Annotated in this window: 49 protein-coding genes and 1 riboswitch (1 of these 50 cut by a window edge); of the genes, 29 read left to right on the top strand and 20 right to left on the bottom strand. The window is 70.3% G+C overall.

The features are described from left to right. The 4 genes from MKL01_RS20095 to MKL01_RS20080 form a co-directional block, all read left to right on the top strand. Window positions 1–11, top strand: partial view of a circularly permuted type 2 ATP-grasp protein gene (locus MKL01_RS20095; protein ID WP_243906962.1) — the 3' portion only. 1,423 nt of this gene lie to the left of the window's left edge; only the last 11 of its 1,434 coding nucleotides appear in the window; its start codon lies beyond the left edge, outside the window; it ends in the stop codon at window positions 9–11. Between the two features lie 67 nt (window positions 12–78). Then, entirely contained in the window at window positions 79–1,026 is a 948-nt protein-coding gene (locus tag MKL01_RS20090) for an alpha-E domain-containing protein (RefSeq protein WP_243906961.1), read from the top strand. 118 nt (window positions 1,027–1,144) lie between these two features. Next, a complete protein-coding gene (locus MKL01_RS20085; RefSeq protein ID WP_243906960.1) occupies window positions 1,145–1,972 on the top strand; it encodes a transglutaminase family protein in 828 nt (275 codons plus the stop codon). Window positions 1,973–2,016: 44 nt separating this feature from the next. Beyond that, a complete protein-coding gene (locus MKL01_RS20080; protein WP_243906959.1) occupies window positions 2,017–2,766 on the top strand; it encodes a peptidase in 750 nt (249 codons plus the stop codon). A 530-nt stretch (window positions 2,767–3,296) separates the two neighbouring features. Here the strand turns inward: MKL01_RS20080 and MKL01_RS20075 are convergent. From MKL01_RS20075 to thiO, 4 genes are read right to left on the bottom strand one after another with little or no spacing between them, the layout of a single operon-like run. Beyond that, complete coding sequence (locus MKL01_RS20075; protein ID WP_243906958.1) at window positions 3,297–3,941, bottom strand: thiamine phosphate synthase; 645 nt, start codon at window positions 3,939–3,941, stop codon at window positions 3,297–3,299. Then, entirely contained in the window at window positions 3,938–4,741 is an 804-nt protein-coding gene (locus MKL01_RS20070; protein WP_243906957.1) for a thiazole synthase, read from the bottom strand. The genes MKL01_RS20075 and MKL01_RS20070 overlap by 4 nt, the downstream gene beginning before the upstream one ends. A gap of 2 nt (window positions 4,742–4,743) precedes the next feature. Beyond that, window positions 4,744–4,956 (bottom strand): sulfur carrier protein ThiS, encoded by a 213-nt coding sequence (gene thiS, locus MKL01_RS20065; RefSeq protein ID WP_243906956.1) that lies wholly within the window; start codon window positions 4,954–4,956, stop codon window positions 4,744–4,746. Then, complete coding sequence (gene thiO / locus MKL01_RS20060; protein WP_243906955.1) at window positions 4,953–6,176, bottom strand: glycine oxidase ThiO; 1,224 nt, start codon at window positions 6,174–6,176, stop codon at window positions 4,953–4,955. Before thiO ends, thiS begins: the two co-directional genes overlap by 4 nt. Window positions 6,177–6,241: 65 nt before the next feature. After that, a riboswitch (TPP riboswitch) is annotated at window positions 6,242–6,370 on the bottom strand. A 207-nt stretch (window positions 6,371–6,577) separates the two neighbouring features. Here thiO and MKL01_RS20055 point away from each other — a divergent pair. Both MKL01_RS20055 and MKL01_RS20050 read left to right on the top strand, forming a co-directional pair. Continuing rightward, complete coding sequence (locus MKL01_RS20055; RefSeq protein ID WP_243906954.1) at window positions 6,578–7,078, top strand: TIGR02281 family clan AA aspartic protease; 501 nt, start codon at window positions 6,578–6,580, stop codon at window positions 7,076–7,078. A gap of 474 nt (window positions 7,079–7,552) precedes the next feature. Beyond that, entirely contained in the window at window positions 7,553–8,680 is a 1,128-nt protein-coding gene (locus MKL01_RS20050) for a glycosyltransferase (RefSeq protein ID WP_243906953.1), read from the top strand. A 106-nt stretch (window positions 8,681–8,786) separates the two neighbouring features. On the opposite strand, the gene MKL01_RS20045 is transcribed toward MKL01_RS20050, so the two are convergent. The 4 genes from MKL01_RS20045 to MKL01_RS20030 all read right to left on the bottom strand — a co-directional run bounded on the left by MKL01_RS20045 (window position 8,787) and on the right by MKL01_RS20030 (window position 14,815). Next, the gene (locus tag MKL01_RS20045; RefSeq protein ID WP_243907004.1) at window positions 8,787–10,046 is read right to left on the bottom strand and encodes an adenylate/guanylate cyclase domain-containing protein; all 1,260 of its coding nucleotides are present in this window, start codon (window positions 10,044–10,046) and stop codon (window positions 8,787–8,789) included. Between the two features lie 79 nt (window positions 10,047–10,125). Next, window positions 10,126–12,108: an RNA polymerase sigma factor RpoD gene (gene rpoD, locus MKL01_RS20040; protein WP_243906952.1), complete on the bottom strand. Its 1,983-nt coding sequence runs from the start codon at window positions 12,106–12,108 to the stop codon at window positions 10,126–10,128. A gap of 196 nt (window positions 12,109–12,304) precedes the next feature. Next, on the bottom strand, window positions 12,305–14,194 hold the full coding sequence (dnaG, locus tag MKL01_RS20035) for a DNA primase (RefSeq protein ID WP_243906951.1): 1,890 nt from the start codon (window positions 14,192–14,194) through the stop codon (window positions 12,305–12,307). 159 nt (window positions 14,195–14,353) lie between these two features. Further along, window positions 14,354–14,815, bottom strand: coding sequence for a GatB/YqeY domain-containing protein (locus MKL01_RS20030; protein ID WP_243906950.1), 462 nt, complete (start codon window positions 14,813–14,815; stop codon window positions 14,354–14,356). Between the two features lie 192 nt (window positions 14,816–15,007). On the opposite strand from MKL01_RS20030, the gene carA reads away from it, so the two are divergent. The 8 genes from carA (at window position 15,008) to MKL01_RS19990 (ending at window position 25,264) form a co-directional block, all read left to right on the top strand. Continuing rightward, a complete protein-coding gene (carA, locus tag MKL01_RS20025; RefSeq protein ID WP_243906949.1) occupies window positions 15,008–16,240 on the top strand; it encodes a glutamine-hydrolyzing carbamoyl-phosphate synthase small subunit in 1,233 nt (410 codons plus the stop codon). 142 nt (window positions 16,241–16,382) lie between these two features. Next, the gene (locus MKL01_RS20020; RefSeq protein WP_243906948.1) at window positions 16,383–16,760 is read left to right on the top strand and encodes a hypothetical protein; all 378 of its coding nucleotides are present in this window, start codon (window positions 16,383–16,385) and stop codon (window positions 16,758–16,760) included. Window positions 16,761–17,298: 538 nt separating this feature from the next. Next, window positions 17,299–20,772, top strand: coding sequence for a carbamoyl-phosphate synthase large subunit (carB, locus tag MKL01_RS20015; RefSeq protein ID WP_243906947.1), 3,474 nt, complete (start codon window positions 17,299–17,301; stop codon window positions 20,770–20,772). Window positions 20,773–20,862: 90 nt separating this feature from the next. Beyond that, window positions 20,863–21,339 (top strand): transcription elongation factor GreA, encoded by a 477-nt coding sequence (gene greA, locus MKL01_RS20010; RefSeq protein WP_243907003.1) that lies wholly within the window; start codon window positions 20,863–20,865, stop codon window positions 21,337–21,339. Between the two features lie 4 nt (window positions 21,340–21,343). Continuing rightward, window positions 21,344–21,844: a hypothetical protein gene (locus MKL01_RS20005; RefSeq protein WP_243906946.1), complete on the top strand. Its 501-nt coding sequence runs from the start codon at window positions 21,344–21,346 to the stop codon at window positions 21,842–21,844. Window positions 21,845–22,065: 221 nt separating this feature from the next. Next, the gene (locus tag MKL01_RS20000; RefSeq protein ID WP_243906945.1) at window positions 22,066–23,115 is read left to right on the top strand and encodes a mitochondrial fission ELM1 family protein; all 1,050 of its coding nucleotides are present in this window, start codon (window positions 22,066–22,068) and stop codon (window positions 23,113–23,115) included. Between the two features lie 14 nt (window positions 23,116–23,129). Next, window positions 23,130–24,110 (top strand): thioredoxin-disulfide reductase, encoded by a 981-nt coding sequence (gene trxB / locus MKL01_RS19995; RefSeq protein WP_243906944.1) that lies wholly within the window; start codon window positions 23,130–23,132, stop codon window positions 24,108–24,110. A gap of 263 nt (window positions 24,111–24,373) precedes the next feature. After that, window positions 24,374–25,264 (top strand): LysR family transcriptional regulator, encoded by an 891-nt coding sequence (locus MKL01_RS19990; RefSeq protein ID WP_243906943.1) that lies wholly within the window; start codon window positions 24,374–24,376, stop codon window positions 25,262–25,264. Window positions 25,265–25,316: 52 nt separating this feature from the next. Here the strand turns inward: MKL01_RS19990 and msrP are convergent, their stop codons facing one another. From msrP to MKL01_RS19970, 4 genes are all read right to left on the bottom strand, one after another. Beyond that, entirely contained in the window at window positions 25,317–26,267 is a 951-nt protein-coding gene (gene msrP / locus MKL01_RS19985; RefSeq protein WP_243906942.1) for a protein-methionine-sulfoxide reductase catalytic subunit MsrP, read from the bottom strand. Between the two features lie 125 nt (window positions 26,268–26,392). Continuing rightward, window positions 26,393–28,147: an AMP-binding protein gene (locus MKL01_RS19980; protein ID WP_243906941.1), complete on the bottom strand. Its 1,755-nt coding sequence runs from the start codon at window positions 28,145–28,147 to the stop codon at window positions 26,393–26,395. 99 nt (window positions 28,148–28,246) lie between these two features. Next, complete coding sequence (locus MKL01_RS19975; protein ID WP_243906940.1) at window positions 28,247–28,978, bottom strand: hypothetical protein; 732 nt, start codon at window positions 28,976–28,978, stop codon at window positions 28,247–28,249. Window positions 28,979–29,140: 162 nt separating this feature from the next. Then, window positions 29,141–30,652 carry a leucyl aminopeptidase gene (locus MKL01_RS19970; protein WP_243906939.1) on the bottom strand — a complete coding sequence of 504 codons (1,512 nt, stop codon included), beginning with the start codon at window positions 30,650–30,652 and terminating at the stop codon, window positions 29,141–29,143. Window positions 30,653–31,019: 367 nt separating this feature from the next. Between MKL01_RS19970 and lptF the strand changes: the two genes are divergently transcribed. The 5 genes from lptF (at window position 31,020) to rsmA (ending at window position 37,984) form a co-directional block, all read left to right on the top strand. Next, the gene (lptF, locus tag MKL01_RS19965) at window positions 31,020–32,180 is read left to right on the top strand and encodes an LPS export ABC transporter permease LptF (protein ID WP_243906938.1); all 1,161 of its coding nucleotides are present in this window, start codon (window positions 31,020–31,022) and stop codon (window positions 32,178–32,180) included. 7 nt (window positions 32,181–32,187) lie between these two features. Then, window positions 32,188–33,276, top strand: a complete 1,089-nt coding sequence (gene lptG / locus MKL01_RS19960) for an LPS export ABC transporter permease LptG (RefSeq protein WP_243907002.1) — start codon at window positions 32,188–32,190, stop codon at window positions 33,274–33,276. A 78-nt stretch (window positions 33,277–33,354) separates the two neighbouring features. Then, window positions 33,355–35,934 carry an LPS-assembly protein LptD gene (locus tag MKL01_RS19955; RefSeq protein ID WP_243906937.1) on the top strand — a complete coding sequence of 860 codons (2,580 nt, stop codon included), beginning with the start codon at window positions 33,355–33,357 and terminating at the stop codon, window positions 35,932–35,934. Between the two features lie 63 nt (window positions 35,935–35,997). Continuing rightward, complete coding sequence (gene pdxA, locus MKL01_RS19950) at window positions 35,998–37,116, top strand: 4-hydroxythreonine-4-phosphate dehydrogenase PdxA (RefSeq protein ID WP_243906936.1); 1,119 nt, start codon at window positions 35,998–36,000, stop codon at window positions 37,114–37,116. 7 nt (window positions 37,117–37,123) lie between these two features. Then, on the top strand, window positions 37,124–37,984 hold the full coding sequence (gene rsmA, locus MKL01_RS19945) for a 16S rRNA (adenine(1518)-N(6)/adenine(1519)-N(6))-dimethyltransferase RsmA (protein WP_243906935.1): 861 nt from the start codon (window positions 37,124–37,126) through the stop codon (window positions 37,982–37,984). 103 nt (window positions 37,985–38,087) lie between these two features. Here the strand turns inward: rsmA and MKL01_RS19940 are convergent, their stop codons facing one another. The 3 genes from MKL01_RS19940 to MKL01_RS19930 all read right to left on the bottom strand — a co-directional run bounded on the left by MKL01_RS19940 (window position 38,088) and on the right by MKL01_RS19930 (window position 40,999). Beyond that, window positions 38,088–39,041, bottom strand: a complete 954-nt coding sequence (locus MKL01_RS19940) for a TIM44-like domain-containing protein (protein ID WP_243906934.1) — start codon at window positions 39,039–39,041, stop codon at window positions 38,088–38,090. Window positions 39,042–39,175: 134 nt separating this feature from the next. Further along, a complete protein-coding gene (locus MKL01_RS19935; RefSeq protein WP_243906933.1) occupies window positions 39,176–40,273 on the bottom strand; it encodes a two-component system sensor histidine kinase NtrB in 1,098 nt (365 codons plus the stop codon). Between the two features lie 93 nt (window positions 40,274–40,366). After that, window positions 40,367–40,999: a helix-turn-helix transcriptional regulator gene (locus tag MKL01_RS19930; protein WP_010681988.1), complete on the bottom strand. Its 633-nt coding sequence runs from the start codon at window positions 40,997–40,999 to the stop codon at window positions 40,367–40,369. Between the two features lie 320 nt (window positions 41,000–41,319). Between MKL01_RS19930 and MKL01_RS19925 the strand changes: the two genes are divergently transcribed. The 4 genes from MKL01_RS19925 (at window position 41,320) to MKL01_RS19910 (ending at window position 45,486) form a co-directional block, all read left to right on the top strand. Further along, window positions 41,320–41,670 (top strand): DUF952 domain-containing protein, encoded by a 351-nt coding sequence (locus MKL01_RS19925; RefSeq protein WP_243906932.1) that lies wholly within the window; start codon window positions 41,320–41,322, stop codon window positions 41,668–41,670. After that, entirely contained in the window at window positions 41,667–42,743 is a 1,077-nt protein-coding gene (locus MKL01_RS19920; protein WP_243906931.1) for a quinone-dependent dihydroorotate dehydrogenase, read from the top strand. The genes MKL01_RS19925 and MKL01_RS19920 overlap by 4 nt, the downstream gene beginning before the upstream one ends. Window positions 42,744–42,901: 158 nt before the next feature. Beyond that, window positions 42,902–45,199: an FdhF/YdeP family oxidoreductase gene (locus MKL01_RS19915; RefSeq protein WP_243906930.1), complete on the top strand. Its 2,298-nt coding sequence runs from the start codon at window positions 42,902–42,904 to the stop codon at window positions 45,197–45,199. Further along, complete coding sequence (locus MKL01_RS19910; protein WP_243906929.1) at window positions 45,196–45,486, top strand: hypothetical protein; 291 nt, start codon at window positions 45,196–45,198, stop codon at window positions 45,484–45,486. The genes MKL01_RS19915 and MKL01_RS19910 overlap by 4 nt, the downstream gene beginning before the upstream one ends. A 92-nt stretch (window positions 45,487–45,578) precedes the next feature. Here MKL01_RS19910 and MKL01_RS19905 read toward each other — a convergent pair whose 3' ends face one another. Continuing rightward, window positions 45,579–46,463, bottom strand: a complete 885-nt coding sequence (locus MKL01_RS19905; protein WP_243907001.1) for an HpcH/HpaI aldolase/citrate lyase family protein — start codon at window positions 46,461–46,463, stop codon at window positions 45,579–45,581. A 221-nt stretch (window positions 46,464–46,684) separates the two neighbouring features. Here MKL01_RS19905 and MKL01_RS19900 point away from each other — a divergent pair, with 221 nt between their 5' ends. Continuing rightward, window positions 46,685–47,026 (top strand): hypothetical protein, encoded by a 342-nt coding sequence (locus tag MKL01_RS19900; protein ID WP_243906928.1) that lies wholly within the window; start codon window positions 46,685–46,687, stop codon window positions 47,024–47,026. Window positions 47,027–47,125: 99 nt separating this feature from the next. On the opposite strand, the gene MKL01_RS19895 is transcribed toward MKL01_RS19900, so the two are convergent. Further along, window positions 47,126–48,490, bottom strand: coding sequence for an MATE family efflux transporter (locus tag MKL01_RS19895; protein WP_243906927.1), 1,365 nt, complete (start codon window positions 48,488–48,490; stop codon window positions 47,126–47,128). A 52-nt stretch (window positions 48,491–48,542) separates the two neighbouring features. After that, window positions 48,543–48,884, bottom strand: a complete 342-nt coding sequence (locus tag MKL01_RS19890; RefSeq protein ID WP_243906926.1) for a DUF6460 domain-containing protein — start codon at window positions 48,882–48,884, stop codon at window positions 48,543–48,545. 282 nt (window positions 48,885–49,166) lie between these two features. Between MKL01_RS19890 and MKL01_RS19885 the strand changes: the two genes are divergently transcribed. From MKL01_RS19885 to pdeM, 3 genes are read left to right on the top strand one after another with little or no spacing between them, the layout of a single operon-like run. Continuing rightward, window positions 49,167–50,123, top strand: a complete 957-nt coding sequence (locus tag MKL01_RS19885) for an alpha/beta hydrolase (protein WP_243906925.1) — start codon at window positions 49,167–49,169, stop codon at window positions 50,121–50,123. 14 nt (window positions 50,124–50,137) lie between these two features. Continuing rightward, window positions 50,138–52,804 (top strand): ligase-associated DNA damage response DEXH box helicase, encoded by a 2,667-nt coding sequence (locus tag MKL01_RS19880; protein WP_409566292.1) that lies wholly within the window; start codon window positions 50,138–50,140, stop codon window positions 52,802–52,804. A 41-nt stretch (window positions 52,805–52,845) separates the two neighbouring features. After that, window positions 52,846–53,559, top strand: coding sequence for a ligase-associated DNA damage response endonuclease PdeM (gene pdeM, locus MKL01_RS19875; protein ID WP_243906924.1), 714 nt, complete (start codon window positions 52,846–52,848; stop codon window positions 53,557–53,559). 12 nt (window positions 53,560–53,571) lie between these two features. On the opposite strand, the gene MKL01_RS19870 is transcribed toward pdeM, so the two are convergent. After that, the gene (locus MKL01_RS19870; RefSeq protein ID WP_243906923.1) at window positions 53,572–55,032 is read right to left on the bottom strand and encodes a methyl-accepting chemotaxis protein; all 1,461 of its coding nucleotides are present in this window, start codon (window positions 55,030–55,032) and stop codon (window positions 53,572–53,574) included. A gap of 207 nt (window positions 55,033–55,239) precedes the next feature. Beyond that, window positions 55,240–56,226, bottom strand: coding sequence for a CorA family divalent cation transporter (locus tag MKL01_RS19865; RefSeq protein WP_243906922.1), 987 nt, complete (start codon window positions 56,224–56,226; stop codon window positions 55,240–55,242). A 211-nt stretch (window positions 56,227–56,437) separates the two neighbouring features. Between MKL01_RS19865 and groES the strand changes: the two genes are divergently transcribed. Continuing rightward, window positions 56,438–56,728 carry a co-chaperone GroES gene (groES, locus tag MKL01_RS19860; protein ID WP_243906921.1) on the top strand — a complete coding sequence of 97 codons (291 nt, stop codon included), beginning with the start codon at window positions 56,438–56,440 and terminating at the stop codon, window positions 56,726–56,728. A gap of 72 nt (window positions 56,729–56,800) precedes the next feature. Beyond that, window positions 56,801–57,469, top strand: a 669-nt coding sequence (gene groEL, locus MKL01_RS19855) for a chaperonin GroEL (RefSeq protein WP_243906920.1), incomplete at its 3' end; no start/stop codon positions are given.

The raw sequence follows: 57,469 nt of genomic DNA, 5'->3' as shown, positions 1-57,469 counted from the left end.
TCGACGCCTGAGGTCTCGCGGTCCCCGCGGGCGCGGGCCGGAGACCGGGACGTGGCTGAAGAAGTTGGCTGAAGAACAATGCTTTCCAGGACTGCCGACAACCTCTTCTGGCTCTCGCGATACGTCGAGCGCGCCGACTTCGTCGCCCGCATCCTCGACGCGGCGCACCGCTTCGCCTCGCTGCCGACGAATTACGACGGCGGCGAGAGCAACGAGTGGGACTCGGCCCTCGCCTCGGCCGGCGATCCGGACGCCTTCAAGACGCACTACAGCGCGGTGAACGCCGACACCGTCTGCGACTTCCTTGCCTTCAGCCCGCACAACCCGTCCTCGATCCGCTCCTGCATCGAGGCGGCCCGCGAGAATGCCCGCTCGGTCCGCACCGCGCTCACCACCGAGATGTGGGACGCGATCAACGGCGCGTGGCTCGAACTGCGCAACTACGCCGGCAAGGATCTCAACCGGGACGAGTTCGGGCGCTTCCTCGATTGGGTGAAGACCGTCTCGCTGACCTTCGACGGCTCGGCCTTCCGGACCATGCTCCGCAACGACGCCTTCTGGTTCACCCGGCTCGGCACGGCGGTCGAGCGGGCCGACAACACCGCCCGCATCCTCGACGTGAAGTACCAGATCCTGCTGCCGCACGACGAGACGGTCGGCGGCAGTCTCGACTACTTCCAGTGGACTACGATCCTCCGGGAGGTCTCGGCCTTCAACGCCTATCACTGGGTCTACCGCGAGAGCATCAAGCCGCTGCTGGTGGCCGATCTGCTGATGCTCAACAAGCAGATGCCGCGCTCGTTCGCGAACTGCTACGGCGTGATCGTCGAGTATCTCGACCTCATCGCCGACGCCTACGGTCGCCGCGGCCCGAGCCAGCGGCTGGCCGGCAACATGCTGGCCAAGCTCGAGGGCGAGGACATCGACCGGGTCTTCGCCTCGGGCCTGCATGAGTTCGTCGAGGCGTTCATCGCCGAGAACAACAAGGTGGGCGAGGCGATCGCCAAGCAGTATCTGGTCGGCTAGGGCACGTCCCGGACAGCGCGTCCGGGACCGTGCTCGAGCCCCTCGATGGGGTATTGTTTCCGGGAGCCGGCATCGACCTTTCGGGTGGATGCTCCGACGAACACGAACAGGACGGCGCATGCGCATCCGCGTGGTCCACGAGACCATCTACACCTACGAGCAGCCGGCCCGCGGGCTCGTGCAGGTCCTGCGCCTGACGCCCCGGGACCATGACGGGCAGTACGTCCGCGCCTGGCGGATCGACACCACCGTGGACGGGCGGCTGACCGCCCGCGAGGACGGCTTCGGCAATATCGTCCACTGGTTCACCCCGGACGAGCCGTCCGACGCCGTGACGATCCGGGTCACCGGCGAGGTCGACACCGACGACACCCACGGGGTCCTGCGCGGCACGATCGAGCGTCTGCCGGACGAGTTCTACCTGCGCGACACGGACCTGTGCGCGGCGAGCCCGGAGCTGCACGCCTTCGCCGAGCAGGTCGCCGCCGCGGGCGACGCCGCGGCCCTGGCTCTGCTCCATCGGCTGATGGGCGCGGTCCACGGCGCCGTGGCCTACGAGCCGGGCCCGGCCACCAGCGCGGTCCCGGCCGCCAAGGCCTTCGCGGCCGGGCGGGGCGTCTGCCAGGACCTCGCCCACGTGTTCATCGCCGCAGCCCGCCACATCGGCATTCCGGCCCGCTACGCGGCGGGCTACCGCGCCCGGGACGACGGACAGGCGGATGTCGAGGCGCCGCACGGCTGGGTCGAGGCCCTGGTGCCGGATCTCGGCTGGGTCGCGTTCGACCCGTGCTTCGACGTGAGTCCGTCGGACAACCACATCCGCGTCGCCAGCGGCCTCGACTATCTCGGCGCCGCGCCGATCCGCGGCAGCCGCACCGGCGGCGGCACCGAGACACTGGACGTGAAGCTCCGCGTCGAGCAAGGCAGGGCCGCCGCCCAATCCTGATTGTCCCGCCACCGGTACGCCGGCCGCACGAGAGCCCGAAGACGATGACCTACTGCGTGGGTGTCCTGGTCGAGGAAGGGCTCGTGATGGTCGCCGATACCCGCACCAACGCGGGGCTCGACGATATCTCGACCTACCGCAAGCTCCACCACTTCACCGTGCCGGGCGAGCGGGTGATGATGCTGGCCTCGGCCGGCAACCTCTCGATCACCCAGTCGGTGCTCAGCCTGCTCCAGGAGGGGGTGCCCGGCGCGGAGGACGAGCCCCCGCAGAAGCTCGTCGAAGCGCCGACCATGTTCCAGGCGGCGCAGCTCATCGGGCGCGCGATCCGGCACGTCCGGTCGATCGAGAAGGAGGGGTTCGAGGCGGCCAACATCCGCTTCTCGATCTCGCTGCTGTTCGGCGGCCAGATCGGCACCGGCGAGATGCGGCTGTACCTGATCTATTCGGCGGGCAACTTCATCGAGTGCAGCACCGACGCGCCGTTCCTGCAGATCGGCGAGCACAAGTACGGCAAGCCGATCCTCGACCGGGCGGTGAAGTACGAGACCGACCTGTACGACGCCCTGAAGGTCAGCTTGGTCTCGATGGATTCGACCATGCGGTCGAACCTGGGCGTCGGCCTGCCGATCGATATCGCGGTGGCCCGCCGGAGCGCCCTGACGCTGGAGGTGAACCACCGGATCGAGGCCGGCGAGGGCTATTTCCACGACCTGCGCGAGCGCTGGTCGGCGGCCCTCCGGGCGGCGCACCGGGCGATTCCCCGACCGCCCTACGGGCCGGCGGGCAAGTAGCGATCCGGCGGGGACAGCTGAGCGGCCTTGTCGGCAGGCCAAAGCAAGGCTGCTCAGGTCCTTGTGGTCGCTGGTTTTTGTCGCAAAATCGGCGACCGCTCTTGCGGAACTTGCTTAGAGCCGATCCCCGTTGCATTGAGACCCAGACACGACAGCATGCGGAACCCGTTTATCCCATCCTCCCCCTCATCCTGAGGTGCCGGAGCGAAGCGGAGGCCTCGAAGGAGCCCTCGAGCCGACCGCGCGATCCCTGGAGCTCTCCTTCGAGGCTCGCTGCGCTCGCACCTCAGGATGAGGGGGATGGGTTGGACGACTGCCCTCCGAGGGCCGACCGCCTGTCGCAACGCCATTGGCAACGGCTCTAGGCGCCTGATGAAGCCTTCGTTCAACGCGACTCCGCCGTCATCATGAGCGGAGCGAAGCGACCGAAGTTCGCGCGACCGTCGCGCGCGTGGTGCTGCCTGGATCGCTTCGCTCCACTCGCAAAGACGCCGGCACCGAAGTCTTCGTCGAGAGATGGCTCGAGACGATCACGAGCGCAGGGGCGCGGCTGCGCGCCAGGCGTCTTGCAGTACCCGCGCGGCGCCGGCCGGATCGGCGGCCCGCATCAACCCGCCCATGACCGCCACCCCGTTCGCGCCGGCCGCGCGGCATTCCGCGATCCGGCCCGTTTCGATGCCGCCGAGCGCGACCACCGGCAGACCCGCCGCCCGCGCAGCCGAGAGGCCATCGAGACCGAGTGCCGGACCGTAGCCCGGCTTGCTGGCGGTCGGGAAGATCGGGCTGAGCGTCACGTAATCGGCGCCCGCCGCCGCGGCCTGGGCGGCTTCCTGCGGCGCGTGGGCCGAGAAGCCGATCCGCGCCCCCTCCCCCAGCGCGGCCCGCGCCGCCGCGATCGCCTCCGGGCCGGCGCCGCCGCCGAGATGCACGCCGTCGGCCCCGAGCGCCAGGGCCAGCGCGACGTCGCCGCCCACCGTCAGCACGCCGTGCATCGCCCGGACGCACGCGGCCACCGATGCGCCGAGGCGGCGGCGCGCCTCCGGCTCCAGATCCGTGTCGCGGAACCAGATCCAGCGGCCGCCGCCCTTCAGGATCGCCCGCACGGTCTCGACGATCGGGCGTGCATGCCCGTGCCGGTCCGTCACCACGAGGAGCGGCGACGGCAGCGCCCTCACGAGCCGACGAGGCCGAGCTGTGGGCTCGACGGTTCGGCCCGGCCCCGGCGGGGGATCCGCCCCGCCAGATGCGCGTCGCGGCCGGCCGCCACCGCCCGGCCCATGGCCCGGGCCATGCGCACCGGATCGTCGGCCTTGGCCACCGCCGTGTTGATCAGGCAGGCCGACGCGCCGAGTTCCATGGCGATCACCGCGTCCGAGGCGGTGCCGATCCCGGCATCAACGATCACCGGCACCGTGGCGCGGCGGCAGATCAGTTCGAGATTGGCCGGGTTCGCCACCCCCATCCCGGACCCGATCAGCGAGCCCATCGGCATCACGGCCGCGCAGCCGAGATCCTCCAGGCGCTGGCAGACGATGGGATCGTCGTTGCAGTAGGGCAGGACCACGAAGCCCGCGTCCACGAGGTGGCGGCAGGCCTCGATCAGCTCCATCACGTCCGGATAGAGGGTCTCCCGGTCGCCGATCACCTCGACCTTGATCCAGGTCGTGTCGAGCGCCTCCCGAGCGAGTTCGGCGGTCATGATCGCGTCGCGGGCGGTCTCGCAGCCGGCGGTGTTGGGCAGGAAGCGCTTGCCCTTCAGCATCGACACCGTGTCCGAGCCGTGGCCCTGGAGCGAGACCCGTCGGATCGAGGCGGTCACCACCTCGGCGCCGCTCGCCAGGACGGCGTCGCGCATGATCGCCTGTGTCGGGTAGCCGGCCGTGCCGATGAACAGGCGGGACGACAGGGTCGCCCCGGCGATGGTCAGGCTGTCCTCCCGCCTCTCGGGATGCAGCGGCGTGACACTCTGGTCCATGCTCAACCTCCCTGCATGGCGCGGACGATCTCGACCCGGTCACCGTCCGCGATCGGGGTCTCGTCCCAATCCCGGCGGCGCAGCACGCGACCGTTCAGCGCGATGGCGACCCCCTGCGGGCTCTCGATGCCGCTCTCCTCCGCCTCCAGGCGGAACAGCGCGTCCACGGTGTCGGCCACGCGCTCGCGCGGCTCGCCGTTGATGTAGATCGTCATGCCGAGGCCCTCCGGGGTTCGGGCCGGTCGAACCGGGCCCGGGTGAAGGGCCGGGCAACCTCCGGCAGCGCGCCGCCCGTCACGAGATCGGCGATGGCGTCGGCGGTGACGGGGGCGAGCAGGTAGCCGTTGCGATGGTGTCCCGTGGCGGCGACGAGGCCGGGGGCGAGCGTGTCGAGGATCGGCGCGTCGTCGTCCGAGGTGGGGCGGTAGCCGCTCCACACCGCCTCGACCTCCATCTCCTCGATCCCCGGCAGCACCCGGCGGGCGCCCTCCAGCAGGGCGTAGAGGCCGCCCGCGGTGACGCCGGGCCGGAACCCGCAATCCTCCACGGTGGCGCCCACGATGAGCTGGCCGTCGCTCTTCGGGGCCATGTGGACCTGCTCGGTCCAGACCATCCGGGCGAGACCGCCGGTGCGCGCGGTGGTGCGCAGGGCGAGGGCTTGTCCCTTCAGCGGGCGCACCGGCAGGGCGAGCGCCTCCGGCAGCAGGCCGTCCTCCCCGCTCCAGGCGCCGGACGCCAGGATCACCGTCTCCGCCGCGATGCCGCGGTCTCCGGCGCGGACCCCGGTCACGCGGCCGCCCGACCAGTCGAGGGCGGTGACGGGGGTCCGTTCCGCCAGGACGACCCCGGCCCTGCGGCAGGCTTCGGCGAGGGCGTCCATGACCAGGCGGGGATCGACCTGGTGGTCCAGCGGGCAGTGGATCCCGGCGGTCACCGAGGGGCGCAGGCCGGGCTCCAGCCGCCGCACCTCGCCGCCCGGCAGCCAGGCCGCGTCGAGCCCGGACCGGCGCTGCAGATCGTAGCGGAACCGCAGGCGCTCGACCTCGTCGCGGCCCAGAGCCAGCACCAGGGTCCCGTCCGCACGGTAGTCGATCGCGCGGCCGGACTCGGCCTCCAGCGCGTCGCGGAACTCCGGCCAGCGCCGGAGCGAGTCCAGGGCGAGCGGCAGGAGCGGGTCCGAGCCGGGCTCGTGCTCGGCGGCCGGCGCCAGCATGCCGGTCGCCGCGAGGCTCGCGCCCGCTCCGATCGTGTCCCGCTCCAGCACCGTCACGGCGCGCCCCGCCCGGGCCAGACGCCACGCGATCGCGAGCCCGATCAGGCCGCCGCCGATTACGGCGACGTCGGTCCGCGTCGGCAGGCTCGCCGGCGCGGTGCCACGGTCCAGGCTGCGGCGGTGGCCGATCGGTGAGTCGGGGCGGTCCAGGGGCACAGGCATCTCCGCGGATTGCCGTCGCGGGGATCGGGCCGTGCGCTTCGGTGAGAAGCTGTGGCCTGCCCTCGCGAGCGGCCGCGGTCCAATCCCTACGCCGGTATGAGCCGGATCAGGTTCGAAGGATTTCCGCGCCGCAGGTCCTGACGGACGTGCCAGCGGTTTCTCAGCCCCTTGCCGGGGATCTCCCTGGAACACCGGGAGATTTGGTCGCCCGCGCCGCGCCGGTCAACCCCGGCGCCGTCCCGCCCGCGTCGCAGGGCGGACATTCACCGGTCGCAGTCACCGTTCGGATACCAAGCCGCGCGGAATCCGGGCTGGCCCGTTGGCCGTCGGCCCGCCTTGTACCGGCCCTTCATGGATCCTCGGCCAAATCGGGGCTGATCCTTCGGGCCGGGGCGGGACGCGTGCGCACCTTCGTTGTCGTCTGCACGATCGGCTTCCTGTCCGCCACCGCGGTACAGAAGCTGCGCGAGCGGGGGCGTCCCGGCGCCGCGACGCCGGTTGCCGCGGCCGTGACGGTCGGCGACGGGGCTGTGGCGGGCGTCGCGCTCCAGGCCGGCCGCAACGGCCACTTCTTCGTCCATGCGCTGATGGACGGCCGCGCCCTGCCGATGATGGTGGATACCGGCGCCAGTTCCTGCGCCTTCTCGGAGGAGGATGCCGACCGGATCGGGATCCGCGTCCAGCCGGGCGACTTCACCCGCGTCTGGAACACCGCGAACGGGACCGTGCCTGTGGCGCCGATCCGGATCGCCGTGATGCAGATCGGCTCGATCACCGTGCGCGACGTGGACGCGGTGGTGATCCCGCGGGGGCGCCTCGGCACGAGTCTGCTCGGCATGTCGTTCTTGCGGCGCTTGCGCGACTTCAGCGTCAGCGGCGGGACGATGACCCTGCGGGGCTGATCGAACGATCTCGGCCGCGCGCGCACCGGCAGCCAAACCGCGGCGCCCATAGGACGCGTCGAGGTCACGCATCAGAGCCGGAGCCGCTAGAACGTTTTCTATCTGAGGTAGGCCGCTAAGCGCGACGCACGCTCCTCCCCGCAAGGGGGAGGGGATTCGCGCTCAGACTGTCAGGCGCGTGATCCAATTCCAGCCGGGAATGTTCTAACGGAATGTCAATTCGTTAAAATCGCCAAGAGATGCAGACTGATTCTGCCATCTCGGCCAAAGAACATCCTTTTGACGCGTATTTTGCGATCCACAACAATCTCAGTAAAATAAAAAAATTAGAATATCTTAGTCCCGTTCGCTGATTGACGATTTGTGGCGGTGGCGCGTTTGCGCTAAGGGCTGATCCATCTGCATTGCTGAACCATGTCCGCGCTTTAGGACCATCTCGACATGAATAGATTCGGTCAAACAATATGCTTGTCGATGATCGTCAAGAATGAAGCGCACGTCATCCGCCGGTGTCTCGATTCCGTTCGACCGGTTATCGACCATTGGGTCATCGTCGACACCGGATCGACGGACGGGACCCAGGATGTCATCCGCGCCGCCATGGCGGACTTGCCCGGCACGCTCGTGGAGCGTCCGTGGGTCGATTTCGCCCACAATCGAACCGAGGCGTTGAAGCTCGCGCGTCCCCTCACGGATTATTCGCTGATCATCGATGCCGACGACGAGCTCATCATTCCAGCAGATTTCGTGATGCCGAAGCTTCGCGCGGCCGGTTACAGATTTGAGATCGTGGACGAGCACACACGATACTGGCGGAAGCAGCTGGTCAACAATAAATTTGACTGGTACTACCGTGGCGTCCTGCATGAATTCCTGTATTGCTCAAAAGAGCCGGAAACCCCTGTGTTCCCGCTCTCGATGCGTCGCGGCGATGACGGCGCGCGGCATCGAGATAAGTCGGCGACGGCGCGCGAAATCGAGGTGCTGGAGAAGGCGCTGGCCGTCGAGGCCGATCCCTACATGATCGCCCGCTACATGATGTATCTGGGCAATACCTATGACGATCTTGGCGATTACAGCAAGGCTATCGATTGTTATCTCAAACGTGCAGACCTGGGTTATTGGGATCAAGAGATCTACATGAGTTTGCTCATGGCTGCCGTCAACGTAGAACGGTTGGAGGGGCCGAACGAGCGGGCGTTGGGGCTGTACGATCGCGCGATCCGCGTCATCCCGACCCGGGCTGAGGCGCGGCATGGGGCCAGCCGGTGCTGCAGGCACATGAAGGATTTCGCCGCCGGCTATCGCTATGCCGAGGCGGCGAGGTCCCTGACGACGCCGAGCGAGGGGATCTCCCTGAACCCCTGGGTCTACCAATATGGAGTTCTGGAGGAGCTGGCATTCAGCGCATACCAGATCGGTCAGTATCGGGTCTGTCTGTCCGCCTGCCTGGAGATACTGGGCCAGGCGCACGTACCCTCCGACCTTCTGGCACGGTCCAGCGCTTTGGCGGGTCGGGCGCTCGCCAAAATGGTCGACCCGGTGTGGGGCTGTCAGCCCTCCCCGTACCGGTCCGAATACGTCCCGGCGTGGCAGGTCTGAGCGCCCGACGGGCGAGGCGGGAGGCCCCGGACCGCCGCGCGGCATCCGCTGCGCCGCCGCGGGCACTGCTTGAATCCCCGCCCTTCGGGCGTCAAGCGCGGTGCCGTCAGCTCGGTTTGCGCGGGCGCAGGAACTTCGGCTTGTACACCGCCATGGGTTCCCGGAAGCCGTCGAGCACGTGCTCGCCCAGCGGGATCGGGTCGCCCCACAGGAAATCCACGAACGGCTTCGACATCAGCAGCGGCTCGCCGAGGATCCGGTTGAGCTGCGCGAGCCGGCTCGCGAGATTTACGTCCCGGCCGATCACGGTGAAATCGAGCCGCGAACCCGAGCCGACATTGCCGTAGGCAGCCTCGCCGTGATGGAGCGCGATCCCCGCGGCCACCGGCACCGGGAACTGGTGCAGCGCATTCGCCTCGTCGAGCGCCGCGAGGGCATGCTGGGCGGCCGTCAGCGCGCCCTTGGCGGCGCCGCCGAGGTCGTCGCCGGACTCGCGGAAAATCGCCAGGAGGCCGTCGCCGAGATACTTGAGCACCTCGCCGCCCTCGCGTTCGATCGGCGGCACGAGGCAGTCGAAGAACACGTTGAGCAGGCCCACCACCTCCTCGGGCGTCATGTCGGCGGAGATGCGGGTGTAGTCGCGCATGTCGGCGAACAGGATCGCCGAGCGGATCCGCGTCACCTGTCCGCGGCGGATGTCGCCCGAAAGGATCGCCCGGTGCGGCTCGTCGCCGACATAGAGCCGCAGGACGTGGTCGAGCTGCTTGTTGAGGACGCGCATCTCCGCCACCGCGGCGAGCGCCGGCATGACGAAGCGGAGGATCGCGATATCGTCCTCGCCGAATCCGTCCGGCGCGCGGGTGGCGAAGGTGATGCCGTTCTTGGTGCCGTTGGTGAAGAACAGCGGCGCCACGACATAGTGGGTGTAGCCCCCCGCCTTCAGGTCCGGGATGATCGCGTAGGCGTCGTCGGGGGTCTTGGACAGGTCCAGGATCAGCCATTCCCCGGTCTCGTGGACCGTGTGGAACGGGCTGTTGAGGTAGGCATCCGTCGAGCGGGCCCCGTGCGGGAACAGCCGGACGGTCGTGCCGCCGTCGCGGGTCCAGATCCGGCCGACGCCGGCATATTCCGAGTGCAGGGTGTCGATCGCCGTCGAGGCCCGGTCCACCGGCACGCCGATGGCGATCAGCCGCTCGGCGAGGCCGGCGAGCATCTCCTCGGCCTTCTCCAGCCGCGCGCCCTCGCCGAGCAGCCAGTCGCGGATGCCGACGGAGGGCTGGAGGGCGCCGAAGGGGACGTCGTCGGCCTCGGAACCGTCCGCGAAGGCCGTCGGCAATCCGGGCGTTGGCGGGCGGCGTTCGAGCATGGCGCCAGACTGGATGCCGCGCAGTGCCGAGGCCATGCGGGCGACGGGAAAGCGCCGCGGCGTCGGCCGCGGCGGGGGCTCAGTTGTCCAGGAAGCTCCGGAGCTTCCGGCTGCGCGAGGGGTGCTTCAGCTTCCGCAGGGCCTTCGCCTCGATCTGGCGGATGCGCTCGCGGGTCACCGAGAACTGCTGGCCGACCTCCTCGAGGGTGTGGTCGGTGTTCATGCCGATGCCGAAGCGCATGCGCAGCACGCGCTCCTCGCGGGGCGTCAGCGAGGCGAGGACCCGGGTCGTGGTCTCGCGCAGGTTCGACTGGATCGCCGCATCGATCGGCAGGACGACGTTCTTGTCCTCGATGAAGTCGCCGAGGTGGCTGTCCTCCTCGTCGCCGATCGGCGTCTCGAGGGAGATCGGCTCCTTGGCGATCTTCAGGACCTTGCGGACCTTCTCCAGCGGCATGGCCAGCTTCTCGGCCAGCTCCTCCGGGGTCGGCTCGCGCCCGATCTCGTGGAGCATCTGGCGCGAGGTCCGGACGATCTTGTTGATCGTCTCGATCATGTGCACCGGGATGCGGATCGTGCGCGCCTGGTCGGCGATCGAGCGGGTGATCGCCTGCCGGATCCACCACGTGGCGTAGGTCGAGAACTTGTAGCCGCGCCGGTACTCGAACTTGTCGACCGCCTTCATCAGGCCGATGTTGCCCTCCTGGATCAGGTCCAGGAACTGCAGGCCGCGGTTCGTGTACTTCTTGGCGATGGAGATCACGAGGCGCAGGTTGGCCTCGATCATCTCCTTCTTGGCCTGACGGGCCTCGCGCTCGCCCTTCTGGACCATGTTGACGATGCGGCGGTACTCGCCGATCTCCAGGCCCGTCTCCGAGGCGAGGTCCAGGATCTGGGCGCGCAGGTCCGTCACCTGCTTCGACCCGCGCTCGACCAGGTTCTTCCAGCCCTTGCCGCCCAGCGTGCCGACCCGCTCCATCCAGTTCGGGTCGAGCTCGTAGCCCTGGTAATGGCGCAGGAACTCGTCGCGGGCGACGCCGTGGCTCTCGGCGTAGCGCATCAGCCGGCCCTCGTGGCCGATCAGCTGCTTGTTGATCGAGTAGAGCTGGCCGACCAGCGCCTCGATGCGGTTGTTGTTCAGCGACAGCGACTTCACGTCGGCGACGACGGTGTCCTTCAGCTCGGCCTGCTTCTGGTTCTGAGCAGGGGTGTTCTGCGTGCCCGCCGCCTTGCGCTCCGTCCCCTCGGTCTGGAGCTTGCGCAGCTTGCGATAGTTCCCCGCGATGGCGTCGAAGGTCTCCAGGACCCGCGGCTTGATCTCCGCCTCCATCGCGGCGAGCGAGACGTTGTTCTCGAGATCGTCCTCGTCGTCGCCGCCCTCGGGGGGCGCCGGCGCGTCGCCGTCCTCGGCGCCATCCTCGCCCTCGGCGATCTGCGGGGCGTTCTTGCCGTCCGGGCCGGCATAGGTCGCCTCGAGGTCGATGATGTCGCGCAGGAGGACCTTGCCCTCCACGAGCTCGTCCCGCCAGATGATGATCGCCTGGAACGTCAGCGGGCTCTCGCACAGGCCCGCGATCATCGCCTCGCGGCCGGCCTCGATGCGCTTGGCGATGGCGATCTCGCCCTCACGGGACAGGAGCTCCACCGAGCCCATCTCGCGCAGGTACATCCGCACCGGATCGTCGGTGCGGTCCGTCGGCTCCTTGGTGGTCGTGGCGACCGCGACCGCGCGCGCCGGCGCGACCTCGGCGACCTCGCCGCCCTCGGCCTCCTCTTCCTCGCCCTCGGCAGCCTTCTCGCCGGCGGCCTCGTCGGTCTCTTCGGCCTCGACGACGTTGATGCCCATCTCGGAGAGCTGCGACAGCACGTCCTCGAGCTGGTCCGGGTCCGACTGGCCCTCGGGCAGAACCTCGTTGACCTCCTCGTAGGTCACGTAGCCGCGCTTCTTGGCGAGCTTCACCATGCGCTTGACCGAAGCATCCGTCAGGTCGAGGAGCGGCCCGTCGGTCTGCTGCTCGGGGGCAGCGTCCGTCTCGTCCCGTTCCGTTGCCTTCGTCGCCATGATCAGCCTATTGTTTCGCACGCGGTGCGCTGCGGAGGCCCCGAGAGGCCAGTCCACGCCGTCGGCGCCGCTGTATGGGAACGGCGCCGGATCGCTCCGGTCACCTTGAGACGTCGGTTTCCGTATGCAAGCCTGAGGCTTGACCGATTGTTAACTATGGCGGGACATGCCCCCCGCCACCGCCATGACACAGCCGTCACGCGGCAGTCGAGTCACTCGACACCGGCAAATCGGCTTCCGCCTCGGCGGCGATGACGGTCTCCAGTCTCGCCTTCACTTCGCAGAGCCATGCCCATCCGGCATCGGTCGGATCGTTCTCAAACGCCTGCCGTGCTTCGCGAAGTTCGCTATGTAGCGCTCCTGCCTGCCGGTGCAAGATCATGGCCTGCCGGAGTGCGTCCGTACGGTGTACCGGGTCTGCGTGTGGCGCGAGGGTCGTGCGGTCCCGCGAGCGGGCGAGCGCCAGGATTCGCTCGGAGGCCGCGGTAAGTCCCGCGCGAGTGATGCGGCCGTGCAACACCTCGGGCTCGGTGCGTGCGTCGTCGGCGGCACAGGCCAGCAGCACCGACAGGAGCGCCCGGGCGTCCGGATCCTCGAAATCGAGTTCGGCGATCTCCTCGCCGAACTCCGCGATCATCTCGGGATGCAGCAGGAGCGTGCCGACGATCACCGCCTCGCGCACCGGCGCGGCTCCCGAGAAGCCCGCCGACGCCGTGACCGACGGGCTCGGACTGCCGGTGATGCGGGGCGAGACCGGTTCGCCGGGGCGGGGGAAACGCCCCCTGCCCCGCCCGGCCGGCGCGGCGGGCCGGGCGGCCCGCGGCGACAGGCTGCGGAACCGCTCCTCGATCTCGTCGCGGTAATAGCGTCGGACGGTGTCGTCGCGGATCGTCGCCACGGTGGCCCGCAGCGTCTGCGTCAGGCCGGCACGCCGCTCGGGCGTATCGACCGGACCGGCCTCCAACGCGCGCCGCCAGAGCAGCTCGGACAGGGGCAAAGCCGCCGCCAGCACCTGATCGATGGCCCCCGGGCCGCCCGACCGGAGCAGGTCGTCGGGATCCTGCCCGCCTGGCAGCAGGGCGATGCGGAGCGACCGACCCGGCTGGAGCAGCGGCAGTGCGATGTCGAGGGCGCGGAACGCCGCCCGCTGCCCGGCCTTGTCGCCGTCGAAGCACAGGATCGGCTCGTCGGCGTGGCGCCAGAGCAGGCCGAGCTGGTCCTCGGTCAGCGCCGTGCCGAGCGGCGCCACCGTCTCGGGATGGCCGGCGAGCGTCATGGCGATGACGTCGACATAGCCCTCGACCGCGATGATCGAGCTGCGCTCGTGCGCGGCCTTGCGGGCGCCGTGGAGGTTGTAGAGCGTGCGGCCCTTGTGGAAGAGCGGCGTCTCCGGCGAGTTCAGGTACTTGGCGCGCACCTCCTTGGCGAGCGCCCGTCCGCCGAACGCCACGACCCGGCCGCGGGTGTCGGTGATCGGGAACATGACCCGGTCGCGGAAATAATCGTACGGCACCGCGACATCCTCGCCGGCCGCGAGCAGGCCCATCTCGACCATCAGCGCCTTGTCGACCCCCCGCCCGGCGAGATGGTCGCGCAGGGCGTAGCGCTCGTTCGGCGCGTAGCCGAGGCGGAACCGCTGCTGGATCTCGCGTCCGAGCGCCCGGCGTTCGAGGTAGGCGCGCGCCTCGCTGCCCTGAGCGGATTGCAGCCGCTCCTCGAACCAGCGCGCGGCCATCTCCATCACCTCGATGGCGCCGGCACGCTTCGTCTCGGATTCCCGCTGGTCCTCGGTCGGCGCGGGCAGGCTGACGCCGGCCTCGCTGGCGAGCCGCTCCACCGCCTCGGGGAAGCTCAGGCCCTCCGTCTCCATCAGGAAGGTGAAGATGTCGCCGTGCTTGGACGACGAGAAGCAATGGTAGAACTGCTTCTGGTCGTTCACGTAGAAGGACGGTGTCTTCTCGGCGTTGAACGGCGACAGACCGCGCCATTCCCGGCCGGCCTTCTTGAGCTGCACCCGCCGCCCGACCACGGCGGAGGCCGGCAGCCGGGCGCGGATCTCTTCCAGGATGTGGGGCGGATAGCGCACGGGGCCTGGGGGTGGGATGCGGGACCCGACATCATAGCCCACCGGGCGTGTCGGAGTCCCGCCTCCCGCACGGGCCCGGAGGCCGTCGGGGGATTGCGTGGAGAAGTGGTCCCGCCCGGCGGCGTCGGGGCGCGGACCGCCCGGGGGGATGACGCTGCCTCAGCCCTTGGCCGCGAGCGCTGCCTTCACCAGCCCGCTCGCCTTGCCGAAATCCATCCGGCCGGCATAGGCGCCCTTCAGGGCGCCGATCACCTTGCCCATGTCCTTCGGGCCCGCGGCGCCGGTCTCGGCGATCGCCGCCTCGACCGCCGCCTTCGTCTCGGCCTCGTCCATCTGCTTCGGCAGGAAGCTCTCGACGATGGCGATCTCGGCGCGCTCGGTGGCGGCGAGTTCCGGGCGGCCGCCCTGCTCGTAGACCCCGGCCGATTCGGTGCGCTGCTTGATCATCTTCTGGAGCAGCGACAGGATCTCCTCGTCGGAAATCGGCTCCTTGCCGTTGCCGCGGGCCTCGATGTCCCGGTCCTTGAGGGCGGCCTGGATCATCCGGATGGTGGCGAGCCGCTCCTTCTCGCCGGCCTTCATGGCCTCCTTCATCTCGGTGGTGAAGCGCGCGCGCAGCATCTGGGTGAACCTTCCAAGGGGCGATACGGTGGGCTGGCCTGCGATTTGCGGCTGTTGAGCCCTGCGGGAGGCGGAGCCACATTGACCCCATCGCGGGCCGCTCGCTAAGAGCGCCGCACACGATCATGCCGCAAGCCGAGAGCACCGCAAGCCGGCGCCCGCCTTCGGCCGGACATAAGCGAGACTCATCCCATGCCGCAAGACGCCGCCGCGCACGCCCCCGAGGTCTCGGCGCCGGAGCCCTGGGCGGAGCCGGTCGCCACGGCGCTGCTGGTCCTTGCCGACGGCACGATCCTGGAGGGCTTCGGCATCGGGCAGACGGGCATCGCCGACGGTGAGGTCTGCTTCAACACGGCGATGACCGGCTATCAGGAGATCCTGACCGATCCGTCCTATGCCGGCCAGATCGTCACCTTCACGTTCCCGCATATCGGCAACGTCGGCACCAACGACGAGGATCTGGAGAGCCTGGAGGCGGCCCCGGCCTCCGGCGTGCGCGGGACCGTGATCGCCTCGGCGGTGACGCGGCCGTCGAGCTGGCGCTCCTCCTCGCATCTCGACGGCTGGCTCAAGGTCCGCGGCATCGTTGGCATCACCGGCGTCGACACCCGGGCGCTCACCGCCCGCATCCGCGACGAGGGCATGCCCAACGCTGTGATCGCCAACGATCCGGAGGGCCGCTTCGACCGGGAGGCCCTGAAGGCCCGGGCGGCGGCGCTCGCGCCCATGGAGGGCCTCGACCTCGTGCCGCCGGTGACGAGCCGGGCCCCGTCCGAATGGTCGGAGACCGTCTGGGCGCTGGGCGACGGCTACGGCCGGCGCGCGTCCGGCGACGGCCTGAAGGTCGTGGCCATCGATTACGGCGTGAAGCGCAACATCCTGCGCCTCCTCGCCCAGGCCGGCTGCGACGTGACCGTCGTGCCGGCGACGACGAGTGCGGACGAAATCCTGGCGATGAAGCCGGACGGGGTGTTCCTGTCGAACGGTCCCGGCGACCCGGCCGCGACCGGCACCTACGCGGTGCCGGTGATCCGCCAGCTGCTGGACGCGAAGGTGCCGACCTTCGGCATCTGCCTCGGCCACCAGCTCATGGGCCTCGCCCTCGGCGGCCGGACGGTGAAGATGGGCCAGGGCCATCATGGCGCGAATCACCCGGTGAAGGACAAGACCACCGGCAAGGTCGAGATCGTCTCGATGAACCACGGCTTCGCGGTGGATCCGAACAGCCTCCCGGCGACCGCCGTCGAGACCCACGTCTCCCTGTTCGACGGGTCGAATTGCGGGCTGACCCTCACCGACCGTCCGGCCTTCTCGGTGCAGCACCACCCGGAGGCGTCGCCCGGCCCGCGCGACAGCCATTATCTGTTCGAGCGCTTCGTCACGCTGATGCGCGCGGGCGAGCCCGAAACAGCGAAGCCCGCCTGACCGGATCACCGGCCCGATCCCAATCGGGCCGCGCCCGGGACATAAAATCCACCGAATCGGACGGCTTAAGACACCTCACGACGGCCCATGAACGGCGGCGCAACCGCGCCCGCCGACGGGGCCCGCCGCAGGGGATTGCCGGATGACCATCGACGAGGCGCGCGACGATTTCTCCCGCCTGCACCGCAGCTTCACGCTCCATCTCGGTGTCGCCGTGGGTCTGTCCTGGCTGACCGCCCTATACGCGGCCCTCTACGCGCCCTGGGTGCGCAACATCCGGGCCCTGATCGATCCGGCGGGTGGGCTCGACCGGGTCGAGAGCACGGTGTCGTATATCTTCGCCCTGCCGGCCGTCCTCGCCCTGGCGTGGGTCTCCCTCTATTTCGGCCGTGAGGCCCTGCGCCGGGCGCAGACGCTTCCGAACGTCGCCGTCGAGTTCGCGGCCGCCGCCGTGGTGGCCTTCGGGGTGTTCTATCTGTCGATCGACCGGGCGGTCGCCGCGCTCTACGCCGGGTTCTGACGGGCCCTCGGCCTTCCGGCCGCGAGCCATCCCGCACCACGGACCATCCGCGCTCGCGCTCTGAACGCCTCGGGTCGGCGTGAACCGGACGGCATCGCCGGCCAGGATTTTCACCTCCGGCGGGTCGAAGACCGCCATCCCGTCCAGGTCACAGTTCCGGGTCTCGGCGAACCCTTCCGAGGCGTTCGCCGCCCGGATCGAGCCGATCGACGGCAGCCCGGCCGGGGGGCTGGCCTGCGCGTATTCGCTGTCGAATCGTTATCGAATCGGCCGACCGCGTCCGCTCCAGGGACGGCTCGGGCCCGCGGCAGACCGGCTCGGAAAGCGTGCTGGCATGTCCGGATGCTCCGAGCCGGACTGCGCCGGACCGCATCCATGCCCCCGGTGCGCGGCGGGATTGCGCGGCCGTCCCGGCCTTCCAATGCGCCCGAGGCCCGTGTAAACGCGGCGCTCAACGACAATCCCGCCACGCGTGTCCGGGAGCAGGGCTGGAACCAGCCGTGCCCGATCGGGCGCGCTTGGCCTGACAAGGCCGCAGATGCCCAAGCGCACCGACATCTCCTCGATCCTGATCATCGGTGCGGGTCCGATCATCATCGGACAGGCCTGCGAGTTCGATTATTCCGGCACCCAGGCCTGCAAGGCGCTCCGCGAGGAGGGCTACCGGATCGTCCTGGTGAACTCGAACCCCGCGACCATCATGACCGACCCGGACATGGCGGACGCGACCTACGTCGAGCCGATCACCCCCGAGATCGTCGCCAAGATCATCGAGAAGGAGCGCCCCGACGCGATCCTGCCGACGATGGGCGGCCAGACGGCGCTGAACTGCGCCCTCTCGCTGCAGAAGATGGGCGTGCTGGCGAAGTACGGCGTGCAGATGATCGGCGCCACCGCGGAGGCGATCGACAAGGCCGAGGACCGGAGCCTGTTCCGCGACGCCATGACCAAGATCGGGCTCGACACCCCGAAATCGGCCCTCGCCAACGCGTCCGCCGCCAAGAAGGCCGACCGCCAGGCCTACCTCGCCGAGAAGGCGCGCATCGAGGCCGGCCAGAGCGATCCCGCGGCCCGGCAGACCGCCCTGGCGGCCTTCGAGAAGAGCTGGGCCGCGGGCGAGTCCGACCGGCGCAAGCGCTACGGCGAGCACGCCATCGGGCAGGCCCTGATCGCCCTCGCGGAGGTCGGCCTGCCGGCGATCATCCGCCCGTCCTTCACCATGGGCGGTACCGGCGGCGGCATCGCCTACAACCGCGAGGAATTCCTCGACATCGTCGAGCGCGGCATCGACGCGTCGCCGACCAACGAGGTGCTGATCGAGGAGAGCGTGCTCGGCTGGAAGGAGTACGAGATGGAGGTCGTTCGCGACAGGAACGACAACTGTATCATCGTCTGCTCCATCGAGAACATCGACCCGATGGGCGTGCACACGGGCGATTCGATCACGGTCGCCCCGGCGCTGACGCTCACCGACAAGGAATATCAGGTGATGCGCGACGCATCCCTGGCGGTGCTGCGCGAGATCGGCGTCGAGACCGGCGGCTCCAACGTGCAGTTCGCGATCAACCCCGAGAACGGGCGCATGATCGTGATCGAGATGAACCCGCGAGTCTCGCGCTCCTCGGCACTCGCCTCGAAGGCCACCGGCTTCCCGATCGCCAAGGTCGCCGCCAAGCTCGCGGTCGGCTACACGCTGGACGAGATCGCCAACGACATCACCGGCGGCGCGACCCCGGCCTCGTTCGAGCCGACGATCGACTACGTCGTCACCAAGATCCCGCGCTTCGCCTTCGAGAAATTCCCGGGCGCCGAGCCGACGCTGACCACCGCGATGAAGTCGGTGGGCGAGGCCATGGCGATCGGCCGGTGCTTCGCGGAATCCCTGCAGAAGGCGCTCCGCTCGCTCGAGACCGGGCTGACCGGCCTCGACGACATCGAGATCGAGGGCCTCGGCAAGGGCGACGACCACAACGCCATCAAGGCGGCGATCGGCACCCCGACGCCGGATCGGCTCCTGAAGGTCGCGCAGGCGCTGCGCCTCGGCGTCAGCCACGAGCAGGTCTACGCCTCCTGCAAGATCGATCCGTGGTTCCTGGAGCAGCTCCAGGCGATCATCGACCTGGAGAACCGCGTGCGGGCCCACGGCCTGCCAAAGACTCCCGGCGCCTTCCGCCAGCTCAAGGCCGCCGGCTTCTCGGATGCCCGGCTCGCCGTCCTCGCCCGCACCGAGGAGGCTGCGGTGAGCGCGGCCCGCCGGGCGCTGGCCGTGCGGCCGGTGTTCAAGCGGATCGACACCTGCGCGGCCGAGTTCAAGGCCCCCACCGCCTACATGTACTCGACCTACGTGGCGCCCTTCGCCGGCACGGTGGTCGACGAGGCGCAGCCGACCGAGGCCAGGAAGGTCATCATCCTGGGCGGCGGCCCGAACCGGATCGGCCAGGGCATCGAGTTCGACTATTGCTGCTGTCACGCCTGCTTCGCACTGTCGGATGCCGGCTACGAGACCATCATGGTCAACTGCAACCCGGAGACGGTCTCGACCGACTACGACACCTCGGACCGGCTCTACTTCGAGCCGCTGACCGCCGAGGACGTGCTGGAGATCATCGAGACCGAGCGGCAGGCCGGCACGCTCCACGGGGTCATCGTCCAGTTCGGCGGCCAGACTCCGCTGAAGCTCGCCCGGGCGCTGGAGGCGGCCGGCGTCCCGATCCTCGGCACCTCCCCCGATGCCATCGACCTCGCCGAGGACCGGGACCAGTTCAAGCGGCTCCTCGACAAGCTCGGCATGAAGCAGCCCAAGAACGGCATCGCCTACTCGGTGGAGCAGAGCCGGCTGGTCGCCGCCGACCTCGGCCTGCCCTTCGTGGTGCGCCCGAGCTACGTGCTCGGCGGCCGCGCCATGGCGATCATCCGCGACGAGACGCAGTTCGCCGACTACCTGCTCGATACGCTGCCGAGCCTGATCCCCTCGGAGGTCAAGGCCCGCTACCCCAACGACAAGACCGGCCAGATCAACACGGTGCTGGGCAAGAACCCGCTCCTGTTCGACCGCTACCTGTCGGACGCGGTCGAGATCGACGTCGACGCCGTCTGCGACGGCAGGGACGTGTTCATCGCCGGCATCATGGAGCACATCGAGGAGGCCGGCATCCATTCCGGCGACTCGGCCTGCTCGCTGCCGCCGCGCTCGCTCTCCGCCGAGACCATGGAGGAGCTGGAGCGGCAGACCAAGGCCATGGCGCTCGCGCTCAACGTGGTCGGCCTGATGAACGTCCAGTACGCCATCAAGGACGGCGCCATCTACGTTCTGGAGGTGAACCCGCGGGCCTCGCGCACGGTGCCGTTCGTCGCCAAGGTGATCGGCGAGCCGATCGCCAAGATCGCCGCGCGGATCATGGCGGGTGAGCCGCTGGCGAGCTTCGGCCTGCGGCCGAAGATCCTGGCGCATATCGCCGTGAAGGAAGCCGTGTTCCCGTTCGCCCGCTTCCCCGGCGTCGACGTCCTGCTCGGCCCGGAGATGCGCTCCACCGGCGAGGTGATCGGGCTCGACGCGAGCTTCGGCGTGGCCTTCGCCAAGAGCCAGCTCGGCTCGGGCACCCAGGTGCCGAAGGCCGGGGCGGTGTTCGTCTCGGTGCGGGACGCCGACAAGATCCGCATCCTGCCGACCATGAAGCTCCTGTCCGACCTCGGCTTCACCATCGTGGCGACCGGCGGCACGCAACGCTATCTCGTCGAGCAGGGCGTCCCCGCCGAGCGGATCAACAAGGTCCTGGAGGGGCGGCCGCACGTCGTCGACGCCATCAAGAACGGCGGAATCCACCTCGTCTTCAACACCACCGAGGGTGCCGGCGCGCTCTCGGACTCGCGCTCCCTGCGCCGCGCGGCCCTCTTGCATAAGGTGCCGTATTACACCACTCTAGCCGGCGCGATGGCGGCGGCCGAGGGAATCAAGGCCTATCTGGAGGGCGATCTCAAGGTCCGCGCGTTGCAGGAATACTTTGCGGCCTGAGCCTCAGGGATCCGCTGACTTTATCTCGTGGCCCGGAGAGAGTGCTGCACTCTCGGCCGGGCCTCTTCATTGTGGCGCGAGACGATGGCGATAGACAAGGTTCCGATCACGGTGCACGGGCTCGCAGCCCTCGAAGAGGAGCTGAAGCACCGCCAGCAGGTGGAGCGCCAGCGCATCATCCAGGCGATCGCGGAAGCCCGCGCCCTGGGCGATCTCTCGGAGAACGCGGAGTACCATGCCGCCAAGGAGGCGCAGTCCCACAACGAGGGCCGCGTCCTCGAGCTGGAGAGCATGATCTCCCGCGCCGAGGTGATCGATGTCTCGAAGCTCTCGGGCAACAAGATCAAGTTCGGCGCCACGGTGAAGCTCGTCGACGAGGACACCGAGGAGGAGAAGACCTATCAGATCGTCGGCGAGCCCGAGGCCGACGTGCGCTCGGGCCGCGTCTCGATCACCTCGCCGATCGCCCGCGCGCTGATCGGCAAGGGGGTCGGCGACACCGTCGAGGTCACCACCCCCGGCGGCGGCAAGTCCTACGAGGTCGTCGCCGTCCGGTATGGCGGCTGAACACATGCCGCGGCGGTTCCGGGGCCGGCTCGCCGGCCTGCTCCTCTGTGCGGTCGCGGGATCGGCGGCGGCGGGCGATTTTCCCGCGACCGCGACGTTCTCCGACGTCCGCGTCGATGTCCGGCCGTTGCTGGACAAGGGCGCGGGCCTCCAGGCCGAGGCCCTCGCGGCGGATTTGGACGCGGCCCTGCGGAAGACCTTCGCCGACCGGATCGGCGGCCGCGGACCCCGCCTCGTCGTGGTGGTGAGCGGCCTCTCGCTGCGGCCCTACGTGGGCAGCGGCGGCCGGCGCGGCCTCGGCGGCAATTTCCAGACCGACTATCTGGAGGGCGAGGCGCTGCTCGTCGGCCCGAAGGGGCAGGTGCTCGGCCGGCACCCGCAGATGACCGCGACGCCGTCGAGCTACGGCGGCGCGTGGTACGATCCGCAAGCCGAGGACCGGCGGCTCTCCGCCATCGCCGACATCTACGCCCAGTGGCTCGCCCGGGATCTGCCGCGGGAGTAGGCGTGCGTCGCCGATGGGGATCTTCGAAAGGCGCGTCGATCCGGCGGCGCGGGACATGTCCGACGAGGGGCCTTCCATTCCAAGGTCTGATCCTGTGATGCGCGCCGACGCGGGCACCGCAGGTTGAGGAAGGGATGGGATCGACGGGCCGATCCCGAAGCGCGGACCTCCGCCGGGGGGATCCGGCACCGGAGCGGAAGCAGTTTTCTTGAGCGAGGAGCATGGCAAGCATCGACGTTTCGGAGGCGCGACCCGCCGCCCTCGACCGGCCGGATTCGCGGCGCGCGCGCCTGCCCGATCTCGCGCGCGCGCGCGCTTGGATCGTCACGGACGGCAAGGCTGGTGACGAGAACCAGTGCGTCGGCATCGCCGAGACGCTGGGTCTCGCCTTCGAGATCCGGCAGGTGCCCGCCTCGGGACCGTTCGGCTGGATGGCGCCCTGGGGGCCGATCGATCCCCGGGAAGGTCCGCGCCGCCGCGTCGGGGCCCTGGCGGGCCCCTATCCGGACATCCTGATCGCCTCCGGGCGCCGGTCCGTCCCGTACCTGCGGGCCGTCCGCCGCGCCACCGACGGCCGCACCTTCACGGCCTTCCTCAAGGACCCGCGCACCGGCGGGGACAGCGCCGATTTCATCTGGGTGCCCGATTACGACGACCTGCGCGGCCCCAACGTCTTCACCACCCTGACGGCCCCCCATCTCGTGACCGCGGCGCGCCTGGCCGAGGCCCGGGCCCGGCCGGATCCGCGGCTCGCGCGCCTCGACGGGCCACGGATCGCCGTCCTGGTCGGCGGTGACAGCCGCCATCTCAGCTACCGCAAGACCGACATGATCCGTCTGGTGGGCGATCTGCGCGCGCTGGTCGATCAGGGCTGCCGGCTCATGGTGACGATCTCCCGCCGGACGCCGAACCCGCTCCGGGACGCCGTGAAGGCGCTCACCGCCGAGACCGGGGGCTTCCTCTGGGACGGGTCCGGGGAGAACCCCTACGTCGCCATGCTGGCGCTCGCCGAGGCCATCGTGGTGACCTCCGATTCGGCCAACATGGTGAGCGAGGCCGTCGCGACCGGCGCGCCGGTGCTGCTGTTCGACCTGCCGCGTACCTATATCCGGCACCGGCGCATGTTCGCCGGCCTGGCGATCGCCGGTGCGCTGCGGCCGTTCACCGGTCAGTTGGTGGACCTGACGTACAAGCCGATCGACGCCACGCCGGTGATCGCGCAGGCGCTGGCCGAGGCCTACGCCGCGCGCCGCGCGGCCGAGGCGGCCTGAGGAGACCGAGAGAGATGGCCCACACCCACGCCAAGCTGGTGATCGTCGGCTCGGGACCGGCCGGCTACACGGCGGCGATCTACGCCGCCCGCGCCATGGTGGAGCCGCTGCTGATCTCCGGCTTCCAGCCGGGCGGACAGCTGATGATCACCACCGATGTGGAGAACTACCCGGGCTTCGCCGAGGCGATCCAGGGGCCGTGGCTCATGGAGCAGATGCGCCTGCAGGCCGAGCATGTCGGCACCCGCATCGTCTCGGAATACATCACCGCGGTCGATCTCAAGCAGCGGCCGTTCCGGCTGGAGGCCGATTCCGGCGAGACCTATTCCTGCGACGCGCTGATCATCGCCACCGGCGCCCAGGCGAAGTGGCTCGGGATCCCGTCCGAGGCGGCCTTCCAGGGCGGCGGCGTCTCGGCCTGCGCGACCTGCGACGGGTTCTTCTTCCGCGGCAAGGAAGTGATGGTGGTCGGCGGCGGCAACACCGCGGTCGAGGAGGCGCTCTACCTCGCCAACATCGCCAGCAAGGTGACGGTGGTCCACCGCCGCGACAGCTTCCGCGCCGAGCGGATCCTGCAGGAGCGCCTGTTCAAGCATCCGAATGTCGAGGTGCTCTGGCACCGGGAGATCGCCGAGATCTGCGGCGTGCAGAAGCCGGCGCCGAACGTCACGCATGTCCGTCTCAAGGACCCGCGCTCGGGCGAGATCAGCGAGGTGAAGGCCGACGGCGTGTTCGTGGCAATCGGCCACCAGCCGGCGACCGCGATCTTCGAGGGGCAGCTGCCGATGCGCAACGGCGGTTACCTCACCGTGAAGCCCGGGACCGCCGAGACCGAGATCCCGGGCGTCTTCGCGGCGGGCGACGTCACCGATGACGTCTACCGGCAGGCGATCACCGCCGCCGGCATGGGATGCATGGCCGCTCTGGAGGCCGAGAAGTTCCTCGCCAACCTGGAGATCGGCGAGGATCCCGTCCGGGCCGCGGCGGCGGAGTGAGCGGGCGGCGGGCGCCGGCATAAACCAGTACCGCCGCACCGGTATTCCACCAACTTCCCCAAGCGACTGCTTGCGCCGGACCATGCGCCGTGTGCATAGGAGTTCCGACTGCGCCGGGATGCGGCTGTTGCATGCCCGCGCGGTACCGCGCGCGGCAGTCCGCCCGCGGCGCCGCGCCTTCGGCCCGGCGGTTCGCCCGTTGCGCCACGGACCCGTGAGACCCGGGTCCTGGCCGAGGGCTCGCGTGGGTAGGGGTTCTGGCCTTGGATTGGGATAAGATCCGGATCTTCCTGAACGTCGCGGAGGCGGGAAGCTTCACGAAGGCCGGCGACGACATCGGGCTCAGTCAGTCGGCGGTCAGCCGCCAGATCAGCGCCCTCGAACGCGAGCTCAAGGCGCCGCTGTTCCACCGGCATGCCCGGGGTCTGCTCCTCACCGAGCAGGGCGACCTGCTGTTCCGGGCGGCCCGGGACATGAAGCTGCGGCTGGAGAACACCCGCGCACGGCTGGTGGAGACCTCCGAGCGGCCCACCGGCGATCTGAAGGTGACCACGACCGTGGGTCTCGGCACCTCCTGGTTGTCGCAGCGCGTGGGTGAGTTTCTCGACCTCTATCCCGATGTCCGCATCGAGCTGATCCTCACCAACGAGGAACTCGATCTCGCCATGCGCGAGGCCGACGTGGCGATCCGCATGCGCCGGCCCGCCCAGCCGGACCTGATCCAGCGCAGGCTGTTCACCGTGCATTACCACGCCTTCGCCAGCCAGGATTACGTCAAGCGCTTCGGAGAGCCCAAGTCCATCGATGACCTCGACGACCACCGCCTGGTGTCGTTCGGCGGCAACGAGCCCTCGTACCTGCTCGCCGCCCACTGGCTGGCCGATGCCGGCCGCGACGGGCGCGAGCGCCGCCATGTCCACCTGACGGTGAACAATATCGGAGCCCTGCAGCGCGCCATGGAGGCGGGCGCCGGGATCGGGATCCTGCCGGATTACGCGGTGGACGGCGACCAGCAGCTCGTTCAGGTCCTGCGCGAGACCGAGATGCCGAGCCTCGAGAGCTACCTCGTCTACGCCGAGGAGATGCGCTCGGTCGCCCGCGTCCAGGCCTTCCGGGACTTCCTGGTCTCGAAGGCGCAGCGCTGGACCTACTGAGTGGCCAACACGGGCGCGGGCGGGGAATGACCCCGCCCCGCCGCCGCGCCCGTCACACGAACAGCCGTTCGCCCTCCAGGCCCTTGTAGAGCCCCGCGACCTGCTCGCCGTAACCGTTGTAGATCAGGGTCGGCACGCGCTGGTCGGTCCCCAGGACCCGCTCCGTCGCCTGGCTCCAGCGCGGATGCGGGACGGCCGGGTTCACGTTGGCCCAGAAGCCGTACTCCGACGCCTGCAGCCCCTCCCAGAAGGTCTTCGGGCGGTCGGCGGTGAACGAGACCTTCACGATCGATTTCGCCGACTTGAAGCCGTATTTCCACGGGACCGCGATGCGGATCGGCGCCCCGAACTGGTTGGGCAACGGCTTGCCGTAGACGCCCGTGACCACGAAGGCGAGGTCGGTGCCGGCCTCGGCGAGGGTCAGCCCCTCCGTGTAGGGCCAGGGATAGAAGAAGGTCCGCTGCCCGGGGGCCATCGCCTTGTCCATGAAGGTCTCGAAGCGGATGTACTTCGCGCCGGAGGCCGGCTTGGCCAGCGCCACGAGCTTCGCCAGGGGAAAGCCGGTCCAGGGCACCGCCATGGACCACGCCTCGACGCAGCGGTGGCGATAGAGCCGCTCCTCCAGGCCGACTTTCCGGATCAGGTCGTCGACGCCGATCTCGAACGGCTTCTCCACGAGTCCGTCGATCTTCAAGGTCCACGGTTGCGTCTTGAGCGCGTTGGCGGCCGGCAGCACCGACTTGGACGTGCCGAACTCGTAGAAGTTGTTGTAGTCGGCGCTGAAGCGCTCAGGCGTCACCGCCCGGTCGAGGGTGTAGGCGGGGTTCTGCGCCGCCGGATAGAGCGCCGGATCGCCGGCCGCCAGGGCGATGCGCCCGCCGAAAAGGGAGCCCGCCGCCAGCCCGGCCGCACCGCCGAGCAGCGCGCGACGGTTCAGGAACAGGGCTTCCGGCGTGGCGAGATGCTCCGCGATCTCCCATCCGCGCCTGCGCTTGATCAACATCGCCGCCTCCTCGGACCACCCGCGCCGCAATCCCACACTTCGGCCGCAGCCGACATGGGGACAAGCGCCGCAGCCTTCCCTTTCGGCGGATCCGGCCCGGCGGTTACGTCGAGACCGGGGGCGCCCTAGGCCTCCGGCGCGTCGTCGCGCAGCATCCGCCTCAGCACCTTGCCGACATTGGTCTTCGGCAGCGTGTCGTGCAGGACGACCCGGCGGGGCACCTTGTAGCCGGTGAGCTGCGCCCGCGCGTGCGCCCGCAGGACCTCGGGCGTGACCGCCGGATCCTTCAGGACCACGTGGGCCACGACCATCTCGCCGGTCTCCTCGCTCGGCGCGCCGACGACGGCGCATTCGAGCACGGCGGGATGAGCCGCCAGGACGTCCTCGACCTCGTTGGGATACACGTTGAAGCCCGAGACCAGGATCATGTCCTTCATCCGGTCGACGATCCGGAACTGACCGTCCGGCAGCATCACGGCGACGTCGCCGGTGCGGAAGAAGCCGTCCGCCGTCATGGCGCGCGCCGTCTCGTCGGGCCGGTTCCAGTAGCCGCGCATCACCTGCGGGCCGCGCACGCAGATCTCGCCCGCCTCCCCCATCGGCACCGGCGCGCCGGTGAGGTCGCGGATCGAGACCTCGGTCGACGGGAGCGGGAACCCGATGGTGCCGGAGAAGTCCCGCATGCCCCGCGGGTTGACGCACACCACCGGCGAGGTCTCCGACAGGCCGTAGCCCTCGATGATCGTGCTGCCGGTGAGTGCCTTCCACCGCTCCGCCACCGCGCGCTGGACGGCGGTGCCGCCCCCGACGACGAAATCGAGGTTCGAGAAATCCACCGTGCCGATCTTGGGGTGGTTGAGCAGCACGTTGAACAGCGTGTTGACGCCCATCAGACAGGTGAAGCGCGTGCGGCTCAGCGTCTTCACCATGCCGTCGCAGTCGCGCGGGTTCGGAATGAGCAGGCAGGATCCGCCGCTGCGCATGAACTGGAAGAAGCAGGCGGTCAGCGCGAAGATGTGGTAGAGCGGGAGCGCCGTCACCGCGCAGCGGAGCACGCTCGGATCCTTCGAGTCGAACCACAGCTGCGACTGCTCGACATTCGCCATGATGTTGCGGTGGGTCAGCATCGCCGCCTTGGCGATGCCGGTGGTCCCGCCGGTGTATTGCAGGAAGGCGATGTCCTCCGGCTCCACGCGCGCCGGCATCGGCTTCATGTGGCGGCCGAGGCGCAGGGCCGTGGCGAACGGAACCGCCAGACCGTCCGGGAGTCGGAACGCCGGAACGGCCTTGCGCACGTGCCGGCTGGCGAGGTTGATCACGCGGCCCTTCAGGCCGAGCCCGTCGCCGGGGCTGACGACCACGACGCGGTCGAGGGCGATGCCGGGCAGCGCCGCGGCGACCGTCGCGCCGAAATTCTCAAGGACGATCAGGATCTTCGCACCGGAATCGGTGATCTGCTGCGTCAGCTCCCGGGGCGTGTAGAGCGGGTTGGTGTTGACCACCGTCCCGCCGGCGAGCAGCACGCCGAAGATCGCCACCGCGTAGGCGGGCACGTTCGGCAGCATGATCGCGACGCGGCCGCCCTTGGCGAGGCCCTGGCCGGTCAGCCAGGCCGCGAGGTCGCGGGCCTGCTGGCCGAGGGTCGCGTAGGTCATCGTGGAGCCGAAGCACAGCATCGCCGGCCGGTCCGCGAAGGCGGCCATGCTGGCCGCGAACAGATCGTTGAGGGTCCCGAGGGCCGCGACGTCGATCTCCGCCGGCACCCCGGGCGGGTACGAGGCCAGCCAGGGCCGGGCCGCAGCGCTCCCGGCCGATGAACCGGTGGCGCCTCGCGCCGTGGTCGCCTGAGCGCCGTACGCCATCACGTTCGCCTGATGCATCGCGATGCCTCCCTCGGGCCCGATTCTCGTCCGCCGGGTCCCTCAACGCAGTACGCGCCGACTCTGCGGGAACGGACGCCGGGCCGCAAGACAGGGGCATCAGGCCCCCCGAGGATGCCGCCGGGTTGTCGCCAGCAGGGCGTGGGGGAGCGCGGCGGCGACCAGCAGGAGGGCAGCGAGGCCGGCCTCGTCGGGGTGGAGCGACCGGCGCGGCCAGGGTCCCAGTCCGAACGGCTCGGCGAGGCCGATCAGGCCGGCGCCGAACCATAGGGCCAGGAACGCCAGGGCTCCGAAGCCGATTCGGCCGAGGCGCGGCCGGAGCGGCCGATTCGCGGCGATCGCCGACAGGCCGAGGATTGTCCCGAACACGAATGCAGCGACCCCGGCGCCGAGCCCGTAGGCGAGCCAGAGCGGCTGATGCGTCAGGAACGCCATGCCGCCCGTGGCGAAGCCGGCGCGCAGGATGAGCCCACCGAAGGTCGGGTACAATCCTGCGCCTGCGAGCGCGGCCGCGCCGGCCAATCCGAACAGCAGCCGGCGCGGGACCGAAGCCGGCCCGGGACCGGCCGCCACGCCGGCGAGATGGGCGACGCCGTAGACGAGCGCGAAGGCGAAAAGCGGGTAGCGCTGGACGAAGTATCCGAAGATCCACGGTTCGACGGCTTCCGGCACCGCCGAGCGCTGGCTGAAGCCTGTGGCGGCGACCAGGATAAGCGCGGCCAGCATGGCCAGGATCGGGGCCGCCGCGCCGAGGCCGGTCCACCGGCGCTCGGACGGCGGGGCGTCGATGCGGCCGAAGCGACCCTCGGCGTTCGTCTGTTCAGAAGGCATGCCGCGGTTCACGTCGACTGGCGGAGCGTCGCGCGCGGGACGGCCTCGCCCCGGCACGCGCTCGGATCTCGAACCCGGTCTCCGATCGAAGGCGGGCCGGACCGCGCCACCGTTCCGTGGTCCCGGGCACAGCCCCGCTCCCCGATCGGCCCCTGCGCGATCCTACCGGGCCTCGTAATGGTCGCGGATCAGCCGGTCGAGCAGGCGCACCCCCCAGCCGGCACCCCAGCTGCGGTTGATCTCGCTGGCGTTCGACGACATCGCCACGCCGGCGATGTCGAGATGCGCCCACGGCACCTCCTCGACGTAGCGCTTGATGAACGAGGCCGCGGTGGCGGCGCCCCCGTGACGGCCGCCGGTGTTCTTCATGTCGGCGAACTTCGAGTCGATCGCCTTGTCGTAGGCGGGGATCAGCGGCATCCGCCAGACCTTCTCCCCCGTGGCCTCGCCGGCGGCGTGGATGTTGCCCGCGAGCGCGTCGTCGTTCGAGAACATCCCGGCGATGTCCTGGCCGAGCGCCACGATGATGGCGCCCGTCAGCGTGGCGAGGTCGACGATCGCCTTCGGCTTGGCGCTGCGGATCACGTGGGTGATCACGTCGGCCAGCACGAGCCGGCCCTCGGCGTCGGTGTTGATCACCTCGATGGTCTGGCCCGACATCGACGTCAGGATGTCGGAGGGGCGATAGGAGCCGCCGTCCGGCATGTTCTCCACGATGCCGATGGCGCCGACCACGTTGCAGCGGGCCTTGCGGGCGGCGAGGGCGTGCAGGGCGCCGACTACCGCGGCCGCTCCGCCCATGTCGCCCTTCATGTCCTCCATGCCGCCGCCGGGCTTGATCGAGACGCCGCCGGAATCGAAGATCACGCCCTTGCCGATGAGCGCCACGGGCGCCTCGCCGGCGGGGCCGCCGTTCCAGCGCATGATCACGATGCGCGGTTCGCGCACCGAGCCCTGCGCCACGGCGAGCAGCGCGCCCATGCCGAGTTCGCGCATCCGCGCGGGCTCCAGAACCTCGATCTCGACGCCGAGCTTGGCGAGGTCGGCGGCGCGCCGGGCGAATTCCTCCGGGTAGAGGACGTTCGGCGGCTCGTTCACGAGGTCGCGCGCCAGGATCACGCTGTCCGAGAGGCTGCGCGCGGTGTCCCCCTCGCGCGACGCGGCGTCGTGATCGGCCAGCAGCAGGGTCAGCGCGGTCCCGGCCTTCTCCTCGGCATCGGGCTTCTTCTTCGTCTTGTAGCGGTCGAACGTGTAGGTGCGCAGGCGCGCCCCGAGGGCGAATTCGCCGGCCTGCGCCGCCGTGACCGTCGCGCCCGGCCAGTCGAGCACGATCCGGGCCGTCCGGCCGGAGACCTTGCTGGCGGTGAAGCCGCCGAGAACCGGCCAATCCGTCTTGGCGCGGTCCTTGTCGGAGCCGAGCCCCACCACCACGAGGCGGTCCGCCTCGACGCCGCCCGGCGCCGGCAGGCTCAGGGCGGTGAGCGAGCGGCCCTTGAACTTCTCGGAGGCCGCCGCGCGGGCGACCAGATCCGCCCCGGAGGCGCCCAGCGCATCGCGCGCGGCCGAACCCAGGGTGAGGTCGTCGCCGACGAAGACCACGAGATCGCCGGATCCGCCGGGGCACTGCCCGCTCTGCCCGAGGGGCCCGAAACCGATCTCGATACCGTCCGCCATACCCGTCGCCCTGCCCGTTGTCCCGGAGCCGTGCACCGCGCCCGCGCGTCGTCGTGCTGGCCCTCCGCCCTGTGTAGCCGCTGAGGCGGAGAACGCAACGCGGCGCGACAGCCCTGGAATCGCCCCTTTTGTCGGGTCCCTGGGCCCCGAGGGCGCGTAAAGCCAGGGTCACGAACGCGGGTCAACGCATCGCAACGTCTCCGGGCCGGGATCTGGCGTGCCGCGACCGCGCCGTCCTTCCGGGGCTCCGGAATCCAGGACCTGCCGCGCCGACCGGACTGACGGGATCGTCAGGCCGGAGCGTGACGCGGTCGCGTTGTTGCGGATTACGACCCTGCGTGAGTGAACGAGCGGGACTGCCGGGCCGATGAGGCAGATCGAGCGCTACATCTTCCGGATCGCCCTGGGGGCCACGCTCGCGTGCCTGATCGGGCTCACCGGCACGATCTGGCTGACGCAGGCCCTGCGCGAGCTCGACCTCGTGACGGCCAAGGGGCAGACGCTGCTGGTCTTCCTGTTCGTCACCGGCCTGTCGCTGCCGACGCTGCTGGTGGTGATCGCGCCCGTGGCCCTGTTCATCGGCACCCTCTACGCCCTCAACAAGCTGAACGGCGATTCCGAGCTGATCGTCATGTCGGCGGCCGGGATGCCGCCGCGCGCGCTGCTGCGCCCGTTCCTGACGCTGGCGCTGATCGTGAGCTTCCTGGTCGGGTTCCTCGTGGTGGTGGTGATGCCCGCGAGCTTCCAGGAGCTGCGCGACGTGATTACCCGGGTGCGGGGCGACTTCATCGCGAACGTCGTCAAGGAGGGCCAATTCACCCAGCTCGACAACGGCATCACCTTCCATTTCCGCGAGCGCGGGCCGGGCGGGACCCTCAAGGGGCTGTTCATCCAGGACCGCCGGGAGGCCGGCAAGACCAAGGTCTACCTCGCCGAGCGCGGCAACGCGGTCGATGTCGACGGCCAGAGCTACCTGATCCTGGAGAACGGCAGCGTCCACCAGCAGCAGAAGGATTCGCGCGATTCCTCGATCCTGACCTTCGAGCGCTACACGATCGACCTCGCCGCCTTCGCGCCCCCGGACGCCGACACGATCTACAAGCCGCGGGAGCGCTCCACGGCGCAGCTGCTGTTCCCGGACCTCACCGAGGGCTACTACAAGCTCCAGAAGGGCCGCTTCCGGGCGGAGCTGCACGACCGCCTCTCCGCCTGCCTCTACCCGCTGGCGCTGGTGTTCATCGCCTTCGCGGCCCTGGGCGACGCCCGCACCACCCGGCAGGGAAGAGGCCTCGCGGTCGCCGGGGCGATCCTGGCGGTGGTGGCGCTGCGCATCGGGGGCTTCGCGGCGGTCAGCGCCGCCGCCCGCAGCCCCGGAGCGGTGGCGGCGGTCTACGGGGTGCCGCTGCTCGCCATCGCGCTGTCCAGCCTGCTGATCTTCCTCGGGCCGCAGGTTCGGACGTTCAACGCCGCCCTCGCCCGCGTGCTGCGCGGCCTGGTCCGCGGCCCGCGCCTCGCGCCGGCGGCCTGACCCGATGATCCTGATCGGTCCGACCCTCGGGCGCTACTTCGCCGCCCGCTTCGCCCGCACGGTGCTCGGCGTCTTCGTCACCGTCTTCGCGCTGGTCTACACCCTCGACTTCGTGGAGCTGCTGCGTCGTGCCGGCGAGGCCGAGGGCGCCTCCACGGGGCTCATGGCGCAGCTCTCCCTCTACCGCACCCCCGCGGTGGCCGAGGGCGTGCTGCCCTTCGCGGTCCTGTTCGGCTCCATGGCGGCGCTGCTGCAGCTGTCGCGCAAGCTGGAGCTGGTGGTCGCCCGCGCGGCCGGGATCTCGGCGTGGCAGTTCCTGCAGCCCGGCTTCTTCGTGGCGCTGGCCCTCGGCGCCGTGACGGTGGGCGTCTACAACCCGGTCTCGGCGCTGCTGAAGCAGCGCTCGACCGAGATCGAGGCCCGGATCTTCGCCAAGGCCACCAAGGCCGGCTCGGGCAAGGACCTGTGGATCCGGCAGCGGGGCCTCGACGGCGAGGCGATCCTGCGCGCGGAGACGGCCATCGAGGGCACCACCACCCTGGCGGGCGTCGCGGTCTTCACCTTCGACGCCGCCGGCCGGTTCGATGAGCAGATCGTTGCCGCCCACGCCACGCTCCACGACGGCTACTGGGAGCTGACCGATGTCCGCGTTCTCAAGCCGGACGCGCCGCCTGAGTCGTTCGACACCTACCTGATCGCCTCGAACCTCGACCCGGGTCAGGTGCGGCAGCGCTTCACGCCCCCGGAATCTGTGCCTTTCTGGCAACTTCCCACAACCATCGCACGGACCGAGCGCGCCGGTTTGGACGCGACCCGATACCGTCTTCAGTACGATGTGCTGTGGGCGAGACCGGTCCTGTTCGTCGCCATGGTCCTCGTCGCCGCAACCGTTTCCTTACGGTTCTTCCGCTTTGGTGGTGTCGGCAAGCTCGTCCTCGGCGGCGTCGCGGCCGGCTTCGCCCTCTACGTGATCCGGCAGGTCATGGAGGGGCTCGGCGCGTCCGGACTCGTCGCCGCACCGGTGGCGGCCTGGTTCCCGGCCGTGGTAGGCAGTCTTCTCGGTACGCTCACGCTTCTGTACCAGGAAGACGGCTGACCGCCGCGATCCTTCGCGGGCAGGGAGACGGGTGTTTGAAGTTCGTGGCGGCAAACGTCACAGGGGTTGGGACGCGCGTTGCGTAAGGTCACCGACATCCTGAGGAAGGCGCGCCTCCTGGCGGCGCTCGCGCTGGCCGCGCCGCTCGCGGCGGGCGTGCCGGCGCACGCCCAGACTCTGCCCGCCGCCAAGGCCGGGAAGCCCGGCGAGAAGCTCCTCGTCGAGGCCGACGAGCTGATCTACGACAACGACCACAGCACCGTGACGGCCCGGGGCAACGCCGAGCTGCATTACGGCCCGCGGACCCTCCAGGCCGACAGGGTGCGCTACGACCGCAACTCCGGCCGCGTCTTCGCCGAGGGCAACGTCCGCCTCACCGAGGCCGACGGCGGGGTGGTGACGGGCGAGCGCATGGAGCTCACCGACGACTTCAAGACCGGCTTCGTCGACGCGTTCCGCGGCCAGCAGACGGTCCAGCGCAAGTTCGAGACCGTGCGGACGCGGTTCTCGGCGCCCCGGGCCGAGCGGCTGAACGGCGAGCAGACCAGCTTCGAGTCCGGCAGCTACACCGCCTGCGAGCCCTGCAAGGACAATCCCGAGACGCCGCCGCTGTGGCAGCTCCGGGCGAACAAGATCGTCCACGACAGCGAGACCCACACGGTCTATTTCGACGACTCGACCCTGGAGATCGCCGGGATCCCGGTGGCCTACCTGCCCTATTTCGAGGCGCCCGATCCGACGGTGAAGCGCAAGACCGGCTTCCTGACGCCGCGCTTCATCACGACGACCGCCCTGGGCCAGGGCGTGTCGCTGCCGTACTTCATCGACCTCGCGCCGAACTACGACCTGACCCTGACCCCGACGCTGCTCAGCCGCCAGGGCCTCCTGGCGCAGGGCGAGTTCCGCCAGCGGATCGACAACGGCTTCTACAACCTGCGCCTGTCCGGCATCTCGCAGACGACACCCTCGGCGTTCCTGCCGAGCCCGCTCGGCGCCGGCGAGCGCGATTTCCGCGGCTCGATCGAGTCGCAGGGGCGGTTCTACATCAACCCGCGCTGGCGGACCGGATGGGACCTGGTCGGCGTCACCGACAAGTGGTTCCTCGACAATTACCGGATCCGCAACCAGAGCATCACCACGGATTACTTCCGCGAGGCGACGTCCACCGCCTACCTGATCGGCCAGGGCGACCGCTCCTGGTTCGAGGCGCGGGGCTACTACTTCAAGGGGCTGTCGAGCTTCGACTGGCAGAAGCAGCAGCCGATCGTCGCGCCGGTGATCGACTACGACAAGCGCGTGAACGGCCCCGCGGAGATCGGCGGCGAGGTCCGGTTCCAGGCGAACATCACCAGCCTGACCCGCGAGACGACCCAGTTCCAGGGCCTGCCGCGCACCGCGAGCTACCTGTTCTCGCCGAGCGTGAACGGCGTCAGTTTCCCGCTCTACCAGACCTGCACGGTGTTCCAGCGCGGCACCTGCGCGATCCAGGGTCTCGCCGGCACCAACACGCGCGCCTCGGCCGAGCTGTCCTGGCGGCGCAGCTTCATCGACGATTGGGGCCAGAAGTTCACGCCGTTCGCCTATCTGCGGACCGACGCGTTCTTCACCAATCCGAGCTTCTCGGGCTACCAGAACGACCTCGCCCCCCAGGTCGCGAAGATCGACGACGGCTTCGCCGGCCGCGTCATGCCGGCGATCGGCCTCGACTACCGCTACCCGTTCGTCGCCAATTTCGGTGCGCTGGGCGTCCACACCCTGGAGCCGATCGGCCAGATCATCGCGCGTCCGTCCGAGACCCGGATCGGCCGGCTGCCGAACGAGGATGCGCAGAGCCTCGTCTTCGACGACACGTCGCTGTTCGAGTGGGACAAGTTCTCGGGCTACGACCGCGTCGAGGGCGGCGTGCGCACCAACCTCGGCGGCCAGTACTCGGTCGTGACGCCCTCCGGCTGGTACGCCAACGTGCTGTTCGGCGAGTCCATCCAGCTCGCCGGCGTGAACTCGTTCCGCCGCGGTGACATCGCCGATGTCGGCCTCGATTCCGGCCTGGAGACCCAGCGGTCGGACTTCGTCGGCCGGTTCCAGGTTTCTCCGAACCAGAACATCACGTTCATCACCCGGGCCCGGTTCAATCAGGCCGACTTCCACGTGGCGCGGTTCGAGACCGGCGCCACGGCCCGGTTCGCGCCCTTCGCGCCCCTGACCCTGTCGGCGTTCTACTCGTACTACGAGGCGCAGCCGCTGCTGGGCTACAGCCACTACCGCGAGGGCGTCACCGCGTCGGCGACCTACAACATCACGCCCAACTGGTTCCTCTCCGGCTCGCTGCTGGTCGACCTCACGCACTATCTCGACGTGCGCAACACCTACCAGGACGCCCTGACCTCCTATCTGGCCAACCCGATCGGGACCGTGCCGGTCTATCAGAACCCGGGCCGGTTCTACCTGTCCGGGGCGAGCTTCGGCGGCGGCTATCAGGATGAGTGCACCACCGTCTCGCTGAACTACATCAACTCCCCGATCGCCACCGCCACCGGCGTGCGCGAGCGCAATCAGACGGTGCTCCTGCGGGTCGAGCTGAAGACGCTCGGCGAAGCGGACCTGCGCCAGAACGTCGGCACGGCCACCACGGCGGACGGCATCGCGTCGGTGCGGTGAGCGGCCGCCGGAGGCGAGATCGCCGCGGATGCGCCGACGCCGCGGCGGCGCTATAGACCCCCCATGCCGCCCCTAGCCCTCACCCTTGGAGACCCTGCCGGGATCGGCCCGGAGCTCGCGCTCAGTGCCTGGCTCGGGCGCGGCGGCCCGGAGCCGCTGCCGCCCTTCTTCCTCGTGGGCGATCCGGCCTTCATCGAGCGCCTGGCCAACCGTCTGGACCGCCCCGTCCCGGTGGCCGAGGTCGATCCCGAAACCGCCGCCGAGGTCTTCCCCCGCGCCCTGCCAGTGGTGCCCCTGCCGAGCGGCGTCACTGTCGCCGCCGTGCCCGGGGTACCGGACATCGCGAACGCCGGCGCGATCATCGAGTCGATCACCGCGGCCGTCGGCTTCGTGAAGGCCGGACGTGCCGGAGCCGTGGTCACCAACCCGATCGCCAAGGTCGTGCTGACGCAGGCCGGGTTCGCCCATCCGGGCCACACCGAGTTCCTGGCCGCCCTCTCGGTCCCGCCCGGCCTGACTCCGCCCCGGCCGGTGATGATGATCTGGAGCGAGACGCTCGCGGTGGTGCCCATCACGATCCACGTGCCGCTGAGGGCGGTCCCCGATCTCCTGACCCAGGACCTGGTGGAGGAGACCGCCGCCATCGTGGCCCGAGATCTGAAGGACCGGTTCGGCCTGCCGGAGCCGCGCCTCGTCCTCGCCGGCCTGAACCCGCATGCGGGCGAGTCCGGGACGATCGGCCACGAGGACCGGGACGTGCTCGCCCCGGCCGTCGCCCGCCTGCGCGCGGCCGGGATCGACATCCGCGGCCCGCTGCCGGCCGACACGCTGTTTCACGCCCGGGCCCGGGAGACCTACGACGTCGCCCTCGCGCCGACGCATGATCAGGCGCTGATCCCGATCAAGACCATCGCGTTCGACGACGGCGTCAACGTCACCCTCGGCCTTCCGTTCGTGCGCACGTCGCCGGACCACGGCACCGCGTTCGACATCGCCGGGCGGGGCATCGCACGGCCGGAGAGCCTGATCGCGGCTTTGCGGCTCGCCGACCGCCTCGCCGCCACGGAGGCGCTCCGGAACGCGGCCGCGCCCGCGGGCGCCGACGTCATCCCGTTCAGCGTCTATGCCGGGCGGCCGCGGCCGCCCGGCGCCCGGCATTTCGACCCCGAGGACGAGCTGTGAGGACCGTATGGTGAGCGCCGGCGACGGGCTCCCCCCCCTGCGCGAGGTCGTCGCCCGGCACGGGCTGGAGCCCAGGAAGGCCCTCGGCCAGAACTTCCTGTACGACCTCAACCTCACCGGCCGGATCGCCCGCGCGGCCGGGCCCCTCGAAGGCGTCACCGTCGTGGAGGTCGGTCCCGGCCCGGGCGGCCTGACCCGCGCGCTGCTCGCCGAAGGCGCGGCCCGCGTGGTGGCGATCGAGCGCGACCCGCGGGCCCTGCCGGCCCTGGCGGAGATCGCCGCGCATTACCCCGGCCGCCTCACGGTCATCGACGCCGACGCGCTGGCCTTCGATCCGCGGCCGCTGATCGGCCCGGGACCGGCGCGGATCGTCGCCAACCTCCCCTACAACGTCGGGACGGCGCTGCTCACCGGCTGGCTCGACGGCGACGCCTGGCCGCCCTGGTGGGATCAGGCCGTGCTGATGTTCCAGCGCGAGGTCGCCGAGCGCATCGTCGCCGGCCCCGACACCCGGGCCGATTACGGCCGCCTCGGCGTGCTCTGCGGCTGGCGGACCCAGGCCGACATCCTGTTCGACGTGAGCCCCTCCGCCTTCGTGCCGGCGCCCAAGGTCACGTCGAGCGTGGTGCGGCTGCTGCCGCGGGCGCAGCCCCTGCCGTGCCGCGCCGGCGCCCTGGAGGCGGTGACCCGCGCGGCCTTCGGCCAGCGCCGCAAGATGCTGCGCCAGAGCCTCAAGGCGCTGACGGCGGACGTCGGCGCCCTGCTGGCCGCCGCCGGCCTCGCCGAGACGGCCCGGGCCGAGGAGATCCCCGTGTCCGGCTTCGTCGCCCTCGCCAACCACTGGGACAGGACCGGCCGGGCGCGGTGACGCCGCCGCCGTCGTCGCGAGGCGCACAAAAAAGCCGGCGCCGTGAGGACGGCGCCGGCGTGAGGTCAGCGATCCCGGACTCGCGGCCGGGACGCGGTCGCGATCAGCGGGTCTGCTGGATCGCCGAGAGCACCCAGCCGCGGCCGGGCTGGCGCAGGAAGGTCCACAGCTCCGTCGCCTCGGAGGAGTCGGTCTGCACGACGCGGCCGCTCGCCCGCTCGATCATCACGTCCTTGAGGGCGTAACGCATCGCCACGGTGGCGTAGTCGGTGCGGTCCTCGCCCCAGGATTCGGCCAGGTCACCCTGCAGCAGCTTCACGTCCGAGATCTTGTTGACCACGCCGCGGGCCGCGTTGTTGCGGAGTTCCTCGTCGAAGTAGCTCACCATCTCGGGGGTCGTCAGGTTGCCCAGCGTCACGCGATCCTCGCGGGAATAGGCGTCCTGGATGTCGCCGAGCAGGCGCTCGAAGGCCTGGTAGTCGGCCGGGCCGATCTGCACCGGGCGCGTCTGCGGCGGTCGGCCGGCGCCCATCCCGCCTCCGGCCCCGCCCATCGGGCCGCCCGGACCCTGGCGGCCGTCGAGGGACGAGCGGGCGTAGGGGGCGCCTGCCCCGGCCGGCTCGTTCCGGCGGCGGAAGAAGCGCAGGGCCAACATCACCACGACCACCACGAGGCCGACCTGGAACAGCAGGCCGATCATCGACGCGAGACCGCCGAGGCCGCCGAAGAAGCCGCCGCCGAGGAGCGCCCCGATCAGGCCGGCACCGAGGAGCCCAGCGAAGAAGCCGCCGCCGAACCGGCGGCCGGTCGCCGCCGGAGCCTGCATGCCGGGGCTGCCCATGCCGGGGGACGGCGCAGTCTGCGAGCGCTGCATGCTCATGCCGCCGCCCGGCGCGGTCGGTGTCGCCGACGGCGCCGTGTAGGTGCGCGAGCCGCGCGATCCGAAGGATCCGCCGCCGCCCGGACGGGCTTCGGCGACGGGAGCCGCGACGGCCAGCGCGGCGGCCAGCGTCAGGACGGCTGCCACACGCCGGCGGCGCGAAATCTGGGTGAGCATCGACACGCCTCTGAGGACGAGAACTGGATGGCGCTGAGCGCCAGTGACAATATGGGAACGGCTGAGCCTGCGTTTTAGTCCTGCCCGACGACAGCACGATGGCGGCGCCCGGGCCGCTCGACCCGGCGAGGCCGTCAGTGGAGCGCCCGATCCGGCGCCGCGGGGAACGACAACCGGACCTGGGTGCCCTCCCCGACGCGGCTGTCGAGGGTGATGGTCCCGTTCTGGCGCTTCATCAGGCCGTGGACGATCGCGAGGCCGGCGCCGCGCCCGGCCTCGCGGCTGGTCTGGAACGGCGCCAGGGCGCGGGCGAGCATCTCGGGCGACATGCCCTGGCCGGTATCGGCCACCGCGATCCCCACGGTGCCCGCCTCCGGATGCTGCATCATCCGGTCGCCCGGCTCGATCCGGAAGGTCGAGAGCGTCAGGGTGCCCCCCGCCGGCATGGCCTCGCAGGCATTGGCGACCAAGTGCCGCAGGGCGAATTCGATCTGCGTCGGATTGCTGATCGCCGGCGGCAGGCCCGGCGTCGTCGCGACGGCGAGGCGGATCCCGGGCGGCAGATCGGGGGCGAGGCGGTCGGCGAGATCCGCCACGATGGCGTCGAGATCGACCGCGCGCACGTCGGGGGCGATGCGCCGGGAATAGGCGAGGAGCTGGCGCGTGAGGATCGCGGCCCGTTCGGTGGCGTCGGCCGAGCGGGAGATCGCCCGCTGGATGAACGGTTCCTGGCGGTCGCCGAGCCGGCGCTTGAGGCCGTCGATGTAGCCGATCAGGATCTGAAGGAAGTTGTTGAACTCGTGCGCGACGCTGTTGGTCAGGAGGCCCAGCGCCTCGCGCTGGCGGGAGAGCGCGAGGCCGCCCTCGGCCTCGTGCCGGGCCGTGACGTCCAGGATCTGGCCGACGCGCAGCGGCGTCGCCGGCAGCGGCCCCGTGGTCAGGCAGGCCCAGAAGCCCGTGCCGTCCGCGCGCGCGGCCAGGAACTCCTGGTCGTCGTCGCGGCCCGGATCCGGCGCCGTCACGCGGGACGCCAGGATCAGCCCGAGGCCGTGCTCCGCCAGCCGCGCCGCCGGATGACCGGTCAGGCGTTCGAGGGCGGGATTGGCGTGGAGGAGGCGCCCCTCCGCGTCGAACACGACGCTCGGCGTCGGCAGCGCGTCGAGCAACGTGCGGGCGGCGTCCGCGAGCGGCACGCCGTCGTCCGAACCGTGACCCGTCCCGGGCTGCGCCATGCTGCGTTCGCGCTCAGCGGATGCGGGAGGCCCGCGTGGGCCACCGATAGCGACGAACGGCGTTCCGGCCAAGCCGGGGCCGTTCCCCTCGGTCTACTGGCGCACCCACATCACCCGGGCCATCCAGGCAACCTCGCCGAGATTCAGGGTCCGGTCCTCGTGCTCCGGGTTGAGCGAGGCCAGCTCGACGGTGCGGGCGGTGCGCCGCTTCAGTTCCTTGGCGAGGACTTCGCCCCCGTGCAGCCGGACCACGACGCGATCGCCCTTGCGGACGCTCGCCGTCGGCGACACGATCAGCACGTCGCCGTCCCGGAACAGCGGCAGCATGGAATCGCCCTGGATCTCCAACGCGAAGGCCCGCTCCTCGCCGAGGTCCGGAAACTCGATCTCCTCCCAGCCCGCGCCGCCCGTGGGCATGCCCTCGTCGTTGAACAGCCGGCCCGCGCCCGCCTGCGTCAGGCCGATCAGCGGCACCATGGTCCGGGCGGGGATCTCGCGGGCCTCGATCAGCCGCAGGAACTCGTCCAGGCTGGACCCGGTCGCTGCCAGCACCTTCGACACCGATTCCGTGGAGGGCCAGCGCTTGCGTCCGTCGGCGCCGACGCGCTTCGAGCGGTTGAAGCTGGTCGCGTCCAGTCCGGCGCGCCGGGCGAGTCCGGAGGCCGAGTAGCCGTGGCGTTCGGCGAGCCGGTCGATGGCGTTCCAGATCTGCTCGTGCGACAGCATGTCGGACTCGGAGGCTCACCCTGAGCGGGCCGGGACCCCTCCCGCAGCCGTCGACCGGCTGCCTCGGAGGTACGGAGACGATCTTCCCGCCGGGCACGACCAGCACCCGGGTACGCGCGGATTTACCAGACGCGGCACCGTCCGCATCTGGCCTCTTGCTTCAGGCGCGGCTCTATGACGCTCATCCTCGTCGTAGGAAAGTAGAACTACGGTGCAGAGAATGCAATCGCTCATCGAAATCGGCGCAGTGTCGGTCGGCGCGCGCGATGGCCGCCGCCCCGCGGCATCCCTATCGACGCGTCGGGTCTGAGGGAGCCTCCATGCCGATCATCTACAAGATCTGCCCGCGGGCGCTGTGGCGGGAGGCGGAGGCCGCGGGCGGTTTCGCCGGCGCGCCGATCGACCGCCAGGACGGCTTCATCCACTTCTCCACCGCGGCTCAGGTCGCCGAGACGGCCGCGCGCCATTTCGGCGGACAGGCCGACCTGCTGCTGATCGCGGTCGAAGCCGATCGGCTGGGCGCCGGCCTGCGCTACGAGCCCTCGCGGGGCGGGGACCTGTTCCCGCATCTCTACGGCGTGCTGCCGCTCGACGCGGTGACGGCGGTGGACGACCTGCCGCTGGGCGAGGACGGTCGCCACATCCTCCCGGCGGGGCTCCCGCCGGCATGATCGACCTCGCCTTCCCGCTTGTGCGGCCACTCCTCCACCGGCTCGATGCCGAGCGCGCCCACGACCTGACGCTGCGCGCGCTGGCGCTGATGCCCCCGAGGGAAGTCCCGGCGGACGATCCGCGTCTCGGCGTCGACCTGCTCGGCCGGCGCTTTCCGAACCCGGTGGGCCTCGCGGCGGGCTTCGACAAGGGCGCGCGCGTCCCGGACGCGCTCCTGAGCCTGGGCTTCGGCTTCGTCGAGGTCGGCGGGGTCGTGCCGCGACCGCAGCCCGGCAACCCGCGGCCGCGGGTGTTCCGCCTCGCCGCCGACCGGGCGGTGATCAACCGTTACGGTCTCAACAGCGAGGGGCTGGCGGTGGTGGCCGGGCGGCTTCGCGCCCGGGCCGGCCGGCCCGGTCTCGTGGGCGTCAACATCGGCGCGAACAAGGACGCCTCCGACCGGCTCGCCGACTACGCCGCCTGCACGGCGGCGCTGGCGCCGCTGGTCGATTTCGTCACCGTCAACGTCTCGTCGCCCAACACCCCGGGCCTGCGCGACCTCCAGGGCGAGGCCTTCCTCGACGAACTGCTGGCCCGGACGGTCGAGGCCCGCGACGCCTCCGGCGCCCGGGCGGCGATCCTCCTGAAGATCGCCCCCGACATGGCGCTCGACGCCCTCGACGCGGTCTGCGCCACGGCTCAGCGCCGCGGCGTTCAGGCCCTCGTCGTCTCCAACACCACGGTGGCGCGGCCGGCGAGCCTCGTCGAGCAGGCACTCGCCCGGGAGACCGGCGGACTCTCCGGCCGGCCGCTCTTCGGCCCGGCGACCCGGATGCTCGCCCAGACGCGCCTGCGGGTCGGGGATGCGATGCCGCTCATCGGCGTCGGGGGCGTGGATTCGGCGGACGCCGCCTGGACCAAGATCCTGGCCGGGGCGAGCCTGGTGCAGCTCTACTCGGCCCTCGTCTACGACGGGCCCGGATTGGTCGGGCGCATCAAGGCGGGCCTGCTCGTGCGGATGGAGCGGGCGGGCGTCGCCAGCCTGCGCGACGCGGTCGGCCGGGACGCCGCCGCGCTGGCCAAGTCCGCGTGACCGGCCCGCGGGTCAGTTTAGAAAGACTTTGCGGAGCCGGAGCTTAGCCTGTGTGCCGCGCATGAGGGGCCTGCGCGCGCACGCCGTTGTGAGCGCGGGCCGGAGGCGCTTATCTCGCGTCTGCGAGACCGCTCGCATCAGCCAATCCAGGACGGTTCATGGCCCAGTCTGAAGGGTCTTCCAAGCGCTCATCCGCGGCCGGCGGCTGGGGCGCTCTGAAGAGCTGCGGCAAGCACCTGCTCGGCAGCCGCGCACCGCTCAGCGGCGCCCGGGCCCTGCTGAAGGCCAACCAGCCCGACGGGTTCGATTGTCCCGGCTGCGCCTGGGGCGACCCGGAGCACGGCTCGTCCTTCGAATTCTGCGAGAACGGCGTGAAGGCGGTCGCCTGGGAGGCCACCGACAAGCGCACGCCGCCGTCGTTCTTCGCCCGCCACACGCTCACCGAGCTGAGGGGCTGGAGCGACTATGCCCTGGAGGGCGAGGGCCGCCTGACGCACCCGTTGCGCTACGACGCGGCGAGCGACCGCTACCGGCCGGTGAGCTGGGACGAGGCCTTCGCGGAGATCGGCGCGACCCTGCGCGGGCTCGATCGTCCGGATCAGGCCGAATTCTACACCTCCGGCCGCGCCTCGAACGAGGCGGCCTACCTGTATCAGCTGTTCGCCCGGGCCTACGGGACCAACAACTTTCCCGACTGCTCGAACATGTGCCACGAGGCGAGCGGCGTCGCCCTCATCGAGGCGATCGGCATCGGCAAGGGCACGGTCCTCCTGGAGGATTTCGAGAAGGCGGACGCGATCTTCTGCGTCGGCCAGAACCCCGGGACCAACCATCCGCGCATGCTCGGCGACCTGCGCCGGGCGGCCGAGCGCGGCGCGGAGGTCGTGGTGCTGAACCCGGTGCGCGAGCGCGGGCTGGAGCGCTTCGCCGATCCGCAGAACACCGTGGAGATGCTGCGCGGTTCGAGCCGCCCGATCGCCAGCCATTACCTCCAGCCGCGTTCGGGTGGCGACATGGCGGCCTTCCGGGGCATCGCCAAGATCGTGTTCGCCCGGGACGCGGAGGCGCTGGCGGCGGGCCGGCCCTCGCTCCTCGATCGCGCCTTCCTGGACCACCACACCGCCGGGCTCGACGCCTATCGGGCGGCGGTCGAGGCGACCACCTGGGAGGCGATCCTCGACCAGTCCGGCCTCACGATGGACGAGATCGCCGCCATGGCGGACGTCTATCTCGGGGCGCAGCGGGTCATCGCCACCTGGGCGATGGGCGTGACCCAGCACCGCCACTCCGTGGCGACGATCCGGGAGATCGCCAACCTGCTGTTCCTGCGCGGCCATATCGGCCGCCCGGGCGCGGGCCTCTGTCCGGTGCGCGGCCATTCCAACGTGCAGGGCGACCGGACGGTCGGCATCAACGAGCGCCCCGCCGCCGCCTTCCTGGACGCCCTGGAACAACATTTCGGCCTCGCCATGCCGCGCCGGCACGGCCACAACGTGCTCGCGGCGATCCGCGCCATGCGGGACGGCCGGGCCAAGGCGTTCATCGGGCTCGGCGGCAACTTCCTGCGGGCGACGCCCGACACCCCGGTCGTCGCGCGGGCCCTCGCGGCCTGTCGGCTCACGGTGCACATCGCCACGAAGCTCAACCACGCCCACCTGGTGCCCGGCGCAATCGGCTACCTGCTGCCCTGCCTCGGCCGCACCGAGATCGACCGGAACGCAGAGGGCAAGGTCCAGATCGTGACCGTCGAGGATTCGATGAGCATGGTTCACGGCTCCGGCGGCATCAACAAGCCCGCCTCGCCGGAGCTGCGCTCCGAGATCGCCATCATCGCCGGTATCGCCGCGGCGACGGTCGGCACCGCGGCCATCGACTGGGACGGCTTCGCCGCGGATCACGACCGGATCCGCGAGGCGATCGCCGCGACGATCCCGGGATTTTCCGGCTACAACACCCGGGTGCGCCGGCCGCGCGGCTTCATGCTGCGCAACCTCGCGGCCGAGCGGGTGTTCGAGACCGCCACGGGCCGCGCCAACTTCTCCGCCGACGCCCTGCCGGCCGAGACCGAGCACCAGGCGGCCCGAAGGACCGACGACACCTTCGTGCTCCAGACGTTCCGGAGTCACGACCAGTACAACACCACGATCTACGGCCTGGATGACCGCTACCGCGGCGTCTACGGCGAGCGCCGGGTGCTCTTCGCCCATCCCGACGACCTCGCGGCCATCCGGGATCGGCTCGGCGAGCGCGTCGACATCGTCGGCACGCACGACGACGGCATCAGCCGCCGGGCGGAGGATTTCCGCCTCGTGCCGTTCGACATGCCCCGCGGGGCGCTCGCCGGTTACTACCCGGAGCTGAACGTGTTGGTCCCGCTCTCCACCTTCGGCGAGGGGAGCGACACGCCGACCTCCAAGTCGGTGCTGGTGACCCTGCAGGCGCGCACGGCGGCGTGAGTACGGCGCCCGACGCGGCGGCGTTCGTCGCCGCGCTCGACCGGGTGGCGGCCGCCCATCCGGGCCTCGATCCCCTGGAAGCTGCGCTGCTCGCGGCGCTGGATCTCGGCCTGCCGGGCGACAGCCGCGCCTTCGCGCGGACGTTCGGCTTGGAGCACGCCCTGGTCCTGCGGGCGCTGGCCGGGCTCGCGGAGGCCGGGCACATCGCCGTCCTGTCGCGCGACGCGCGCACCCAGCGGACGCGGTACGCGATGCCGGATGCCGTCACCCCCGTCGTCACTGTGTGATCGGGGCGGTGTGACACCGCAGAGCGCCGCGCTCCCGGACGGCGTCGCTCGGCGCCGAGCGACGGCAGCGCGCCGTCCGGGCAACCGGTGGATCAGAATCCCTTCGCCCTGATCGCCTCGGCCCATGTGACCGCCCGGCGGTTCACGCCGAGGTGCTGCCGCTCGTAGAGCCGGCCCTCCAGCTTGATCGCGCCCCGCTTGGCGTATTCCGGGCGCTCGAACGCCTCGATGACCAGCTTGGCCCGGCGCACCTCCTCGTCGGTGGGCGCGAACGAGGAATTGGCCGGTTCGAGCTGCGTGGGGTGGATCAGCGTCTTGCCGTCGAAGCCGAGGTCGCGCGCCTGCCGGCACTCCTCCCGGCAGCCCTCCGTGTCGGCGATGTCGTTGTAGACGCCGTCGAGGATGGCCAGGCCCTCGGCCCGGGCCGCGGCGAGCGCCATCATCATCCAGGGCAGCATCGGCACGCGCCCGGGTACGATCTTCGCCCAGGTGTCCTTGGCCAGATCGTTGGTGCCCAGGACCAGGCAGGTCAGACGGTTGCGCGGGTCGCGCCGCGCCTTGGCGATCTCCTGGATGTTGAGGATCGAGGCCGGCGTCTCGATCATCGCCCAGACGGCGATATCCTCCGGGGCGTCGAGCGATTCCAGCCGGTCGGCGATGCTCTCCAGCACGGCCGAGGAGGAGACCTTCGGCATCAGGATCGCGTCGGGCTTGGCCTGGATCGCCGCGTAGAGATCCGCCTCCCCCCAGGGCGTCTGTGGTGCGTTGACCCGGATGACCAGCTCGCGGCTGCCATAGGCGCCGCTGGTGACCGCCGCGCAGACCTGCTCCCGGGCGATCTCCTTCTCCTCCGGCCCGACCGCGTCCTCCAGGTCGAGGATGATGCTGTCGACCGGGAGCGTCTTGGCCTTGTCGAGCGCCCGCTGGTTCGAACCGGGCATGTAGAGCACGCTCCGGCGCAGTCGGAGGTCCATCATCGTGGCCACGGCTTTCTCCCTCGTGCGGCCGCCGGGCGGCCCGCCGTCGTTGCGGTGCACCCTAACGCAGGCGGCCACGTAAGCCACGCCGGCGTATCGCGTTCCTGAGAATCCGCGCGGTTTTTGTGACCGCTCCGAGGCGGACTTGGGGTCGTCGCGATTTGGTCACGTTCTCCCGATTGAAGGCCGGTCAATTCTGTTTTTCGTTTTGGATTGACGTCATGCGCAAAGTCTTGGCCGCCCTCGTCTTGACGGCCGCGCTCGCCGCGCCCGGCGCCGCCGTGGCGCAGAGCCGGGCGACCCTGGGTGTGGGGTCCGGTGCCGTGGCAGGCGCCCTGGTGGGCGGCCCGATCGGCGCGGTCGCGGGTGCGGTGGTCGGCGGTCTCGTGGGCAATTCGACCGAGCGCGGACGCCGCCATGCTAGGCGGGGACGGCGCTACCGCTCCGTCGCCGTCCGGCGCCCGCTTCCGCGCCGCGCGGAGGCGGACATGCCCCGCGCGGCACCGGTTGTCGCCCAGGCGGCGCCGGCGCCCGTGGCGACGGGCTGGAAGGACCCACGATAGGGCGTCGTCCGGCATAGCCGGATCCCGGAAGACGGCCCCTCGCGGTGCCGTTACGGCCTCGTCCCGCGCCGAACCGGCATCCCGGGTCGGATCCGCGCCTCAGCGCGTCGCGGCGGCGGTCGTCGGAGCCGCGTCCGGGAAGGTCCCGCGGAGGAGTCCCGGGAAGGCGATCGCCTGACCGACGCCGCGGGCGCCGAGGAAGCCCACGAAGGCGAGCCACAATCCGGTGTTGCCGAGTCCCAGACCCTGGACGATGGCGAGGAACGCCCCGTAGGCGGCGAGCGCGCACAACATCAGGTTGCGCATCGCCCGCGTCCAGGTCGCGCCGATATAGATCCCGTCATACGCGAAGGGCGCGGCGGCGGCGAGCGGCGCCAGGGCGGCGAGTGGCAGGTAGGTGCGGGCGGCCTCGCGAACCGGCCCGTTCGTCGTGACGAAGTCGATGAAGCCCTGGCCGCCGGCGAAGGACAGCAGGCTGACGCCGACCCCGAAGCCCAGGCACCAGCGCAGGCTCAGCCCGGAGGCCGCCCGGAACGCCTCGGGATCCCGGGCGCCGACCGCCTGGCCGCACAGGGTCTCGGCTGCCGTGGCGAAGCCGTCCAGGAAGAAGCCGCCGATCAGGAAGAGATTCCACAGGACCGAGTTGGCCGCCAGCACCACGTCGCCCTGCCGGGCGCCGAGCGCCGAGAACAGGACGATGCCGGTGATCAGCGCGAGCGTCCGCAGGATCACGTCGACGTTGACCTGCAGCGTCCTGCGGATCGCCGCGGCGTCGCGCAGGGCGTGCAGCGGGACCCGGAAAGGGCGTGAGCCCAGACGCGCCAGCACGACGAGCCCGAGCCCGAGCCCGAACGCCTCCGCGCACAGGGTCGCCAGCGCCGCGCCGGCGAGCCCGAGGCCGAGACCGAGGACCAGCAGGAGCGTCAGCCCGATGTTGATCAGGTTGATCGCCACCTGGAGCAGCAGGCCGAGATCGGTCCGCCCGCGTCCCAGCACCGAGCCGAGCACGCCGTAGCTCGCCAGCACGAAGGGGGCGGACAGGATGCGGATGTGGAAGTAGGTCGCCAGGCCTCCGGTCACGGCGTCGCTCGCCCCGCTGATCGCGAAGGCGATCCGCGCGATCGGCCACTGGAGCACGACGAGGGCGAGGCCGATCCCGGCGCCCGCCGTCAGGGTCCGGGCCAGGATGCGGTCGATCTCCGCGCCGTCCCGGGCGCCGAACGCCTGCGCGGTCAGCCCCGCGGTCGCCATGCGCAGGGTGCCGAAGGACCAGAAGATCGCATCGAAAATCACGGCGCCGAGGGCGATAGCGCCGAGCAGGGCCGCGTCGCCGAGACGGCCGATCACCGCCGCGCCGACGAAGCCGAGCATCGGCGTCGTCACGTTGGCGAGGGTCATCGGCAGGGCCAGCGCCAGGACGCGGCGATGCGTCGGGCGGCCCGGGCTGGCGAGGATGGTGGTCATGCCGCGACCCGAGCGGACGCGAACCGGTCGAGCTCCCGCCCGGCGGCGCAAGTCAGCGGGCGACCGCGAACAGGCGGGCGATCAGCCAGAGCGGCACGACCACGATCGCTCCGGCGACGATCCAACCGCCGAAATCGTGCAGCGAGGCGAGGCCGACGTCCAGCAGCGCCCGCGCCGAATCGTAGAGGTGCCAGAACAGGCGGCCCGGCGTCAGGCCGAGCATCGACAGGAAGGCGCCGACCAGCACCGACAGGAACAGCAGGCGCAGGAACACGCCCGTGGGCGAGCCGCCGAGAAAGCGGCGCAGCGCCGAATCGCCTGTGCGGGGCGGCTCAGCCCCGTAGGCGCCGTCCGGCGGTGCGCCGTGCCGGCGCCGGTCGTGATCGACGAGCATCGCATCCTCTGAGAATCCCCGGGTTCCGGATCGGCGACGAAGCGGGCGGAACCGTGGCCGGCACACCACACCGCGACGAAACCGGAGGGCCGATCGAGCGTTGGCGGGTTTCTACCGCGAACCCGAGATGGCAAGCGGCATCGGTCCCGCCAAGATGTGGGGACTGGTGATAGGTTGAGCGTCGCGCGAAACACCCTCTGCGCAGTCGTCGCCGATGGGAGAGCTCTCGGAAGACCGGGACGTTCGTGAGAGGCTCTGTGTGCCGACGGGATCAAACGCACGATGATCGACCACGCCCTGTTCGACCCGGCGACGATCGATCCCGAGACGCTCCGGCTCAACGCCGAGATCGTCGCGGCCTACGCCGCCCTGCCCGATCCCTGGTCGCTGTCGATCGCGGAGGTGCGCGAGCGCCGCCGCGCCGGCACCAAGGCGGCCCCCGCGATGCGGCACAGCGCCCGGGCCGAGTGGCTGACGATCGACGGCCCCGGCGGGCCGCTCAGGCTCCGCGTCATCCGGCCGAAGCCCGGCACCAAACTGCGCGGCGCCTACCTGCACATCCACCGCGGCGGCTGGGTCTGGGGCTCGGCCGACGAGCAGGATCCCTGGCTGGAGCGCATCGCCGATGCCTGCGGCTTCGTGGCGATCTCGGTGGAGTACCGGCTCGCGCCCGAGAACCCCTATCCGGCGGCCCTCCTCGACTGCGAGGCGGCGGCCCTGTGGCTCGCCGGTCCCGGCAAGGCCGAATTCGGCGTCCACGCCCTGACCATCGGCGGTGAATCGGTCGGCGCCCACCTCGCCGTGATGGTGCTGCTGCGCCTGCGCGACCAGCACAACCTGCCGCGGGCCTTCCGGGGCGCCAACCTCAACGCGGGCTTCTTCGACCTCGGCCTGACCCCGTCGGTGCGGAACTGGGGCGAGGAGCGGCTGGTCGTCAACACCCGCGACCTCACGCACTTCGCCGACGGCTACGTCCGCGAGGGGATCGACCGGCGCCGGCCGGACGTGTCGCCGATCTACGCCGAGCTGAAGGGTCTGCCCCCGGCGCTGTTCACGATCGGGACCGCGGACCCGTTGCTGGACGACACGCTGTACATGTCGGCGCGCTGGGCCGCGGCGGGCAACGGCGGCCACACGGCGATCTATCCCGGCGGCTGCCACGTCTTCGTCCGCTATCCGAGCCCGATGAGCGAGCAGGCGCTGGAGCTGATCGACCGCTTCCTGATGGCGCTCGCCTGAGCGATCCGGCGGAGATCCTGCCCAAGACTCTGCCGGACCGGTTCCAGGCCTGGTTCGCCGCGCGCGGCTGGGTGCCGAGGCAGCACCAGCTCGACCTCCTGCGGATCGCGGGCGCCGGCCGCTCGGCCCTGCTGGTGGCACCGACCGGCGCCGGCAAGACGCTCGCGGGATTCCTGCCGAGCCTCGTCGCCCTCTCGGAGCGCGGGGCGCAGCCGCTGAAGCCCAAGGGTCCGCACACCCTGTACGTCTCGCCGCTCAAGGCGCTGGCGGTCGACATCGCCCGCAACCTCGACGCACCCATCGCCGAGATGGCGCTGCCGGTGCGCGTCGAGACCCGAACCGGCGATACGCCGGCCCACAAGCGCACCCGCCAGATCAGCCGGCCGCCCGATATCCTGCTGACCACGCCCGAGCAGCTGGCGCTGCTGATCGCCCATCGCGAGGCGTCGGCGTTCTTCTCCGGCCTGCGCTGCGTGATCCTGGACGAGCTGCACGCCCTGGTGACGTCGAAGCGCGGCGATCTCCTGGCGCTGGCGCTGGCGCGGCTGCACCGGCTGAGCCCGGGGCTGGCGGCGATCGGGCTGTCGGCGACCGTGCGCGAGCCGGACGAATTGCGGAAATACCTGGTGCCGCAGGGACCGCTTCCCCCTCCCCCCTCTGTGGGGGAGGGTGGCCCCCAGAGGGGGGAGGGAGAGGGGCAGCGCGACGCTGCGGGTTTCGGCTCCCGGCGCGATCTGTCCGGACGCGTCGCTTCCCTCTCCCGACCCCTTCTGACGCAGGGGCCACCCGCTCCCGCCGAGGGAGGAGGGAGCAAACCGCCCATGGCCGACCTCGTCACCGTTTCCGGCGGCGCGAGGGCGGATCTGCGCATGCTCGACCTCGGCCGGGCCCTGCCGCTCTCCGGCCACACCGCCTGGCACTCCATGCCGGCGATCTACGATCTGATCCGCCAGCACCGGACGACGCTGGTCTTCGTCAACACCCGCCTCCAGGCCGAGTACACGTTCCAGGAGCTGTGGCGCCTCAACGACGACGGGCTGCCGATCGCCATCCACCACGGCTCCCTGGACGCGCAGCAGCGCCGCCGGGTCGAGGCCGCCATGGCGGCCGGCCAGCTGCGGGCGATCGTCTGCACCGCCACCCTCGACCTCGGCATCGACTGGGGCGACGTCGACCTCGTGGTCAATGTCGGCGCGCCCAAGGGCGCCAGCCGGATCATGCAGCGCATCGGCCGCGCCAACCACCGCATGGACGAGCCCTCGAAGGCCTATCTGGTCCCGGGCAACCGGTTCGAGATGCTGGAGTGCCAGGCCGCCCTCGACGCCGTCGAGGAGGCCGCGCAGGACACGCCGGACGCCCGGCTCGGCGCCCTCGACGTGCTCGCCCAGCACGTGCTCGGCATGGCCTGCGCCGACGCCTTCGACCCGCTCGACCTCTACGACGAGATCGTCTCCGCCACGCCCTATGCGGACCTCTCCTGGGAATCCTTCGAGCAGGTGGTCGACTACGTGGCCACCGGCGGCTACGCGCTGCGCGCCTACGAGCGCTTCGCCAAGATCCTGCGCGGGCCGGACGGGCTGTGGCGGGTGCGCGACGCCCGGACCGCGCAGGCCTACCGGATGAATGTCGGCACCATCGTCGAGGCCGCGCGGGTGCGGGTGCGGCTCGGCCGGTCGTTGCGGGGCAAGCCCGGCACCGTGCTGCCGAAGAGCGGGCGGGTCCTCGGCGAGATCGAGGACGAGTTCGCCGAGACCCTGACGGTGGGCGACACTTTCCTGTTCGCCGGCGAGACCCTGCGGTTCGAGGGGCTGGCCGAGGACGAATGCCTCGTCACCCGCGCGCCGCCCGGGACCGATCCGGCGATCCCGTCCTACGCGGGCGCGAAGTTTCCGCTCTCGACCTTCCTGGCCGCCCGGGTCCGGGCGCTGATCGCCGACCCGTTCGCGTGGGACCGCCTGCCCGACCAGATCGGCGAATACCTGCTCCAGCAGCGCCGGCGCTCGGTCGTGCCGGGGGAGCGCGACCTGCTGGTCGAGACCTTTCCCCGGGGCAAGCGCCACTACCTGACCGCCTTCCCGTTCGAGGGCCGCCTCGCCCATCAGACGCTCGGCATGCTGCTCACCCGCCGGCTGGAGCGCGCAGGCCTTCGGCCGCTCGGCTTCGCGGCCAACGATTACGGCATCGCGATCTGGACGACCCGCGACGTCTCCGAGCGCGCCGCCCTCGACCCGGACTTCATCGCGGACCTGTTCGCCGTCGACATGCTGGGCGACGACCTGGAGGCGTGGCTCGACGAGTCGGCGATGATGAAGCGCACCTTCCGGCAATGCGCGGTGATCGCCGGGCTGATCGAGCGCCATCATCCGGGCCTCAAGAAGTCCGGCCGGCAGGTCACGATCTCCACCGACCTCATCTACGACGTGCTGCGCAAGCACCAGCCCGACCACCTGCTGCTGCGGGCCGCGCGGCAGGATGCGGCAACCGGACTCCTCGACGTGAGGCGCCTCGGCATGATGCTAGAGCGCATCCGGGGGCGAATCATCCACAGGTCCCTCGACCGGGTCTCGCCGCTCTCCGTATCCGTCATGCTCGAGATCGGGCGCGAGCGGGTCTACGGCGAGGGCGCCGACGAGATCCTGGCCGAGGCCGAGGCGGAGCTTCTTCAAGAGGCCCTGTCCTGACCGCCGATCCGCCCTCCCCCTATGAGACCGAGGATGCGATCTTGGCGGCCGGCCTGAGACTCGAGAAGACTCACAAGCACCCCACCCTGCTGCTCGCGGGCGAAACCCTGGTGCTGGACCTCTGCGGCGGCCTCTGGCTCCCGGCCCACCGGACGCTGATCGTGTCCGACCTCCACTTGGAGAAGGGGTCCTCCTACGCGGCGCGCACCGGCCAGTTCCTGCCGCCCTACGACACCCGCGAGACGCTGGCCTGCCTCCACGAGGCGGTGGTGCGCCACGATCCCGCCCGGGTGGTCGCGCTCGGGGATTCCTTCCACGACGCCAGGGGGCCGGAGCGCATGGAGCCGGGCGACCGGGCCATGGTGGCGGCGCTCCAGCAGGGCCGGGACTGGGTCTGGATCGCCGGCAACCACGATGCCGCCGTGAACGAAGGCGTCGGCGGTCGCTACGCCGACGCGCTGACCCTCGGCGGTCTGGTGCTGCGCCACGAGCCGAGCCCCGGCGACGCGCCCGGCGAGATCGCCGGCCATCTCCACCCCTGCGGCAAGGTCGCGATGCGCGGCCGCGCGGTGCGGCGCCGCTGCTTCGTCACCGACGGCACGCGCGTGGTGATGCCGGCCTTCGGTGCCTATGCGGGCGGTCTCAATGTCCGCGACAAGGCCGTGGAGGGCCTGTTCCGGAACGGCTTCACCGCCCACCTCCTGGGCGACGGGCGGGTCTTCGCCATCGGTCGCGGGCAGCTCGCCCGGGACTGAGCGCGGCCCGGCTCAGGCCGTCTTCATGAACCGCATCACGCTGTCGGACAGGCTCGACGAGTGCGCGGCGAGGTCGTCGGCGATGCCGCGCACCGATTCGGCGAGCTGGCCGGTGGCGTTGGCCGCCTCGGAGACGCCGCCGATGTTGCCCGACATCTCGTGGGTCGAGACGGCCTGCTCCTCGACGGCGCTCGCCATCGCCAGGGTCAGCTTCGACAGCTCGCCGACCGCCGCGGTGATCATCTCGATGGCGCCGACCGCCTCGCCGGTGGCGCTCTGGATGGCCGAGACCTGCTGGGTGATCTCGCCGGTGGCCTTGGCGGTCTGCTCGGCGAGGGCCTTGACCTCGCTGGCCACCACCGCGAAACCGCGGCCGGCCGCGCCCGCGCGGGCCGCCTCGATCGTCGCGTTCAGCGCCAGCAGGTTGGTCTGATCGGCGATCATCTTGATCATGCCCACCACGGCGTCGACCTTGCGGGCGTTCTCGGCCAATTGCCGCATCGTCGCGTCCGTGGTCTCGGTCTGGGTGGCGATCTGCTGCGCCCGCTCGGACACCCGGCCGACCTGCCCGGAAATTTCCTGGATCGCGTGGTTCATCTGGTCGGAATTGGCCGCCACCGACGACGCCTTCTGCCGGGCGGAGCCGGCCGACTGGGTCAGCCCCTCGGCCGAACGCTGCATCTGCTGGATTGCCGATCCCACCGCTTCGACCACGTGGGTGACCTCGGAGGCCATGTTCACCTGCGCGGACACCACCGCCCAGGTCAGCATCGGACCGATGCAATTCCCGTCCGGGTCGTTGACCGCCGTGACCTGCAGGTCGAGCGTCTCTGGCCCGAGCTTGATGTTGGTCCGGTGCGGCAGGCGGCTCGCATCGGCCAGCATCGAGCGCTGGTGATGCGGGTTCTCGTGGAACACGTCGAAGGAGTGCTCCAGCATCTCGTCGACCTTGATCGGGAGATATTGTTCCAACGGCGCGAGGGTCTTGCGAGAGGTCGCGTTCAGGTAGTCGATCCGAAAATCGTCGCGCGGGTCGGCGGTCATCACGGCGACCGGCATGTTGTCGATCATCGACTTCAGACGGTCGATCTGGTTCTTTTTCACCGAAATGTCCGTCGCAAACTTGACGACCTTCACCGGCCTGCCGTCCGCGTCCAGGATCGGGTTGTAGCTCGCCTCGAGCCAGACGCGTTCCCCGTCTCTGTCGAGCCGGAGAAACTCTCCGGTGAGGTACTGGCCGCTCCTCAGCTTGTGCCAGAAGTCCGCGTAGCGTTCCGACTTGGCCTCGGTGTCCTCGACGAGGATGCGATGCGGCTGGCCGACGAGCTCGCCGAGCGAATACTTCATCGCCTTCAGAAAGTTCTCGTTGGCGTGAATGACGCGCCCGTCCATCGAGAACTCGATGACGGCCAGTGATCGGTTCAGGGCGTCGATCTTGGCGTCCGAATCGCTATAGGACTTACGCTTGAACATGTCCGAATCCGGTCTCTTGCATAGGAATGCAAACCAGCTTCTCCTTAATGTGAACTTAAAACCGGCGATCAGACTCAGATAACGAAATCATTGCATATGAATATGCGAATCAAGATCAATTCATACAATTTTACATTTGTAGCTAGATCTGGATATAAATAAATCGAAGTGCCGGTTCGGCAACAGACTTCCATTGATAGTGTTGCATCAAAACCATCCCCGCATCCGAAAATAGAGTATCGGCGCGAGTGCGCTGAGAAGGATGAGGGCGAGGGCGTAGGGGTAGCCGTAGGCCCAATCAAGCTCCGGCATGTGCTTGAAATTCATGCCGTACATGGATGCGATCAGGGTCGGAGGCACGCCCACCACCGACACGACCGTGAGCACGCGGAAGACGTTGTTCTGCTCGATGTTGATCAGGCCGAGCGCCGCGTCCAGGAGGAACTGGACGTTCTCGGCCAGCCGGGTCTCGAATTCGTCGAGGGATTCGATGTCCCGCTTGATCGTCTCGAAGCGGCCGTCCTCCGGCAGCCCCAATCCGTCGCAGGCGGCGGAGACGAACGGCACGATCCGCTCCAGGCCCAGCAGGCTCGCGCGGATCTTGCCCAGCACCTTCCCGCGATTGCTGATCCCGCGCAGGATCCGGCGCAGCGCGAGGTCGCGGCGGCGGGGCGGCGGGCTCTCGAGCCGGCGGCGGTCGGCACCGCGCACGTCGAAGTCGAAGATCCGGGTCGAGAGCGAATCGAGTTCCGTCGCCATGTCCTCCAGCGAGTCCGCGAGGCTGTCGACCAGCTCCTCCAGGACGACGACGAAGACCTCGCTCGGGGTCGTGCTGCCGTCGCCCTCCGAGATCCGCTTCGCCGAGGACTCGAAGGCCCGCAAGTCATGGAAGCGGATGGTGACGAGGTGATCCTTCGTCAGCAGGAAGCCCAGCGGCTTCAGCTGCGACGCGCTCTGCTCGAAGGTGATCATCGGGGTGGAGAGCGAGAGGCCGCCCTTCACCCGGCGGAGGCGGCTCGACGTCTCGACCTCCGACAGGGCCGCCCGGGACGGCACCCGCAGGCCCGTGGCCCGCTCGACGGCGTCCGCCTCCTCGGAACTCGGATCGTTCAGGTCGAGCCAGACGGCGTCTCCGGCGATGGGGCTGCCGGGTTGCAGCGCCACCGGGCCTTCGGGTCCGTGCAGGCTCAGCATGAGAGCGCGTTATCCAAGAGAGGAAAAGGGGGCGCCGCCGCGTCATCGCATCGTCGCGCAGCGGTGCGACAGCCTTGACTCGGAAACGGTCCGGGCCTATCTCGCCGCCGTCTTTGGCACTCGCCGAGACAGAGTGCTAACAGTCGAGTTCGCGAGCGGTCCCGCCGGCCGCATCAACGCCAACTCCAGACCTGAAGCAAGAGGGCAGCTCATGAAGTTCCGTCCGCTGCACGACCGCGTGGTCGTCCGTCGCATCGAGAGCGAGGAGAAGACCAAGGGCGGCATCATCATCCCGGACACCGCCAAGGAGAAGCCGCAAGAGGGCGAGATCGTCGCCGTCGGTCCCGGCGCCCGCGACGAGGCCGGACGCGTCAACCCGCTGGACGTGAAGGCCGGCGACCGCGTCCTGTTCGGCAAGTGGTCCGGCACCGAGGTCAAGATCGACGGTCAGGACCTCCTGATCATGAAGGAATCCGACATCATGGGCGTCGTCGCCCTCTGAACGGAATTCCCGCCCCCGCCCTTTGAGGCCGTCCCGGCCTTGGGGTCGTCTCCAACCACATCGAGGTAAACCATGGCAGCGAAAGACGTTCGTTTCTCCGCCGACGCCCGCGATAAGATGCTGCGCGGCGTCGACATCCTCGCCGACGCGGTGAAGGTGACGCTGGGTCCGAAGGGCCGCAACGTCGTGATCGAGAAGAGCTTCGGCGCCCCGCGCATCACCAAGGACGGCGTCACCGTCGCCAAGGAGATCGAGCTCGCCGACAAGTTCGAGAACATGGGCGCCCAGATGGTGCGCGAAGTGGCCTCGAAGACCAACGACATCGCGGGTGACGGCACCACCACCGCCACCGTGCTGGCCCAGGCCATCGTCCGCGAAGGCGCCAAGTACGTCGCCGCCGGCATCAACCCGATGGACCTGAAGCGCGGCATCGACCTCGCCACGGCGGCCGCCGTGAAGGACATCGTCGCCCGCGCCAAGAAGGTCTCGACCTCCGACGAGGTCGCCCAGGTCGGCACGATCTCCGCCAACGGCGACAAGGAGATCGGCGAGATGATCGCCCACGCCATGCAGAAGGTCGGCAACGAGGGCGTGATCACCGTCGAGGAGGCCAAGACCGCCGAGACCGAGCTCGACGTCGTCGAGGGCATGCAGTTCGACCGCGGCTACCTCTCCCCGTACTTCATCACCAACGCGGAGAAGATGGTCGCCGAGCTCGAGGATCCGTACATCCTGATCCAC

Source organism: Methylobacterium sp. J-070 (assembly GCF_022829385.1).
GTDB lineage: Bacteria > Pseudomonadota > Alphaproteobacteria > Rhizobiales > Beijerinckiaceae > Methylobacterium.
The sequence above is the reverse complement of the archived record's forward strand: the minus strand, read 5'-3'. Positions and strand labels throughout refer to the sequence as shown.

Bases quoted from the DNA above. Each gene is read 5' to 3' on its own strand.
- MKL01_RS19935 (WP_243906933.1), bottom strand. From the start codon at position 40,273: ATGGCGCAGCCCGGGACGGGTCACGGTTCGGACGACGGCGTGCCGCTC.
- MKL01_RS20045 (WP_243907004.1), bottom strand. From the start codon at position 10,046: ATGCTCGAACGCCGCCCGCCAACGCCCGGATTGCCGACGGCCTTCGCG.
- thiS (WP_243906956.1), bottom strand. From the start codon at position 4,956: ATGACGATCTACATCAACGGCGAGCCGCGCGAGCGCGTGGCCGACACC.
- MKL01_RS19890 (WP_243906926.1), bottom strand. From the start codon at position 48,884: ATGCTCGTCGATCACGACCGGCGCCGGCACGGCGCACCGCCGGACGGC.
- rsmA (WP_243906935.1), top strand. From the start codon at position 37,124: ATGGTGAGCGCCGGCGACGGGCTCCCCCCCCTGCGCGAGGTCGTCGCC.
- MKL01_RS19895 (WP_243906927.1), bottom strand. From the start codon at position 48,490: ATGACCACCATCCTCGCCAGCCCGGGCCGCCCGACGCATCGCCGCGTC.
- MKL01_RS20050 (WP_243906953.1), top strand. From the start codon at position 7,553: ATGATCGTCAAGAATGAAGCGCACGTCATCCGCCGGTGTCTCGATTCC.
- MKL01_RS19930 (WP_010681988.1), bottom strand. From the start codon at position 40,999: ATGCTGTCGCACGAGCAGATCTGGAACGCCATCGACCGGCTCGCCGAA.
- groES (WP_243906921.1), top strand. From the start codon at position 56,438: ATGAAGTTCCGTCCGCTGCACGACCGCGTGGTCGTCCGTCGCATCGAG.
- MKL01_RS19865 (WP_243906922.1), bottom strand. From the start codon at position 56,226: ATGCTGAGCCTGCACGGACCCGAAGGCCCGGTGGCGCTGCAACCCGGC.
- MKL01_RS19905 (WP_243907001.1), bottom strand. From the start codon at position 46,463: ATGATGGACCTCCGACTGCGCCGGAGCGTGCTCTACATGCCCGGTTCG.
- MKL01_RS19885 (WP_243906925.1), top strand. From the start codon at position 49,167: ATGATCGACCACGCCCTGTTCGACCCGGCGACGATCGATCCCGAGACG.
- MKL01_RS20020 (WP_243906948.1), top strand. From the start codon at position 16,383: ATGACCATCGACGAGGCGCGCGACGATTTCTCCCGCCTGCACCGCAGC.
- MKL01_RS19920 (WP_243906931.1), top strand. From the start codon at position 41,667: ATGATCGACCTCGCCTTCCCGCTTGTGCGGCCACTCCTCCACCGGCTC.
- MKL01_RS19900 (WP_243906928.1), top strand. From the start codon at position 46,685: ATGCGCAAAGTCTTGGCCGCCCTCGTCTTGACGGCCGCGCTCGCCGCG.
- carB (WP_243906947.1), top strand. From the start codon at position 17,299: ATGCCCAAGCGCACCGACATCTCCTCGATCCTGATCATCGGTGCGGGT.
- MKL01_RS20080 (WP_243906959.1), top strand. From the start codon at position 2,017: ATGACCTACTGCGTGGGTGTCCTGGTCGAGGAAGGGCTCGTGATGGTC.
- MKL01_RS19970 (WP_243906939.1), bottom strand. From the start codon at position 30,652: ATGGCGGACGGTATCGAGATCGGTTTCGGGCCCCTCGGGCAGAGCGGG.
- MKL01_RS19940 (WP_243906934.1), bottom strand. From the start codon at position 39,041: ATGCTCACCCAGATTTCGCGCCGCCGGCGTGTGGCAGCCGTCCTGACG.
- MKL01_RS20070 (WP_243906957.1), bottom strand. From the start codon at position 4,741: ATGGACCAGAGTGTCACGCCGCTGCATCCCGAGAGGCGGGAGGACAGC.
- pdxA (WP_243906936.1), top strand. From the start codon at position 35,998: ATGCCGCCCCTAGCCCTCACCCTTGGAGACCCTGCCGGGATCGGCCCG.
- MKL01_RS20000 (WP_243906945.1), top strand. From the start codon at position 22,066: ATGGCAAGCATCGACGTTTCGGAGGCGCGACCCGCCGCCCTCGACCGG.
- MKL01_RS20090 (WP_243906961.1), top strand. From the start codon at position 79: ATGCTTTCCAGGACTGCCGACAACCTCTTCTGGCTCTCGCGATACGTC.
- MKL01_RS20030 (WP_243906950.1), bottom strand. From the start codon at position 14,815: ATGCTGCGCGCGCGCTTCACCACCGAGATGAAGGAGGCCATGAAGGCC.
- thiO (WP_243906955.1), bottom strand. From the start codon at position 6,176: ATGCCTGTGCCCCTGGACCGCCCCGACTCACCGATCGGCCACCGCCGC.
- MKL01_RS20085 (WP_243906960.1), top strand. From the start codon at position 1,145: ATGCGCATCCGCGTGGTCCACGAGACCATCTACACCTACGAGCAGCCG.
- MKL01_RS19925 (WP_243906932.1), top strand. From the start codon at position 41,320: ATGCCGATCATCTACAAGATCTGCCCGCGGGCGCTGTGGCGGGAGGCG.
- MKL01_RS19980 (WP_243906941.1), bottom strand. From the start codon at position 28,147: ATGCATCAGGCGAACGTGATGGCGTACGGCGCTCAGGCGACCACGGCG.
- lptF (WP_243906938.1), top strand. From the start codon at position 31,020: ATGAGGCAGATCGAGCGCTACATCTTCCGGATCGCCCTGGGGGCCACG.
- rpoD (WP_243906952.1), bottom strand. From the start codon at position 12,108: ATGGCGACGAAGGCAACGGAACGGGACGAGACGGACGCTGCCCCCGAG.
- MKL01_RS19870 (WP_243906923.1), bottom strand. From the start codon at position 55,032: ATGTTCAAGCGTAAGTCCTATAGCGATTCGGACGCCAAGATCGACGCC.
- MKL01_RS19915 (WP_243906930.1), top strand. From the start codon at position 42,902: ATGGCCCAGTCTGAAGGGTCTTCCAAGCGCTCATCCGCGGCCGGCGGC.
- carA (WP_243906949.1), top strand. From the start codon at position 15,008: ATGCCGCAAGACGCCGCCGCGCACGCCCCCGAGGTCTCGGCGCCGGAG.
- trxB (WP_243906944.1), top strand. From the start codon at position 23,130: ATGGCCCACACCCACGCCAAGCTGGTGATCGTCGGCTCGGGACCGGCC.
- MKL01_RS20005 (WP_243906946.1), top strand. From the start codon at position 21,344: ATGCCGCGGCGGTTCCGGGGCCGGCTCGCCGGCCTGCTCCTCTGTGCG.
- msrP (WP_243906942.1), bottom strand. From the start codon at position 26,267: ATGTTGATCAAGCGCAGGCGCGGATGGGAGATCGCGGAGCATCTCGCC.
- MKL01_RS19975 (WP_243906940.1), bottom strand. From the start codon at position 28,978: ATGCCTTCTGAACAGACGAACGCCGAGGGTCGCTTCGGCCGCATCGAC.